The sequence below is a fragment of the Nocardiopsis potens DSM 45234 genome, from assembly GCF_000341105.1.
In the GTDB taxonomy this organism is placed as follows: Bacteria; Actinomycetota; Actinomycetes; order Streptosporangiales; family Streptosporangiaceae; genus Nocardiopsis_A; species Nocardiopsis_A potens.
Genome location: NZ_ANBB01000044.1, coordinates 55,952 through 113,190 on the forward strand (window position 1 = coordinate 55,952; position 57,239 = coordinate 113,190).

Here is a 57,239-nt window from a genome sequence, read left to right on the forward strand (position 1 = left end):
GCGCGCACTCCTGGACGACCTCGGTGACCATGTCGGCGCGGACCGCGACCACGGCCAGGTCGACCGGGTCGGGGATGTCCAGCACGCTGGGGTAGGCGCGGACTCCGGCCACCGCGCGCGCCTCGGGGTGGACCGGGAAGACCGGGCCCTGGAAGTCGCCGGCGAGCAGGTTGCGCAGCGCGGTCTGGCCGATGGTGTGCGCGGTCCGGCTCGCGCCGATGACCGCGACCGATTCCGGGAAGAGCAGCCGGGCGATCGAGCGCGACTCGGCGCGCTGCTCCCGGGCGCGCATGACCTCCTCGGAGTGGTCGGTGGGCTCCAGGTCCAGGGTGAGCCGGATGACGCCCTCGTCGAAGGTCTGCTGGGCGGTGTAGCCGGCCTCCCGGAACACGTTGATCATCCGCCGGTTCTCCGGGAGGACGTCGGCGATGAACCGGCGCACCCCGCGCTCCCGGGCGGCCGCGCCGATGTGCTCCAGCAGCACCGAGGCGAGGCCGCGGCCCTGGTGCGCGTCCTCGACGACGAAGGCGACCTCGGCCTCGTCGTCGCCGATCTTGTCGTAGCGGACCACCGACACCATGACCCCGGAGATGGTGGCGATCAGGGCCACCCGATCGTCGTAGTCGACCTCGGTGAAGCGCTTCACGTCGCGGTCGGAGAGGCGCGGGTAGGGGGCGAAGAACCGGAAGTAGATCGTCTCCGGGGACAACCGGGCGTGGAAGGCCCGGAGCAGGTCGGCGTCCTCTGGGGTGATCGGCCGAATGTGGGCGGTCCCGCCGTCCGTGAGAACGACGTCGGCTTCCCAGTGTTTCGGGTATGGCTGCACGGTTTGAGCCTAGACGAGATCGGTCGCGCCGTGGGGGACGGGCGCCCCGCCGGGCGGCCGCCCCGGTCCGACCGGTCCGTCCCGTCCCACCCTGTGCCGCTTCGTTACCCACCGCATCCCCGGGACCTGTTAACGTCTGTGGACATGCCCGTCTCCCACGCGGCCGACCGGATCGGGGCGGCGGCCGACGGGTGCTCGGGAGGCGCGCAACAGTCCTCTTCATGGCGGGACCGCAAGGTGGTGGCAGACGCAATGGCACGAGTCGTCGTGATCGGTGACCTGATGACCGATTCCGTGGCCCGGGCGCACTACGCGCTCGCGCGCGGCAGCGACACCCCTGCCTCGGTCCTCACCTACGGCGGCGGCTCCGGCGCGAACGTGGCCGCCTGGCTGGCCAACGAGGGCACCGAGACGACGTTCGTGGGGCGGCGCGGGTCGGACATCACCGGCCGGACCCGCGAGATGGAGCTGATGGGCTACAACGTCGACTCCCGCCTGGTCATGGACCCGGAGTACCAGACCGGCACCTGCGTCGTGATGATCACCCACCGGGGCGACCGGACCATGCTCAGCGACCGCGGCGCCAACGCCCGGCTGCAGCCCGAGGACCTGCCCCGGGACGTCTTCGGCCCCGACGGCCACCTGCACGTCTCCGGCTACACCCTGATCCACGAGAGCTCCCGGCGGGCGGCCCGGACCGCGCTGCGGATGGCCCGCGAGTCCGGCATGTCCATCTCGGTGGACGGGGGCTCGCACGCCCCGCTCAAGCGGGCCGGCGCGGAGGACTTCCTGGAGTGGACCAGCGGCGCCCGGCTGCTGTTCGCCAACCCCGACCAGGCCGAGGTGCTCACCGGCCGGGACGAGCCCGAGGCCGCGGCGAAGGTGCTCACCGCCTGGTTCCCGGCGGTGGTGATGAAGCTCGGCGACGAGGGCGCGCTGTGGGCGGCCAAGGGCCGCGAGGAGATCGTCCGGGTGCCGGCCGAGCCGGTCGAGCCCTCCCCCGGGTCCATCGGCGCCGGCGACGCGTTCATCGCCGGCTTCCTGCCGCCCTGGCTGACCGGCAAGCACCCCAAGGACGCCCTGGCCCGCGCCCAGCACCTGGCCGCGCGCGCCCTGCACCAGCCCGGCGCCCGCCCCGACCTGAACGGCGGCTGACCCCGGCGGGCCGGGCCGGCCGGCTCAGCCGGCGGAGGCCAGGACAAGCGGCAGGACCGCGGGGGCTCCGGCCTCGCGGAGCAGGCGGGCCGCGACGGCGAGGCTCCACCCGGTGTCGGTGTGGTCGTCGACGAGCAGCAGCGGGCCGGGCGCCTCGGACACCGCGGCGCGGAGCCGGTCGCCGAGGGTCAGCGCGTGCCAGACCGAGGCGAGCCGCTGGGCGCTGTTGTGCCGCCGGGGGCCGACCGGGGCGGCGTACTCCAGCGACCCGATCGGCGCCAGCCTGCCCACCTGCGCGATCCGGGAGGCCAGGTCGGAGACCATCACCGGGCGGGTCGCCGAGGGCATCGCCACCACGCCGACCGGGCGCCGCTCCCAGGGCCAGGCGGCGAGCACGTCCACCAGGGCGCGGAACACCCGGTCGCCGACCGGGGCGTCCGGTGCGTCCGGGGCGAGCAGGCCGCGCAGCTCGGTGCCCCAGCCCAGGTCGGTGAAGCGGGCCAGGGCGCGACCCTCCTCCGCGCGCAGCGACTCGGGGATCTTCCCGGACGCCTCGACGCCGAGCCGGGGCATCCCGGTGGGCCACTGCCTGCGGGCGGCCACCGGGACGCCCGGGCGGTCCAGGTGCGCGGCGGCGGCGCGGCGGCGCTCCGGGTCGACCTCGGTGGGGAGCCGGCGGCCGGTGCAGCCGTCGCAGCGGCCGCACGGGGCGGCCTCGGGGTCGTCCAGCTGGCGGCGGAGGAACTCCATCCGGCAGCCGGGGTGCGCGATGTAGTCGAGCATGGCGCGCTGCTCGCGCTCCCGGGCCTCGGCGACGGCCCGGTACCGCTCGGTGTCGTAGCTCCACGGGCGGCCGGTGGCGGTCCAGCCGCCGCGGACCCGGCGCACCGCGCCGTCCACGTCGAGCACCTTCAGCATCTGCTCCAGCCGGGTGCGGCCCAGGTCGACCAGGGTCTCCAGGCGGGGCAGGGAGAGCGGCTCCCCGGCGGCCTCCAGCGCGCCCAGGGTCTGGCGGACCGTCTCCTCCGGCGGGAAGGACAGCCCGGCGAAGTAGGCCCAGATCTCCCGGTCCTCGCGCCCGGGGAGCAGGACCGCCTCGGCCCGGTGCACGCCGCGCCCGGCCCGGCCCACCTGCTGGTAGTAGGAGATGGGCGACTGCGGGGCGCCCAGGTGCACCACGAAGCCGAGGTCGGGCTTGTCGAAGCCCATGCCCAGGGCGCTGGTGGCGACCAGCGCCTTGACCTTGTTGCCGAGCAGGTCGTCCTCGGCCTGTCGGCGCTCCTCGGGCTCGGTGCGGCCGGTGTAGGAGCGGACCTCGTAGCCGCTCTCGGCGAGGAACGCCGCGGTCTCCTCGGCGGCGGAGACGGTCAGGGTGTAGATGATGCCCGACCCCGGGAGCTCGGCGAGGCGCTGGGCCAGCCAGCTCCACCGGGAGGAGCCGTCCGGCAGGTCGACCACGGACAGGTGCAGGCTCTCCCGCTCCAGGGGGCCGCGCAGCACCAGGGCGTCGCCGTCCGCGTCGAGCTGCTCGGCGACGTCCCGGGTGACCCGCTCGTTGGCGGTGGCGGTGGTGGCCAGCACCGGGACGCCCTCGGGCAGCTCCCGGAGCAGGGTGCGGATCCGCCGGTAGTCGGGGCGGAAGTCGTGCCCCCAGTCGGAGACGCAGTGCGCCTCGTCGATGACGACCAGGCCCGCGCCGGCGGCCAGCGAGGGCAGCACCCGGTCCCGGAAGTCCGGGTTGTTCAGCCGCTCCGGGCTGACCAGGAGGACGTCGACCTCACCGGCGGCGATGTCGGCGTAGGTCTCCTCCCAGTCGGTGAGGTTGGAGCTGTTGATGGTGCGGGCGCGGATGCCGGCCCGCTCCGCGGCGGCGATCTGGTTGCGCATCAGCGCCAGCAGCGGCGAGATGATCACCGTGGGGCCGGCGCCCTCCGCCCGGCGCAGCGCGGTGGCCACGAAGTACACCGCCGACTTGCCCCACCCGGTGCGCTGCACCACCAGGGCGCGCCGCCGGTCGGCGGCCAGCGCGCGGATGGCCGTCCACTGGTCCTCGCGCAGCCGGGCGGAGTCGCCCGCCAGGGCGCGCAGGTGGGACTCGGCCGCCTCGCGCATGGCGTCGCGGGAGGGGTTCGGGGCATCGGAGGTCACCATGTCCTCCTTGGTACCAGAGCCCGCCCCCTTTTCCGGCGCGGATCCGGCGGCCTGTGGGCGGACGGCCTGTGGACGGCCGCCGGGAGGCGCCCCTCCCCGCCCCCTCGACGGCCTCGACGGTGCGGCCCCGCCGATGCGCGCCGACGGGGCCGCGGCGTCAAGGCCACCGGGGGTCAGGGGGCCTCGGCCCGGCGGGGGTCCTCGGCGGCCCTGCCCTCCTCGGCCTCGCGCTTGGCCAGGTCGTCGGCGAGCTCGTCGGTGACCAGGTGCTCGGAGACGACCATGCCGCGGCTGTAGGCCACCCGGCCCAGGGTCTGCGCCAGCACCGGCATCGTCATGAACTGGAAGACCGCGACCAGGGCGAGCGGCAGCGCCGAGCGCAGGTCGGGCAGCTGGAAGGCGGCCCCGGCCAGGATCAGCACCAGGGCCACCGTGTCCGGCTTGGTGGAGGCGTGCATCCGGCCGAGCAGGGTGGGGAAGCGCACCATGCCGATGGTCCCGGTGAGGGCGAACAGCGCCCCCAGCGGCATCAGCACGGCGGTGGCCCAGTCAGTCGCGGTCATGCGCCCTCCTCTCGGCGAACCGGGCGGCGGTCAGCGTGGCGATGAAGCCGAGCAGCGCGATGCTGACCATCACCCCGATGTAGGCGGTGTCGCCCCGGTAGGCGATCTCCAGCCCGATGAAGCTGACCAGCAGCACCGAGACCGTGCTCAGCGAGACGGTGCGGTCCAGCACCGACGGCCCACGGACCAGCCGGTACAGCGCCAGCCCGGCGGAGACCGAGAGCATCGCCGCGGTCGCGGCCATCGCGTAGTCCAGTACGTTCACCGCTCCTCCTCGGCCGCCGCGCCCGCGCCGGCCAGCTCCCGCTCGGCCGCCTCGAACTGGGCGATGTCATCGCGGGTGCCGAAGGCCCGCACGTACATCTCCTCGGTGCGCAGCACCGAGCGGCGCAGCTTCGGCACGTCGGACTCGTCGTGGATGGGGATGCCGTGCACGTAGATCACCCCGCCCTCCCGGTCCAGTTCGATCGTCTGGCTGCCGGTGACCAGCGAGAGCCCGGCGCTGACCATGGCCATCAGCAGGTCGGAGTCGGTGCGCAGCGGCACCGCGACGATCGCGCCGCGCACCCGGGCCGGGTGCAGCAGCGTGTGGTAGGCCATGTGCACGCTGGACAGCAGCAGGTCGAGCGCGATGTGCCCGACCAGCCCGGCCACCCGCAGCGGGCGGAAGCGCAGCCGGACCGGCAGGTGCGGCAGCTTGGCCGCGGCGTAGCAGCCGGCGCCGACCATGGCGCCGGCCACCAGGGTCCCGGGGCTGAAGTCGCCCCACAGGACGGCCCACATCACCGTCAGCCAGAGCACGGTCGGCAGCCTGCCGAGCAGGCGCAGCGCGGGTGCGCGGTAGGCGCTCATGACTCCCCTCCGGTCAGTACGGACTCGATGTAGGCGCCGCCGCCGAGCAGGTCCTCGGCCGCGGTGAAGGCGAAGTCGGTCAGCGGCCCGGCCGCGGCGGCCAGCGCCAGCCCGATCGCCACCATCGCGGCGGTGGAGCTCGTCATCAGCAGCCGCCCGCCGCTCATGCCCTGGCTGCGCAGCTGGTCCCGGGCCTCGATCATGTCCTCCAGCGGTTCGCCCCAGAACCCGCGGACCCAGATCCGGAAGATCGCCATCAGGGTCAGCAGGCTGGTGGCCACGCCCGCGGCGATGCCGGTGTACAGCAGCCACCCGCCGGCGTCGGCGCCGGCGGTGAACAGCGCCGCCTTGGCCACGAAGCCCGACATCGGGGGCAGCCCGGCCAGGCTCATCGCGGGGAGGAAGAAGAGCAGCGCCAGCACCGGCGAGACCGCCATCAGCCCGCGGATCGCGCGCAGCGAGGTGTGCCCGACGAACTGCCGGATCAAACCGTTCACCAGGAACAGCGAGGCCTGCACCACGATGTGGTGGACCAGGTAGACGATGGCCCCGGCGAGCCCGGCGACGGTCCCGACGCCCAGCCCGAACAGCATGAAGCCGATGTGGCTGACCAGCGCGAAGGACATGATCCGGTTGATGTCGTCCTGCACCAGCGCGCCGAGGATGCCGACGATCATGGTGGCGATGGCCATCCACAGCAGCACGCCGGAGACGTCGTCCCGGGAGAACAGCAGCGTCTGGGTCCGGATGATCGCGTACACCGCGACCTTGGTGAGCAGCGCCGCGAAGATCGCGGAGATGCGGGTGATGGCGACCGGGTAGCTGTCCGGCAGCCAGAAGTGCATCGGCACGATGGCCGCCTTGATCCCGAACACCACCAGGAAGAGCAGCGCCAGCACCATCCGCAGCGGCGGGGGCGCATCGCCGAGCTTGACCGCGATGTCGGCCAGGTTGACGGTGCCGGTCAGGGCGTAGACCAGGGCGATCCCGGTGAGGAACAGGATCGAGGAGGTCAGGCTGACCATCGTGTAGATCATGCTGGCCCGGACCCGGGCCCGGGTGGGCGCCTGGGTGATCAGCGCGTAGCTGGCGGTCAGCATGATCTCGAAGCCGACGAACAGGTTGAACAGGTCGCCGGCGATGAAGCTGAGGCACACCCCGGCGGTCAGCACCAGGTAGATGGGGTGGAAGACCATCGGCATGGCCCGGCTGAGCCCGGCGATGTCCTGGCCGATCGCGTAGAGCAGCACCACCAGCAGCACCACCGAGGAGACCAGCAGCAGCAGCGCGGAGAGCGGGTCCACCGCGATGGTGATCCCGAGCGGCGCCGGCCAGCCGCCGGCCTGGCTGGTGATGACGTCCCCATCGGCGGTCCGCCGGACCAGGGCGGCCGCGGCGGCGACCACGATGGCCAGGGTCAGCGCGCTGACCACCTGCTGGGTGCGGGGGGCCCGGCGCATCGGCAGGGTGAGCGCGGCCCCGAGCAGCGGGACCAGGAACGGTACGGCGAGGAGGAGGTTCACGCGGAGTCCTCCGGTTCCTGCAGCCGGCCGATCCGGCGGTCCTCGAGGTCGTCGGGGACCTCGTCGTTGCCGTCGCCCAGCCAGACCCGGTAGGCCAGGGCGAGCAGGAAGGTGGTCACGCCGAAGGTGATGACGATCGCGGTGAGCGCCATGGCCTGGGGCAGCGGGTCGGAGAGCACGCCTTCGGGACCGCCGAGCAGCGGCGGCAGGGTGATGGCCCGGTCGGTGAGCATCAGCGACACGTTGGCGGCGTGGCCGAGCAGCAGGATGCCGAAGACCGCGCGCATCAGCGAGCGCTGCAGCATCAGGTAGAAGCCGCAGGAGTAGAGCACTCCGACGGCGAGGACCAGCAGGAGGCTGGGGGCTCCGCTCATCGCTCTCCTCCCCCGCTCCGGGCGCGGCGGCGACGGCGGTGCCCCGCGCGCGCTTCCTCCTCCTCGGCCTCCATCCGGGCGCCCAGGGCGGCCACGACGGACAGCACGAGCCCGACGACGATCAGGAACACCCCCGCTTCGAAGAACAGATAGCTGGCGACCTTGACCTCGCCGAACAGCGGCAGCTCGAAGGTGCGGTAGAAGACGTCCAGCAGCGGGGCGCCGCCGATCAGCGGCAGGCCCGCCATCACCGCGGCCAGCAGCAGCCCGGCCGCGAGCAGCGTGTTCGGCTTCAGCGGCATGCCCACGGCCAGCTCGTGCCGGCCGCCGGCGATGTAGCGGAGGACGAACGCCATGCTGGCCACCAGCCCGCCGGCGAACCCGCCGCCGGGCCGGTCGTGCCCGGAGACCAGCAGGAACACCGAGAAGACCAGGATGGAGGGGATGAGCAGTCGGACCACCACCTCCAGCAGCACCGACCGCGGTCCGAACGCCGGGCTGACGACGGTGCTCAGCCACCGCTCCCGGGGGGCCTCCCAGCCCTCCGGCGGGGTGGGCCGGCGCTCCTCGCCCGCTCCGGGAACCGCTCCGCTCTGCGGGGGTCTCATCGTCGGCTCCCTTCCTCTTCGATCTGCTCCTCGTCGGCCGAGGGCTCGTCCACCACGCGGTGCCGCCGGTTGAGCAGCACCAGGGAGGCGACCGCGACCGCCGCGGTGAGCAGCACCACGATCTCGCCGAAGGTGTCCAGCGCGCGGAAGTCGGCGAGGATCGTGTTGACCAGGTTGCGGCCGCCGGCCTGCTCGGCGGCGGCCTCGTAGCCGAGCGAGATCGGCTCGGCGGTGCGGGCCGCGGCCATCAGCCACAGCGAGACCGAGATGAAGGCGCCGGCCGCGACGGACAGCACCACCATCCAGCGCTTGGGCCAGCCGGGCGCGCGCACCGAGAAGGTGGCGGGCAGCCGGCGGAGCACGAACACCAGGATGATCGTGGTGAGCGTCTCCACCAGGATCAGGGTGAGCGCCAGGTCCGGGGCGCCGTGCAGGACGAACAGCCCGGCGATGCCGAAGCCGGTGGCGCTGAGCAGGATCAGCGCGGGGAACCGGCGGTGCTCGCGCAGCGCGGCGATCGCGGTGACCGCGATCACCGCGGCGACCACCCCCTCCAGCGGGGTGTCCCACAGCCGCAGCCCGTCGCCGCCGGAGGGCACCGCCACCTCCCCGGTGGCCAGGGCGGTGACCAGCCGCACGCCCGGCAGGGCGAGCATGGTGGCCAGGATGATGCCCAGGTAGGCGGGGAGCGAGCCGGTCTGCAGCCGCCGGGTGACGCTCAGCGCGATCGCGTAGGTGCCGTGCAGGAACAGGTGGTAGCCCATCTCCGCGGAGATCACCCGGGGGGCGCGGCCCTGGAGCCGGGCGAACGCCTCCCGCCACCGGAACAGCGCCGCGCCGGCCGCGATGACCACCGCGGTGAGCAGCAGCGGCGTGCTCAGCCCGTGCCACAGCGCCAGGTGGTAGGGCTTGCCGTGGTCGGAGTAGGGGGCGGCGTAGGCCGCGGCGATGGCGTCGGCCGGGCCCGGCAGCGAGCCGAGCACCAGGCCGCAGAGCGAGAGCAGCACCGGGGCGGCGAGGAAGACCGCCGAGGGCGGGGTGGCCCGGGTGCGCGGAATACGGGGCTCCGCGCCGTCCTCCCCGCCGGCGTCCGTTCCGGGGACCGGCTCGATGTCGGTCTCGGCGGCGCGCTTGTCGCCGAACGCGCCCCACCAGAACCGGGCGCTGTAGGCGAAGGTGAGCACCGAGGCCAGGACCAGCCCGGCCAGTTCCAGCCCGGCGGCGAGCGGCGGGAGCTCCGGGCTGTGCCCGGGGAGGAACGCCTCCAGGGCGGCCTCCTTGCCGATGAAGCCGAGCAGCGGCGGCAGGCCCGCCATGGAGGCCGCGGCCAGTCCGGCGGCGGCGGCCGTCACCGGCAGCGACCGCCACAGCCCGTTCAGCCGCCGGATGTCCCGGGTGCCGGCCTGGTGGTCGACCACGCCGACCACCAGGAACAGGGTGGACTTGAAGAAGCCGTGCGCGAGCAGCGCGCCGATCGCGGCCACCGCCGCGGTGTGCGTTCCCGCGCCGGCCAGCAGGCACAGGAAGCCGAGCTGGCTGACGGTGCCGTGCGCGACCAGCAGCTTCAGGTCGGTCTGGCGCAGTGCGCTCCAGCCGCCGATGACCATGGTGGCCAGGCCGAAGGCGAGCACCAGGACCCGCCACGGGTCGGCGTCGGCGAAGCCGGGGGCGAGCCGGGCGATCAGGTAGACGCCGCCCTTGACCATCGCGGCGGCGTGCAGGTAGGCGCTGACCGGGGTGGGCGCGACCATCGCCCCGGGCAGCCAGTAGTGGAACGGGGCCTGGGCCGACTTGGCGAAGGCGCCGATCAGCACGAGCACCAGCGCGACCGGGAGCAGCGGGGAGTCCACCGGCGGGTCGGCGACCAGTTCGGAGATCCGGTAGGTGCCGCCGGCCTGGCCGAGCAGGATGAACCCGATCAGCATGAACAGGCCGGCGCCCGCGGTGGTGATCAGCGCCTGGAGCGCGGCGCGCCCCGCCGCGTCCTTGCGCTGGTCGAAGCCGACGAGCAGGAAGGAGGTGACCGAGGTCAGCTCCCAGAACACGTACAGCGCGAACAGGTTGTCGGCGGTGACCACGCCGAGCATCGCCCCGGCGAACAGCACCATGACCGAGGTGAGCCGGGCGAGGCCGGCCTGGTCGCTGCGGAAGTAGGCGGCGCTGTAGCAGAAGATGACCGCTCCGACCCCGCTCACCAGCAGCACCATGGCCAGGGAGAGGGCGTCGACGCGGAAGTCGAGGGTGATGTCGAGGGCGGGCACCCAGGGGACCGATGCCTCGGCGGGCTCCCCTGCGGCGATCCCGGGGGACCGGCTCAGGGCCCACACCGCGGACAGCGCGGGGGGCAGGCTCGCGACGAGGAAGGCCCGGGCGCCCAGGAGGCGGACCAGGGGCGGCAGCAGCACCGCGGTCGCGGCGTGCAGCGCGAGGATGACAGGCAGCAGCATAGGGCTCGTTATCGGCGACGGCGGTGGAAGAGACGGGGCGCATCGCCTCCGGCTGGGGCGACGGACGGTCGAGCGCCATCCAGGTTAGCGGCGATTCGTCCCCCCGCCTTGACAGCGCGGTGAATGGGCGTACCATGCCCTCGCATCTTTCCACGATACGGAAGCGTTACGATCGGTAATTCCGCTGGATTACCAGGAATAACGCCGCCCGAGTCGCCTGGACCCCCTTCCCCATTCCCGTTCGAAGCGTGGTTGTTCTCACCAGATCCACCGCCCCCGTTCCTCGCCCCCCGGGTCCGGCCGCCCCGGGCGGGCACCGGACGCGCTTCACGCAGAGTAGTCGGCCTCGGCGCCGCCCGACTGCGCACGAACGCCGCGAGCGCGCCGTATACGTCGTATTAACGGAACCCTAACGGGTGATCTGCGCCCCTCTCCCCATCGGCCTCGCCCCGGACGCGGGCCGAACGGGGGGCGCCTGGTTCGCGATGGTCGGTACGTGGGGCCAGAATTGGCGGCATGGCCCGTTCAACGTCTCCGTCTCCGCCTTCCGAGGAACTCGCCGAGAAGATCATCGACATCGACGTCTCGGAGGAAATGCGGGGCAGCTTCCTGGAGTACGCCTACTCGGTGATCTACCAGCGCGCCCTGCCCGATGCCCGCGACGGCATGAAGCCGGTGCAGCGGCGCATCCTCTACCAGATGAACGAGATGGGGCTCCGCCCCGACCGCGGGCACGTCAAGTGCGCCCGCGTCGTCGGCGAGGTCATGGGCAAGCTGCACCCGCACGGCGACGCCGCCATCTACGACGCCATGGTCCGGATGAGCCAGTCCTTCGCCATGCGGGTCCCGCTGGTCGACGGGCACGGCAACTTCGGCTCGCTGGGCGGCGACGACGCCCCGGCCGCCATGCGCTACACCGAGGCCCGCATGGACCGGGCCGCCGAGCTGCTGGTCACCTCCATCGACGAGGACGTCGTCGACTTCCGGCCGAACTACGACGGCCAGGAGACGGAACCGGAGGTGCTCCCGGCCGCCTTCCCCAACCTGCTGGTGAACGGCGCGTCGGGGATCGCGGTGGGGATGGCCACCAACATGGCCCCGCACAACCTCGGCGAGGTCGTCGCGGCCGCGCGGCACCTGATCGCGCACCCCGACGCCGACCTCGAGAAGCTGATGGAGTTCGTGCCCGGCCCCGACCTGCCGACCGGCGGCACCGTCGTCGGCCTGGACGGGATCCGCGACGCCTACGCCAAGGGCCGCGGCACCTTCCGCACCCGCGCCACGGTCTCCATCGAGAAGGTCTCGCCGCGCCGCACCGGCATCGTCGTCACCGAGCTGCCCTACAGCGTGGGGCCGGAGAAGGTGGTCGGCCGGATCAAGGAGCTGGTGCAGTCCAAGAAGCTGCAGGGCATCTCCGACCTCAAGGACCTCACCGACCGCAACCAGGGCCTGCGGCTGGTCATCGAGCTGAAGAACGGCTTCAACCCCGAGGGCGTGCTGGCCGAGCTGTACCGGCTCACCCCGATGGAGGAGTCCTTCGGCATCAACAACGTCGCGCTGGTGGACGGCCAGCCGCAGACGCTGGGCCTGCGCGAGCTGCTCCAGGTCTTCGTCGACCACCGGCTGGACGTGGTGCGGCGGCGCAGCGAGCACCGGCGGAGCAAGCGGCTGGACCGGGTGCACCTGATCGACGGCCTGCTCGTCGCGCTGCTCAACATCGACGACGTCATCGCGCTCATCCGGGACTCCGACGACACCGCGCAGGCCCGGGAGCGGCTGATGGAGGCCTACGCGCTCTCCGACGTCCAGGCCCGCTACATCCTGGACACCCCGCTGCGCCGGCTCACCCGGTACGACCGGCTGGAGCTGCAGAGCGAGGCCGACCAGCTGAAGAAGGAGATCGAGGAGCTCACCTCGGTGCTGGAGTCCGACGCCAAGCTGCGCCGGCTGGTCTCCAAGGAGCTCGCCGAGGTCGCCAAGAAGTACGGCACCCCGCGCCGCACCACCCTGCTGGAGAGCGACGGGGCCGCGCGCACCGCCGCCGTCCCGCTGGAGCTGGACGACGTGCCGTGCAACGTGCTGCTCGGCTCGGACGGCATGCTCGGCCGGAGCAAGGGCGCCGCGGTCCCGCGCGTCTACGAGGGGCTGCGCACCAAGCACGACGCGGTCGCCGCCGCGCTGCCCGCGCGCAGCAAGGGCGGCGTCGGCCTGGTCACCGACCTCGGCCGGGTCGTCCGGGTGCCGGTGGTGGAGCTCCCCGAACTCCCCGACTCCGGGGAGGAGGCCCCGCCGCTGGCCTCCGGGCTGCCGGTGGAGGAGTTCGTCGACCTCGCCGAGGACGAGAAGGTGATCGCGCTCGCCGCGGTGGACGGAGAGGGCCCCGGCCTGGCCCTCGGCACCGAGCAGGGCGTGGTCAAGCGGGTGGTGCGGGACTACCCGGCCAACCGGGACGACCACGAGATCATCGCGCTCAAGGACGGCGACCGCCTGGTCGGCGCGACCCAGCTGGCCACCGGCGAGGAGGACCTCGTCTTCGTCACCTCCACCGCGCAGCTGCTGCGCTTCTCCGCCTCCGCCGTCCGCGAGCAGGGGCGACCGGCCGGCGGCGTGGCCGGCGTGAAGCTCGCCGAGGGCGCCCGGGTGCTGTGGTTCGGCGCGGTCTCGGTGCCCGAGGACTCGGTCCTGGTGACCATGTCCGCGGCCACCCCCGAGGACGCCCTGCTGCCCGCCGAGGGCGGATCGGCGAAGGTCACCCCGATCGAGGCCTACCCCGCCAAGGGCCGGGCCACCGGCGGCGTACGCTGCCACCGCCTGCTCAAGGGCGAGGACGGCCTGGTGTTCGCCTGGGTCGGCCGGGCGCCCGCGCGGGCCTTCCGCGCCGACGGCGGCCCGGTCCGCCTGCCCGACATGGACCCGCGCCGGGACGGCTCGGGCGAGCCGCAGCCCCGGGCGATCGCCTCCATCGGCACCGGGCAGCACGACACCGGCCTTCTCGGCACCGCCGATTAGCGGCCCCGGCCCGGGGAGGCCGCGCCTCCCCGGGCCGCGCGCCATCGGCCCGCCGCGGCGCGCCCCCGCCCGCCCCGCCCGCCGGGCAGGCCGGCGGGGCCGGCGCCCTGCGGCGGACCGCCCGCACGACCCTGAGGAGAACCCAGTGAGCAGCGCATTCGACGATGTGCTCAGCGCCAACGCCGACTACGCCGAGTCGTTCCGGCTGGCCGGCCTGGAACCGGTCGCCGCCCGCGGCATAGGCCTGGTCACCTGCATGGACTCCCGCCTCGAACCGCTGGACATGCTGGGCCTCCAGCCGGGCGACGCCAAGATCCTGCGCAACGCCGGCGCCCGGGTCACCGACGACACCCTGCGCACCCTGGTGCTCGCGGTCTACCTGCTCGGGGTGGAGCGGGTGCTGGTCATGCCGCACACCAAGTGCAAGATGGCCTCGGTCTCCGGCGACGACGAGGTGCACGACCTGATCCGGGACCGGTACGGCGTGGACACGCGCAGCCTGGAGTTCCACACCGACGACGACCAGCTCGGCGCGCTCCGGCACGACCTGGAGCGGATCCGCCACCACCCGCTGCTGCCCGACGGGCTGCCGGTGGCGGGCGCCCTGTACGACGTGGACACCGGCAGGCTGGAGATGATCGACGCCTAGCGGCCGCACCGGGCCCGCCCGGACCCCGCCGCTCCGCCCCGGCCGGGAATAGCAGGCCGGCGGCGGCGGTTGGCACGCCTGTAACGGCGTACCACCCGAGGAGAGGGGCGCTGATGCAGGCTTCCACCTACGAGACCTTCGCCGTCGGCCGGTCCTACTTCGACCTGGGAGACCCGATAGCGGCGGCCCGAGTGCTGGAGCCGCTGTCCGACCGCGAACCGGAGAGCCGCTCCATCCTGGAGCTGCTCGGCCGCGCCTACTTCCACTCCGCCCAGCTCGGCAAGGCGGAGTGGGCCTTCCGCCGCCTGATCGAGCTCGACCCCTGCGACAGCTGGGCGCACATCGCCCTGGCCCGCGCGCTGGAGCGGCAGAACCGCGACGAGGAGGCCGCTCCGCACCGCAGGATGCACGCCGCGATGAGCGGCGGCTCCCTGGACTGACCCCGGCCGCACGACCGCCCCAAGGCCCCGCTCCTCCGCTGAGGACCGGGGCCTCGGCCGTTCCCGCTCCCCCGCCGCAGGCGGACGCCCACCGCCCCGGCGCCGGGTGGCGCCCCTGGTGGGGGCGGTCGTGCGCGGTACGGGCGGCCGGATAGCCTGCCGGACATGGCAGAGTCCTTCGAACCGCTCGGCGACCCCGTCGACCGCTCCTGCTCGCGCACCCGGGCCTGGGTCGACGAGGCCGTCCGCAAGGTGGTCGCCGACGCCAACCGGTCGGCCGACACCCACCTGCACGTCTTCCCGCTGCCCGAGTCCTGGGGCATCGACCTGTACCTGAAGGACGAGTCGGTGCACCCCACCGGCAGCCTCAAGCACCGGCTGGCCCGGTCGCTCTTCCTCTACGGGCTGTCCAACGGCTGGATCCGGGAGGGCACCACGATCGTGGAGGCCAGCTCCGGTTCCACCGCGGTCTCCGAGGCCTACTTCGCCCGGCTGGTCGGGCTGGACTTCATCACCGTGGTGCCCCGCTCCACCAGCCCGGAGAAGATCGCGCTGATCGAGCGGTACGGCGGCCGGTGCCACTTCGTCGACCGGCCGCCGGAGATCTACACCGAGGCCGAGCGGCTGGCCGCGGAGACCGGCGGCCACTACATGGACCAGTTCACCTATGCGGAGCGGGCCACCGACTGGCGCGGCAACAACAACATCGCCGAGTCGGTCTTCGAGCAGCTGGCCATGGAGCGGCACCCCATCCCGGAGTGGATCGTGGTGGGCGCCGGGACCGGCGGCACCTCCGCCACCATCGGGCGCTACCTGCGCTACCGGCGGCACCACACCCGGCTGGCCGTGGTCGACCCGGAGAACTCCGCCTTCTTCCCCGGCTGGGTGACCGGGGCCCGGGACTACGCCACCGGCATGCCGTCCCGGATCGAGGGGATCGGCCGCCCGCGGATCGAGCCGAGCTTCGTGCCCGACGTCATCGACCTGATGCTGCCGGTGCCCGACGCGGCGAGCATCGCCGCCATGCGCCACCTGGAGTCGGTCACCGGGCTGTGCGCCGGCGGGTCGACCGGCACCAACCTGTGGGGCGTCTGGCGGCTCATCGCCCGGATGCTCGCCGACGGGACCCGCGGCAGCGTGGTCACGCTGATCTGCGACGGCGGCGACCGCTACCGGCACAGCTACTACGACGACGCCTGGGTGGCGGCCCAGGGCATGGACACCGCGCCCTACACCGCCGCCCTGGAGCGCTTCCTGGCCTCCGGCGAGTGGTCCCCGCCGGAGAAGCGCTGACCCCGGCCCCGGGGCGGGTCAGTCCCGCACCACCAGGGTCCCGGCGGCCATGTCGCCGATCCGCTGCCGGCGGTCGGAGACCAGGATGACGATCAGGCCGACCAGGCCGGCGAAGAGCCCGTCCGCGAGCAGCAGGATCCACCGGACGAAGTGCTGGGCCATGCTCGGCTCGCCGCCCTCGGCCCGGACCACCTTGATCCCGAGCAGCCGCATGCCCAGGGTCCGGCCGCCGGCCTTGGCCGGCCACACCACCCAGTAGCCGACGTAGACGACGACCCACAGCACCACCAGGACCAGCAGCGCGACCAGCGCCAGGACCGGGTTGCGCAGCGACCCGTCCGGCTCGGTGGGCGCGAACGCCAGCGGGAGGAGCGCCAGGTAGGCCAGGAAGGGCAGGAGCGAGGAGAGGAACCCGTCCACGATGTACTGCACCACCCGGCGGCCGACGACGTCGGTGTCGCCGGGCGGCGCCATCGCGGGCAGGCCGTAGCCGGGCGGCGGCTCGTCCATCGGCGTCCCGTACCCGGGCGGCCCCGCCTCGGGGGGACCGTAGCCCCCGTGGGCCGGCCCGGGACCGGGCTCACCGCCCATCGGCCCGGGCGGGGGCCCCTGCCCCGCCGGCCCGGCCCCTTCCGGAGCCGCGTGCCTTCCGGTGCTCTTCGGCCGCTCGGGCCCTCCGGGAGCCCCCGGCCCCGCCGGCGGCTCTCCCGGGGCTCCCGGCTCTCCGGGGGCCCCGGGACCTCCGGCCCCTTCCGGCCCTGCCGGGGTCCCCGGCCCGCCCCGGCCTCCCGGGCCCTCCGCCTCCTCCGGCCTGCGGCCGGGCTCCTCCTGACCGCCCGGGTACTGCTGTCCGTGACTCATCCGGCACCACCGCTCCGTGCTCCCGACTCGGAGGCGAGGCCACCTCCCTCACCCTCCGAAAATAGACCACGACGGCGCGTTGTCCCCGCTGGTCGGGGCGGCGGCGCGCCGAGCGGCGGACGGCGCCGGGCCCGGCCGCCGGAGAAGGGCGGGGCACGGGAGGCGGCCCGGGAACGCGCTTCCGGGGCCCGGCCCCCGGAGGAGGGCGGGCCCGGGAAGAGCGGACTCGGGAGGCGCCCGGGGCGGCCCGCACCGCCCGCCCCCGGCCGAACCCGCCCGGAAACGGGTCGGGGGCCCGCCGGGCGGCGGGCCCCCGGGGTGCGGGGAACCGGGGCGGCGGCCGCCCCGGGCGGGATCAGGTGTCGATCCGGTCCAGGTCGAGCTCCTGGGCGCCGTTGGCGATGAACCGCCGACGCGGCGCCACCTCGTTGCCCATCAGCAGGTCGAAGACCTTGGCGGCCTCCTCGGCGTGGTCCACCCGGATCCGGCGCAGCGTGCGGTGGCGCGGGTCCATGGTGGTCTCCGCGAGCTGGTCGGCGTCCATCTCGCCCAGGCCCTTGTACCGCTGCACCGGCTCCTTCCAGCTGCGCCCCTTCTTCTCCAGTTCGAGGAGGGTGCGCTGCAGCTCGGCGTCGCTGTAGGTGTAGATGTAGCGGTCCTCGGGCTTGGCGCCGCGCTTCTTGCGCACGTTGGTCAGCTCGATCCGGTGCAGCGGCGGGACCGCGGCGTAGACCCGGCCGGCCTCCAGCATCGGGCGCATGTACCGGTAGAACAGGGTGAGCAGCAGGCAGCGGATGTGCGCGCCGTCCACGTCCGCGTCGGCCATCAGGATGACCCGGCCGTAGCGGGCCGCGTCCAGGTCGAAGGTGCGCCCCGACCCGGCCCCGATGACCTGCAGGATCGCCGCGCACTCGGCGTTCTTCAGCATGTCGCCGACCGACGACTTCTGCACGTTGAGGATCTTGCCGCGGATCGGCAGCAGCGCCTGGAACTCCGAGTCCCGGGCGAGCTTGGCGGTGCCCAGCGCCGAGTCCCCCTCGACGATGAACAGCTCGCTGCGGTCCAGCCCCTCGCTGCGGCAGTCCACCAGCTTCGCCGGGAGGGCCGAGCTCTCCAGGGCGTTCTTGCGCCGCTGGGTCTCCCGCTGCTGGCGGGCGGCCAGCCGCGCCTTGGCCGCGTTGGCGATCTTCTCCAGCACGGTGCGGGCCTGCTGCTTCTCCGCCCGCTTGGTGGAGGAGAGGAACTCGCGCAGCTGATTGCCGACCACCGCGGAGACGATCCGCGAGGCCGCGGAGGTGCCCAGGATCTCCTTGGTCTGGCCCTCGAACTGCGGCTCGGGCAGCCGCACCGTGACCACCGCGGTGAGCCCTTCGAGGACGTCCTCCTTGGTGACCGCGTCGTCGCTGGCCTTGAGCAGCTTGGTGGCGCGCAGCTGGTCGTTGACCACCCGGACCAGGGCCCGCTCGAACCCGGTGATGTGCGTGCCGCCCTTGGGGGTGGCGATCACGTTCACGAACGAGCGCACCGTGCTCTCGTAGCCGCTCCCCCAGCGCAGCGCGACGTCGACGTCGAGGTCGCGCGCGACGTCGGTGGGGGTCATGTGCCCCATCTCGTCCAGCACCGGGACGGTCTCGTTGAAGGTGCCGCTGCCCTGGAACCGCAGCACCGGGCTGATCGCCTCGTCGGCGGCGAGGAAGGAGCAGAACTCCCCGATGCCGCCGTCGAAGTGGAACTCCTCGGTGTAGGGCGGCTCGCCCTCGGTGCGCTCGTCGCGCACCGCGATGGTCAGGCCCGGGATGAGGAAGGCGGTCTGGCGCGCGCGCTCCAGCAGCGACTCGCGCGCGATGTCGGCCTCCTTCAGGAAGATCTGCCGGTCGGCCCAGAACCGGACCCGGGTGCCGGTGGCCTTCTTGGCGATCTTGCCGCGCTGGTCCAGCCCGGACCCGGGGGTGAAGGCGGCGTCGGGGCCGGCGTCGGCGAACCGGCCGGGGATGCCCCGGCGGAAGCTCATCGCGTGGGTGCGGCCGCCCCGGTCGACCTCGACGTCGAGCCGGGCGGAGAGCGCGTTGACCACCGAGGCGCCGACGCCGTGCAGACCGCCGGAGGCGGTGTAGGAGCCGGAGCCGAACTTGCCGCCGGCGTGCAGCTTGGTCATGACCAGCTCGACGCCGGTCAGGCCGGACTTGGGCTCGGCGTCGACCGGGATGCCGCGGCCGTCGTCGCGCACCTCCACCGAGCCGTCGGCGTGCAGCACCACGTCGACGCGGGTGCAGAAGCCGCCGAGGGCCTCGTCGACGGAGTTGTCGATGATCTCCCACATGCAGTGGGTGAGGCCGCGGCTGTCCGTCGACCCGATGTACATCCCGGGACGCTTGCGGACCGCCTCCAGTCCTTCCAAGACCGAGAGATGCCGCGCGGAGTAGTCCTCGGGCTCGTGAACGGCTGCGGTAAGGGCGGTCACCTGGACGTCTCCTGCATTCGTTGGACAGGGCGCGCCGCGAAGCCGCTCGGCTGCGTGCGCGGAGCGCCGGCGTACGCGTTCGCCGCGCGGGTCCGCCGGTGCGGACCGCGGCGCCGCGGGGCACCGGATCGCGGGGCCCGGCCCAGCCTAACCGCGCCCGGGGACATCCTCTGTGGCGGACGGCGGCCGTGCCGCTCCACCCGCTGCACCGCGTCGCGGCCCGGCTCCGCTCCGATGCGGGGCCCGCGCTCCTTCGCGGGTCCGGCCGACGGCCGAACCCCAGCGACACTACCACCTCCCCGGAACGCCCATCCGGGCCCTCCTCCCTTGTGGTTTCCGGCGTGTCGCGCCCGCCGCTCCCCCGGGCGGCCGGCTCCGGCCCGGCCCTGATTCCGCTGTCGGCGTACATCAGGACTGGTTGGGAACGTCCTGGTCCGGTTAGATGTTGTGCTGAGCGACTGGCGCCGAGCATTGAGGAAGGCGAAGTGACTGGAACCCTTGCCCCCACCCAGCCGCTGACGGCTGCTGACCGTTGCGACCGCTGTGGTGCGCAGGCCTACGTCCGCGTGCTGCTCAACTCCGGCGGCGAACTGCTCTTCTGCGCGCACCACATGCGCAAGCACGATGAGGAGATCCGCAAGATCGCCGCGGACATCCAGGACGAGACCGGCCGACTCCAGGAGACCCCGGCCACTTCCGACGGGGAGCGCTAAGGACTCCCCCGCCCCAAGACGCACGGCGGCGGCCCCTCCCCGGGGCCGCCGCCTTCGTCGTCTCCGGGCCCTCCGCGGGGCGGCCCCGGGCGTTCCCGGCATGGACGGGAGGAGATACCGGCGGTGGCACCGCCCCGGCGGCGGCGCCTTCGCAGCGAGCGGGCCCGTCCTGCTGCATTACGATCGGGACTTCGAGGCGATCGCGAAGCACACCGGGCAGCCGACCAGCCGGTCGGCGGGGCCCGGTTCGCTGTGAGAGGGAGACGATGCTGATCCTGCTGCCCCCGTCGGAGGGGAAGGCGGCGGCGGGCGAGGGGCCCGCGCTGGAGCCGTCCGGGCTCGTCCTGCCCGAGGTGAACGGGGCCCGGGAGGCCGTGCTGGAGTCGCTGGAGGCGCTCTGCGCCGGGCCGCGGGAGACGGCGATGGAGGTGCTCGGCCTCACCGCCGGCCAGGCCGGCGCGGTGCCGCGGAACCTGGAGGTGCGCACCGCCCCGGCGCTGCGCGCGGCCGAGCTCTACACCGGGGTGCTCTACGACAATCTGCGCCTGGGCGAGCTGCTGGCCGGCCCGGCGGCCGCGCGGACCGCGGAGTCCGTGCTGGTCTTCTCCGGGCTGTGGGGGGTCCTCGGGGTGAACGACCGGGTGCCGCCCTACCGGCTGTCGATGGGCGTGAAGCTGCCCCCGCTGGGCGGGCTCGGCGCCTACTGGCGCTCCCACCTGGCCGAACCGCTCGGCAAGCTGGCCGAGGACCGGCTGATCGTGGACTGCCGGTCGGCCGCCTACGCCGCGGCCTTCCGCCCCTCCGGCGCGGCCGCCGAGCGCACCGCCGCGGTGCGGGTGCTCAAGGAGACCGTCTCCGGCGGGGCGGTGAAGCGCTCGGTGGTCAGCCACATGGCGAAGGCGACCCGCGGCGCGATCGCGCACGCCCTGCTCGCCGAGGGGCGCTCCCCGGAGACCCCCGCCGAGCTGGCCGAGGCCCTGAACGACCTGGGGCACCGGGCCGAGCTGACCCCGCCCGGCCGCGGCGGCAGGGCCGCGGTGCTGGACGTCGTCATCCCGGGCTGAGCCCCGGCCCGGCGGCCGCCGCGAGAGCCTCCCGGGGCCGCTCGGCGACCGCCCCGGAGGGGAACGTAACGAAAGCGTCTCGGTGCTTTATCTCGCCCATACGCGGTGTCCGCGATGATCGGGCCTGGCAGAGATGTTGGACCGCCGGTCGGACGCGAAGAGCCCCCGGACCTCCCCTGCGGCCGCGTCGCGCGGCGTCCCCTCCCCGGGCCTCGCCACACCCGGGGCGCGGGACCCCGCCGGTCCCGATGGCCGGCCGCGCACGCACCGCAGGGGTCCGGGGCGGCTCCGACCGGGGAACGCGCCGGGGCGCCGGCGGCGCCGAACGGACGCGGCACCACGACGCACCCCGGATGCACGGACGCCTCGGGCGCCGGTCCGCCCTGCGGCGGCCGGCGCCCGAGGCGCACCATGTCGGCCGTGCTCAGTCCAGGTAGTCGCGGAGCACCTGGGAGCGCGACGGGTGCCGCAGCTTCGACATGGTCTTGCTTTCTATCTGGCGGATCCGCTCGCGGGTGACCCCGTAGACCTTGCCGATCTCGTCCAGCGTCTTCGGCTGGCCGTCGGTCAGGCCGAAGCGCATGGACACCACGCCGGCCTCGCGCTCGGAGAGGGTGTCCAGCACCGAGTGGAGCTGCTCCTGGAGCAGGGTGAAGCTGACCGCCTCGCCCGGCTGGATGGCCTCGGAGTCCTCGATGAGGTCGCCGAACTCGCTGTCCCCGTCCTCGCCGAGCGGGGTGTGCAGCGAGATCGGCTCCCGGCCGTACTTCTGGACCTCGACGACCTTCTCCGGGGTCATGTCGAGCTCCTTGGCGAGCTCCTCCGGGGTGGGCTCCCGGCCCAGGTCCTGCAGCATCTGCCGCTGGACGCGGGCCAGCTTGTTGATGACCTCCACCATGTGCACCGGGATGCGGATGGTGCGCGCCTGGTCGGCCATGGCCCGGGTGATGGCCTGGCGGATCCACCAGGTGGCGTAGGTGGAGAACTTGAAGCCCTTGGTGTAGTCGAACTTCTCCACCGCGCGGATCAGGCCCAGGTTGCCCTCCTGGATCAGGTCCAGGAAGAGCATGCCGCGGCCGGTGTAGCGCTTGGCGAGCGAGACCACCAGCCGGAGGTTGGCCTCCAGCAGGTGCTTCTTGGCGCGGGCGCCGTCCTCGGCGATCCACTCCAGCTCGTCGCGGAACTCGACGCTGAGCGAGCCGCCCTCCTCGGCGAGCTTCTCCTCGGCGAACAGGCCGGCCTCGATCCGCTTGGCGAGCTCGACCTCCTGCTCGGCGTTGAGCAGCGCGACGTTGCCGATCTGCTTCAGGTAGTCCTTGACCGGGTCGGCGGTGGCGCCGGCCGCGACCACCTGGGCGGCGGGGGCGTCGTCGTCATCGTCGTAGAGGACGAACGCCTCGTCCTCGGAGGTGTTGGCGGCGGCCTTCTCCGGGATGCCCACGGCCTCCGGCTTGCTGCCGGACCCCGCGACCGGGCCGCCGACCGGCTCCGGCTTGTCGTCGCCGGTGTCCTCGACGAGCTCCAGCTCGACCCCGGTGTCCTCGAGGTCGTCGTCGACGTCGAGGTCGATGTCGGCGTCCTCGGCGGCCTCCAGGGCGATGTCGTCGCTCTTCTTGGCCGCGGCCTTGGCCGTGGTCTTCTTCGCCGCGGGCTTGGCCGCCGTCCCCTTGGCGGCGGGCTTGGCCGCCGCCTTCTTCGGCGCGGCCTTCTTCGCCGCCTTCGGCTCGGCCGCCTCCGCGGGCGCCGGCTTCGCGGCGCCCTTGGCCGGACCGGAGTCGACGACCGCGGTCACGGTCTCCGGCTGGTCCTGCGCGGCGGCCGCGCGCCGGGGGGCCCGGGCGGTGGTCGTCCGGGTCGCGGCGCTCTTCTTCGGCGCGGCCGTCTTGCGGCGCGCGGACTTTCGGCGCGTGGGGGCGGACTCCTCGGCCCCGACCACGAGGGTGACGCCCTCCTTGGTCAGGATGCGGAGCACGGCCTGGGCCTGCGACATGGGGATGTCGGCCTCTTCGAAGGCACGGCGCACGTCCTCGGGCTCAAGGTACCCCTGGGACCGCCCACGCTCGATCAGCTGCTGGATGACGGGCTCGTGCAGCGACTCCGGCTGTTTTGAGCGGGTCGAACTGGCAGGTGACACAAACACCTCTCGAACGGACGTGTGGCGAGATTGCTGGACCCGGCGGCCCGAAGACCTCCGTGGAGCCTCGCGGAGGGCGGAGCCACCGCCCCCCGGCCCCAGCCCGGGATCATCCCCGCCGCGGGGATGCCGACTTCCTTTCAGCGTATGCGCCCTGTCCAACGCTCGGGACGCATGCGCCCAGTAGGGTTTTTTCCGCGGCCGTGCGGATCCAACCCCACCGTCGGGTCCTGACCCCACCCCCCGCGTGCGCGGGGTTGATGGATCCTCCACCTTAGGCAAAGTGTCGGACTTCTTCTTACGGACTACTGCTCCGGTGCGGCCTCGATCACCGGTAGGTGGACGGCGAGCAGGGTGACGTCGTCGTCCTGCTCGTACCCTGCGAGCATGCCCTCCACAAGGTACTGGAGCATCAGCTGTGGATCGCCCACCACCTCCGGCGGCGCCTGGGACGCCACGGTGACTAGTTCCTCCAGACCGGAGGCGACGGACCGCTTCCGGTTCTCTACAAGTCCATCGGAATAGAGCACCACGGTGTTACCGGGTTGGACGAAGAATTTGTGGTGGCCCCGCTCGGAGCTGATCCCCAGCGGGGTGTCCGGCTCGGTCTCCAGCAGCCACGGCTCGGTCCGCTCGGTGACGACCAGCGGCGGCAGGTGCCCGGCGTTGCTCAGGTCGATCTGCCCGGTGCCGGGGTCCAGCACGAAGTAGACCAGGGTGGTGACCTGGTCCATCGCCTCGGTGGCGTCGAACATCCGGTCCAGGCCGGTGAGCACGTCGGCCGGCTCGGGCATGCTGAAGGCCAGCGCCCGCAGCGCGTTGCGCACCCGGCTCATCCCGGTGGCGGCCTTGATGCCCTTGCCCATCACGTCGCCGAGCACCCCGGCCACCCGCCCGTCGGGCAGCGGGAAGGCGTCGTACCAGTCCCCGCCGACCTGCACGTGCTGGGTGCCCGAGCGGTAGAAGGCGCGCATCCTGATGCCCTGGACCTCCGGCAGGGCCTCGGGCAGCAGGCTGGCCTGGAGCGCCTCGGCGGTGCGGTGCTCCCGCTCGAAGAGCTTGGCCCGCTCCAGGGCGAGCGCGCACTGGCCGGCCAGCGCCTCCAGGAAGACCTTCTCCTCGTCCGAGATGTCCCGCGGCGAGGTGTGCGCGAAGCGCAGCGCGCCGACCGGCTGGCCGCCGCTGAGCAGCGGCAGCGCCGCCCAGGCCCGCTCGTCGGTGGCCTTGGCGAAGGCGGGCGCCTCCTCGTCCCCGTCCAGCAGGCCGAGCAGCTCCAGCGGCCCGCCGGCGATGCACGGCCGCTGCTCCCGGACGGCCAGCGACATCAGGCCGGTGTGGTCGGGGGCGGATCCGGCGGCGGGCTCCCCGGCCCGGCCGATGACGCGCAGCCGCAGGCCGTCCCCGCCGATCTCGGCCACGGTGGTGCGGTCGGCGCCCACCGCGGAGCGGCCGATCTCCCCCATGGCCTGCACCACCTGGTCCACGGTGAGGGCCTCGGCGAGGTCGGCGGTGGCCTTCTGCAGCCGCACCGTGCGCAGCGCGGCCTCGCCGAGCTGCTGGGTGAGGCGCTGGCGCATGTCGTCGGCCTCGTGCTGGGTGGTGACGTCGGTGTTGGCGCCGACCCACTCGGAGAGCTCCTCGCCGCGCATCATCGGCACCGCGCGGGAGCGGAAGTGGCGGAAGTCCCCGGAGCAGGTGCGCACCCGGAAGGTCTCGTCGAAGACGGTGCGGTCGGCGATGGAGTCGTCCCAGGACCGCTCCACCCGGGGGCGGTCGTCGGGGTGGACCGAGTCCAGCCAGCCCCGGCCCAGGTACTCCTCGCGTCTCTGCCCGGTGACCGCGCGCCACTGCGGGCAGTCCTCGGCCACCGCGCCGTCCGGGTCGGCCGCCCACACCACCTGGTTGGTGGCCTCCATCAGCGAGCGGTACCGCTCCTCGCTGCGGCGCAGCTCGCCCTCGGCGCGCACCCGGTCGCTCAGGTCGACCGCGATCAGCGCCACCCCGTCGACCTCGCCGCCGTCGCCGTGGGTGGGGAACCAGGAGGGGGCCCAGCGCTCGGCCTCCCCGCCGGCCGGTCCGAACGGCGGGAACTGGCCCCCGTAGACCACCGGCTCGCCGGCGAGCACCCGGTCGATCGCCGCCTCGTGCGCGCCGGCGGCCGCGGCCCCGAGCACGTCGTGCGGGAGGCGGCCGACGCACTCCTCCTCCGCCCGGCCGTACAGCCGGGCCAGCGCGGGGTTGACCCGCTGGAAGCGCGCGGAGGTGTCGAAGAAGGCGAAGCCGACCGGGGCCTCCTTGAGGATGGTCTCCAGCAGCGCCGATTCGGAGGGGCCGAGTCCGGACATGCGAGGGAGCGGAACGGACGTATCGGTGCTCACCAATGACACCTCCGGGGGCCTTTCCCCCCGCGGACGGGGGCTCGCGTGAGCGGGCGCCGTGGAAATCCTCCACCTGTCGGCCGCACCGGGGTGCGACCGCGGCCGGGGAGGCCTGGGGGCGACATCGGGCGACCGCCGCCACCGGTTCAGCATAAGCCACCCGCCCGGCTCGGGTCCGGGCCGCGGTGGAAACTCGGCGGCGATAGCGGAAGGTAAATGATACGTCTCCGTCGTGCAACCAAGGCCCATCCGCGGATTTTCGGCCGCCCATTTCCGAAGACGCCTTCCTTTACCTCGCCCGATCCCGTTTCTCGGACCTTCCGCCCCGCCCTCTCCCGCGCCCGAAAATACGCAGACAGGCCGAATACGCTCCGTTCTGCCATGGATTCGCACGGTCACCGGTGTTCTCTTCCGCCCCACCCGCACCACGGCCGCCTCCCGGCACTCCCGCCCCGGTCGGGGACGGTGCCGGGGCGCCCCGCGGCGCGCCGCAAAGCCTGGGCAACGACTCACCGGACGGGGCTTGACACCCCGATGCGAAGCAGTGAAATGGATGGTGGTCACCGTCCGACCCGCCGGCGAGAGGCGTGAGCGAGGATGCTCCAGACTTATCCCGCGGCCGACCTGCAGCAGGTCGCGCGGCGCTTGAACGACGAGTTCAGTTCCCTGGCACCGGGGAACGTGCACCGCTGCGTGCACGACACCTGGAAATGCGCCGAGCACCTCGGCTTCCAGGCCACCCCGGGGCTGGTGGAGCGGGTCGCCCGCGAGCGGCTGCAGGCCATGGTGATGTCCCGCCCGCCGTCGGAGCGGCTGGTCGGCCCGCGCCTGCCGGGCCACGACGCGATCGCCTGACCACCGCCCGGGGAGCACCCCCGCTCCCCGACCGATTCCACCCGGGGCGCACGGCAGGTGCCATAGGCTCTGTCAGGTGTCCGTACCTCCCCTGACGCCGTCCCCAGACGCAGCCCCCGACCCGGTCTTCGCGGAGATGCTCCGCGTGGCCCGCGCCCTGCTGGCGGTGCGCGACCCGCTCGACGCCGAACTCGTCGTCGGCAGGATGCTCGGCGCCTGGTGGGGGCAGCGCATACCGGGCATGTCCGGCGCCGACCTGGAGCGGCACCTGACCGAGGGGCTGATCGCGCACGCCACCGCTTCGGGCACCCCGGCGGGGCTGGCGCTGCTGTCCGGAATCGCCTCGCTGGGCGTCTCGGCGCACCGGCGCGAGCTCGCCGAGCAGGGCGTGCTCGCCCTCACCGACCGCGGCGACCTGCGCCGCCCGGCCTGGGCCGAGGCGGTGGGCCGGGTCCGCCCGCTGGGCGCCTACCTCTCCGGCGACCGGTTCGGCGACGCCGACGAGGTCGTCTGCACCTTCCGCCACGACTCCGACCCGGGCGGCCCGGACGCCCCCGGCCACGCGCTGATCGCCGTCATCGACCACAACGCCGGCGGGGTCCTCCGGGACGCCTGGGTGACCACCAAGGTGGAGCGGCTGCTGGAGCACGGCCGGGCGCTCGCCGAGGACGACCCGATGGCCGTGTTCCACCCGCTCGCCCCGGCCCGCGCCCGGACCCTGCTGGAGCGCGCGCTGGCAGGCACCGACCTGGTGGTCTCCGGTGCCCCCGGCGAGCGCCCGGCCCGGCTCACCGCGGCCCGCGAGGCCGACCTGATCGGCGGCTCCCTGGGCGCGCACCACGCGCTGCTCCGCTCCCGGGTGCGGGCGCTGCCGGCGGAGGGCCGCCCCGCGGGCGAGCCGGTCTGGCGCCGCGACGCCCGCGCCACCCTGGCCGCCCGGTTCCTCGCCTCCGACGAGGCGGCCGAGCTCTCCGACTCCTACGCGGCGAGCCGCTGCGTGGACCACGTGATCGGCTACGGCTGCGACGTCGACGCCGGGCGCCCGATGCGGGTCAGCCCGCGCAAGGTGGAGACCTTCCTGCTCACCTGGCTGCCCCGGCGGGTGGTGCTGCTGCCCGAGGAGAGCGAGGCGATGCCGCACGTGCTGGGCGCGTGGATCCGGTGGGCCGGCCCCCGGGCCGGGCTGCCCGAGCCGGCGGTGGGCGCCGCGCTGGACGCGCTGTGGGACTCCTTCGAGGCGTTCGGCCGCACCTACCGCGACCCGGCCGAGGCGCTCGGCCTGGGCCGCCGGGAGATCCGCCGGCTGCTGCCCGACGGCGACCTGGCCGCGCTGCCCCGCCGCATGTTCGCCTTCCCGCTGCTCGCCGGCGACCTGCTGGACCGGGCCGAGGACGGGTTCGACCCGACCACCCCGGAGGGGCGGCGGGCGCTGCTCCGGCTGGACCACTTCGGCGAGATCGACGTCCCGGAGGGGCCGCCCGGCCGGCACGCGGTGGACGGCGGGCGCTCCGGCCGGATCGGCCGCGCCTCCTCGGCCCAGGCCGACCTGGACGCGCACGAGCGGCTCGCGGTGCGGCTGTGGCACGGCGACCCGCCGGAGCTGTGGGCCGCCGCGCAGCGCCTGCTCGACCAGGGCCGGAGCAGACCCGAGGTGCTGCTCACCCTGCTGGACGCACTCGACGGCGGCGGGGACGGCGACCCCCGGCTGCTCCTCTCCCGCCTGCGCGCCCTGGGCTGACCCGCCGCGCCGGGCCCCGGTGGCGGGGTCAGGCCTCCAGCAGCCGGTCGCGGAGGCGCTCGGCGGTGCGCGGGGCGAGCTTGAGCCCGTCGGCGACGTAGCCCTCGAAGGATCCGTAGACCCGCTCCAGCTCGGTGAAGGCGGTCTCCAGGTAGGAGCGGCGGACCTGGATGATCGGCTCCATGAGGTCGGGGTCGATGCCGCCGCGCTCCGCCTGGCGGCGCATCATGCCGCGCAGCCGGTCCATCCGCTCGTTGCTGGCCAGGTAGTCCTCGAAGACGGTCTCCCGGTCGACCCCCAGCAGGGTGAGCAGCAGCGCGGCCGCCCAGCCGGTGCGGTCCTTGCCCGCGGTGCAGTGGAAGACGACCGAGGTGGGGCCGGCGGCGGCCCGCTCCACCAGCTCGCGGTAGCCGGCGTGCGCGTCGTCGGTGGTGACCAGAGCCCGGTTCACCTCGTGCATGAAGGCCTCGGCACCGCCGCCGCCCAGCGCCGCGGCGGCCGCCTCGGGGTCGTCGAACAGCCTGTTCAGGTCGCCCCCGGTGGTGTGGTCGCCCTGCACGTCCAGCACGGCGTACTCGGCGCCCTCCGGGACCCGGTCGGGCTCGGCGGTCCGCTCGTGCACCGTGCGCAGGTCCAGGACCTGGCGCAGGCCGCGCTCGGCGAGCGCGGCGAAGTCGTCGTCGTCGATCCGGGAGAAGGAGTCGGCCCGGTAGACGAGCCCGGTGCGGACCCGCGCTCCGGAGTCCGTGCGGTACCCGCCGATGTCGCGGAAGTTGGGGAGGGTTCTGAGCATCGCGGAATCGTTGGTCACCGGACCGACGATACCCGCCGGTCGGTCGTCCTACCTCGACGGGAGCCCCGCTCCGCGGAGGCGGGACCCCCGGCCCCGGGCCGGTTCCGCGGCGGTGCCGCAGCGCACCCGGCGCACCGCCGCGGCGGAGTCCTTCACCCGGGTTCCACCCCGGCGCCGCCCGGCGTCAGCCGGCCCGCCCGAGCAGCTCCGGGATCTGCTCGCCGGCCTCCTTGACGTCCTTGACCGTGTCCACGCCCCGCCAGAACCCGTCGATGCGGTACCCGAACAGCCGCCCCTCCTCGGCGAGCCGCGGGAAGGTGGAGGACTCGTGGTCGCCCTTCTCCGGGAGGAGCCCGGTGAGGCCCGGCTCGAAGAGGTACACCCCCGCGTTGATCCAGAACGGCAGCAGCGGGCTCTGCACGAAGCCGCCGATGGCGCCGGCGTCGTCCACGTCCACGATGCCCCAGCTGGTCCGGTACTGGGCCAGCGCCAGGGTGCCCAGGCCGCCCTTGGCCCGGTGGAAGTCGGTGAACTCGTCCAGCGGGAACCAGGTGAGCACGTCGCCGTTGAGCGCGAAGTAGGGGGAGTCCGGGTCGCGCAGGCCGGAGGCGGCGTAGCGGAGCGCCCCGCCGCGGCCCAGCGGCTCGTCCTCGACCAGGACGGTGACCTCCGGGCCCTCGGTCCGCCCGGCCAGGTGCTCGCGCAGCACCTCGGCCTTGTAGCCGCAGGACACCACCGCGTGCCGCACGCCGTGCCCGGCCAGCCACTCCAGCTGGTAGTCGATGATCGGCCGGTCGGCGACCTCCACCATGGCCTTGGGCCGGGTGTCGGTGTAGGGGCGCAGGCGGGTCGCCTGCCCACCGGCCAGGATGACGGCTTCGCGGACGGGGGCGCTGCTCGAAGTCATGGAGCGGACATTAGCAGGGCGGCCGCGGCGCGCGCCGCCGTGCCCGCGCCCGTTCCCGGGGCGGGCGGGCACCACCGCCGGAGGTGGTGCCCGCTCCGCCCGGACCGCCCCGCGCCGGCCGCGGCCCGCGGGGCGGGCGGCGGAGGCGGCGGCCCGGGCGCCTCAGCGCTGGGTCACCTCGGAGTAGGCGGCGCGGATGTCGGCGCTGGTGACCACGGTCAGCTCGGCGGCGGTGGCGGCCTCACCCACCTCCTCGGCGACCCGCAGGTCCCGCTGCGAGCAGGCCTTCTCGAACAGCGACCGGGCGAACCGGCCGTTGCCCAGCTCGTCGATCCAGCCCTCGTCGCACACGTAGCCGAAGATCCGGCGCAGGTCCTCCAGCGCGGACTCGTCGAACGCGTCGCCGGTCCGCTCGGCCACCGCGCCGGCGATCTCGGTGAGCTGGTCGGCGGTGTAGCTGGGGAAGGCCACCCGGACGTTGAACCGGGAGGCCAGGCCGGCGTTGGAGGCCAGCAGCCGGTCCATCTCCCCCGGGTAGCCGGCCAGCACGACCACCAGCCGGGAGCGGTCGTCCTCGGCCCGCTTGAGCAGGGTCTGGATCGCCTCGGCGCCGAACGCGTCCCCGCCGCTGTAGCCGGGGTTGGCCAGGGCGTAGGCCTCGTCGATGAAGAGCACCCCGCCCAGCGCCCGGTCGACCAGCGCGTTGGTCTTGATCGCGGTCGCCCCGAGGTGCTCGCCGACCAGGTCGGAGCGCTGCGCCTCGACCACCTCGGCCCGGGTCAGCAGGCCCAGCGCGGCGAAGACCCGGCCCAGCACCCGGGCCACCGAGGTCTTGCCGGTGCCCGGCGGCCCGGAGAACACGAAGTGCCGCATCGGCGGCTGGGCGCGCAGCCCCTGCTCCTCGCGGAGCTTGGCCACTCGCAGCTGCGCGGCGATCGCCCGGACCTGGCGCTTGACCGGCTCCAGCCCGACCATCCCGTCCAGCTCGGCCAGCGCCCCCTCCAGGTCGGGCGCCCGGCCGAACCCGGGCAGCCGCGCGGTGAGCTGCCGGTAGGCCTCGTCCACGTCGGGTTCGCGGACGGTCACCAGGTCGCCGGGGGCCGGCGGCTCCCGGCTCTCCCCCGAGGTCACCACCCGCACGTCGCGCGCCTCGGCGGCCTTCTCCACCAGGGAGCGGGCGAACCGGCCGTTGCCCAGCTCGTCCACGGCGGCCCGCTGCTCCACCTCCTCCAGCCCGCGGCCCAGAACCCGCAGCGCGCCCGCGTCGAGCAGGTCCCCGCGCTGCCCGAACAGGTGCTCGCAGATGAGCCGGAGCTCCTCGGCGGAGTAGCTGGGGAAGGTGACCCGGGTGGCGAACCGGGAGGCCAGGCCGGGGTTGGAGGCGAGGAAGCGGTCCATCTCCGCCTCGTAGCCGGCCAGGATCACCACCAGCCGGTCCCGGTCGTCCTCGGCCCGCTTGAGCAGGGTCTGCACCGCCTCGGCGCCGAACCGGTCGGGCTGCCCGTCGCCGTCGTTGACCAGGGAGTACGCCTCGTCGATGAAGAGCACCCCGCCCAGCGCCCGGTCGAACAGCTCGTTGGTCTTGATCGCGGTGGCCCCCAGGTACTCGCCGACCAGGTCGGCGCGGTGCGCCTCGACCACCCGGGAGGTGGGCAGCAGGCCGAAGGAGTGGAAGATCGTGGCCAGGGTGCGCGCGACGCTGGTCTTGCCGGTGCCCGGCGGCCCGGAGAACACCAGGTGGCGCAGGGGCTTGTCGACGGCGTACCCGGCGTCGGCGCGCAGCCGGGCCGCCTCGATGGACGCCGCGATCGCCCGGACCTGCTGCTTGACCGGGTCGAGGCCGATCATCTCCTCCAACCGGGCCAGCGCCTGGTCGACCGGGACGGGGGCCTCCTCGTCCTGCTCCTCGCCGGAGCGCCGGGGGGCGGGGCCGCCGGCCTTCGCCCGCTGCCGGGGCGGCGCCGGGGGGCGGGGCCCTCCCGGGCGGCCGCCGGACCCGGCGGGGTCGGCGGAGCGGGCGGAGCCCGGGGTCGGGCCCATTCCGCGGCGCAGCCGGTACCCGGCGGCGGCACGCCAGGCCAGGGCCAGCCCGGCCGCGCAGGCGGCGCTGACCAGGCCCAGCGCTGGGGGCGCCCCGCCGGTCAGCATCCCGCCCAGCCCCACGGCGAGTCCGGCGATGAGCGCGACGAGCAGGGCGAGCAGGGTGGTGTGCCAGACCGGGAACTCTTTGATCCGCACCGCCGCGACCGTGACCAGCAGCGGGATCAGCGGGAGCAGCAGCAGGACGCCGCGGTCGGCGACCGGGATCGGGATCTGCAGCAGCAGGAAGGCGAGGACCAGCCAGCCCAGGCAGACCAGGGTGGTGGCGACCGCGTCGACGGAGTGCATCAGGGCGGCCAGCACCGACAGCACCGCGGCCGCCACCGCCACGCTGAGCAGCACGGGGAGCTGGAGGAGCAGCGCGGCCACCGCCACCGCGAGCAGCACCCCCGCCGCCGCGGCGAGCCGGATCCGCGGGGGCCGGCCGTGGTAGGCCGTCCGCGCCCGCTCCAGCAGCGGGCCCGCTGCGGGCCCGCCGGCCGTTCGGGACCGGTCCTCAGGCGGCATGCCGCACCTCCCTCTCCCTGTCGGCCCGTCCCATACTGCCGCGAAGGCCGGCGCCGGCAGAACCGCCGGAAGCGTGAAGTTCCGCTGTGTCGCACCTTTGAACGGCCCGTCGGAGCCGCTCCCCGCCCCGCCGCACCGGACGTCCGGAAGGGCCGTTCTCCGGCGCCGGGCCGCTGTACCGGCCGGCGCCCGGCAGCACGATCGCGTCGGAGCGCGGCCGCCCGTCGCGGCGGGCGGTCCGCCAGCCCCGGCCCCAGGCGGCAGGGGGGAGCGCCGCCGCGATCAGCGGCACGACCGCGATGATCCGGCCCGGGCGCGGCCGGGGCCGCGGATCGGGCCCGTCGAACGGGCCGCCCGGCAGGGGCCGCCGGGCGGCCGCCGTTCTCCGGGGGCGGTGCGGGGCGGCGCCCGCGGCGGCCCCCGCTCCCGCCGGGCCGCCTCCTCCGCGGGACCTCCGCGGGGCCGCGCCGTCCGGGCGGGGGGTCGGTGCCGGCATCAGAGCAGCGCCGTCTGCCCGCCCGGGCCGGGGCGGGGCCTGCGCAGGTGCCGCCACTTCTCCAGGCCGTCCAGGTAGGACCAGGTCATCCGGTGGTGCGGGGTGGGGCCGTGCTCGGCCAGGGCGGAGCGGTGCGCCGGCGAGGGGTAGCCCGCGGCGCCGGCGAAGCCGTAGCCGGGGTGCTCCTCGTCCAGCCCGGCCATCCAGGTGTCCCGGTACACCTTGGCGAGCACCGAGGCGGCCGCCGTGCTGACCGAGGTCAGGTCGGCCTTGACCTGGGTGCGCACCGCCCACGGGCGGCCGAGGTAGTCGTGCTTGCCGTCCAGGATGACCGCGTCCGGGCGGCGGCTCAGGCCGCGCAGCGCCCGGTCGGCCGCCAGCCGCAGCGCCGCGGTCATGCCCAGCTCGTCGATCTCCCCGGCCTCGGCCCGGCCGATGGCGTGGTCGGCGACCCAGGGGCGGAGCAGCTCGGCCATGGCGGTGCGCCGCTTGGGGGTGAGCCGCTTGGAGTCGGTGAGGCCTTCGGGGGCGGGGGCCGGGCCGGCGACGGCCGCGCAGACCACGACCGGCCCCGCCCAGGCGCCCCGGCCGACCTCGTCGACCCCGGCGACCAGGCCGGCGCCTGCCGCGCCCAGCTCCTGCTCCAGCGCGTAGTCCGGCGGTTCGATGGGGGTAGTGGCTGCCACCCGCCCCACCTTACTCAGTGCCCGCCCCTCCCGCCGCCCGGCGCGGAGCCGCGCCGGGCAGAACGGGCGGATCGGGCGGACCGGGCGGTCTTCCCGGGGGAATCGGCGGGCCCCGGGTGTGGCGCCCGGGCGGGGGCGGCCGGGTCGAGTAGTTTCCGGGTGTCTCTGCCGGGCGGACGAGGGCGGACTCAGGTGAAGCGGAGCGGGAGCGCGGGCCGGGGGCGGCTCTACGACGCGGCGGTGCTGGCGGTGCGGGCCGGGGCGGCCTGGGTGTTCGCCGGGCACGCGGTGGGCCGGCCGCTCTCCTGGCCGGTCTCCCCGGGGGCGGCGCTGGCCTGGATCGAGCTGGCCGGCGCCGTGCTGCTGGCCGCCGGGGTGGCGGTGCCGGTCTGCGGCGCCGTGCTGGCCGCGCTGGCCGCGGCCGCGGTGCCCGCGGCGGCCGGGGCCTGGCCGGACGGGGCCGCGGCGGCCGCGCTGCCGGCCGGGGCCTCGCCCGCCCCGCTGGCGCTGCTCGGCGCGGCCTGCCTGCTGGCCGCGGTCGCCCCCGGGCGGTTCTGCGCGGACCGGGCGGCGCGCCGCTCCGCGGCGGCGGGAACCGCGGGCGCCCCGCATGCGACCAAGATCCCGTCCGGGGATCGCGACGGACCCCTCAGAAGGCCTGAGGAGGCGCCGCCGCTCCCCTATCCTGAAGGGCGGGCCGCTGTGCGGCGGCCGTCCCGGACCTGACGACGCGGTCCCCGGTGGCCCACCCCTCGGACCGCGCCTGAGATCACCGCATCCATCTGGGGGAACGCACTCCATGACAGCCTCGGCTCCGACGCCCGGATCGAATCCGGCGAGCCGTTCCGACGCGCGCGGCGGCCAGGATCCGGTCGCGCCGCTGCTGCAGATCGCCCACCGGCCGACGCTCGCCCGGCGGCTGATCTCCTGGGCGTCCCGGCCGCCCGGCCGGCTCTACCTGCCCGCCTGCGTCCTGGTCGGCCTCGTCCTGATCTATGAGGACAGCATGCCCGGCGGGCACCTGCCGGCGTTCGTGCTGGGCATGGGGGGCGGCGCGCTGCTCGCCGCGATGGGCGCGCTGCGGCTGGGCATCGCGCTGTCGGTGGCCCGCCCGATGGTGCGCCGGTACTGGCTGCGGTGGATCTCCGCGCCGCTGGTCGCGGCCGTCGCGATCGTCCTGTCGATGGCCGACATCCCGCTGCAGGGCCGGGTCTCCACCTCCGCCGACGAGCTGCTGAACGTCCGCGACACGACCAACCGGTCCACCACCATCCCGCTGAACGGCGAGATGGCCGGGCTGTACCCGCTGAAGTCGGTGACCATCAAGGACGGCCTGACCCTGTACACGGTGCAGGGCGCCGGGCTGCTCAGCCCGTCCGGGCTGGCCTACAGCGCCGAGCCGCTGGAGACCGACGTCTTCGTCCGCGGCCACGGCGGCCGGGTCTACGAGCACATCGGCGGCAGATGGTACTCCTGGACCGAGTACTGACCGCCCCGCCGCCGCGCCCGTCGCGCGGGGCGGGTTCCCGAAGCGCCGGTGGCCCTCGTCACCGGCGTTTTCCCTTCCATCCTCCTTTTCTCTAACCGCCCTTTTATCCGGAACCGGTAGAAAAGGGAGCGACGAGAACGAGAAGGATCCCCCCTGGAGAGGGACGGACGGACACCATGAGCGAGTTCCTGACCACACTGCACCTGCGCATCTACGACGCGACGCGGGCCCTGCGCCGGGCGCACGCGCGCGGAGACGCGGAGGTCTGCCTCGCTCAGGCCGGAGAGATCGAGGACCTGGTGGAGATCGCGGCCCGGCACGGTGTGGACATCGACAGCGGCTACCGCTCGCTGGTCGAGGCGGCCTGAGCCGCGGCGGGCGGGTGAATTCCGCCGAAAACAATTGTTCCCGGATTCGACCTGCGCGCCTCGCCGGCGCCGGGAATCCGGGAACAATCTCCCCCCGATGCACCCGACTGTACCGGGGCGCGATTCAAGGCCGGGTAATGCCGGGCCCAATACAGGGCCACTCCGGCCGCAGGCGAAGGGGCGGGGAGAAGCGGTTCGCACCGCTTCTCCCCGCCCCTTTTTCCGGCGGTGCGGCGGTGCGGCCGGAGGGGCCGCACCGCCGCGGGCTCAGCGGCGCTTGCCGCCGCCGTAGCCCTCGCCGCGCTCGAACTGCTCGCGCATCGCCTGCTGCTGCTCCTGCAGGTACTGCTCGGCCATCTGCTGCTGCCGGCCGGCGGCCGCCGCGACGGCCCCCTGCGCCTCCTGGAAGGCGCCGGCCGCGTCGCCCTCGACCGCGGCGCGGGCCCGGCGGCCCCCGCCCCCGATCCCGGGCAGCATCTGCGCCAGCAGCAGGGTGGACAGCGCCGAGGTGTCCCCGCCGGTCCCGTCGGTGCGCACCACCACCGGGGTGGGGGCGTGCTCGGCGAGCCTGGCCCCGACGTCGAGCCGGCGGCGCGCCAGCTCGTAGCGGAGCACCGCCCGGTTGTCCCGGTAGGCGGTGGCCAGGCGGCGCTGCGCCTTGGCCTCGTTCTGCGCGGCGACCAGGTCGGCGCGGCCCTGCGTCTCGATCTCGTAGCGGACCCGCTGCGCCTCGGTCTCCTGCTCCTCCAGCATCTGCGCGACGTCCTTGCGGGCCTTGTTCAGCGCCGCGTTGACCTCGACGATCTTGGCGTCGCGGGTCTTCTTGGACCGCTCGATGTCCATCAGCAGGGTGTCGATCCGCCGCTTGCGGGTGAGCTCCCACTCCTGCTCGTAGGCGTCCAGCTCCTTGGCCACCCGCTCCCGGGTCGCCAGGTGCTGCTGGTACTGGTTGGGCAGCTGCACGTCGGGGATGTTGCAGCCGCGGATCTCCACGCCGTACCGGCGCAGCTGCCGGTTGAGCAGGTCCTGCATGTCGGCGACGTCGGAGCCGCGCAGGTCGTAGGCGCTCTCCGTCTGCACCATACGGCTGCGCTGGCGGATCGCGTCCTGCACCGCGCTGGACAGCACCAGGTCGAAGTTGGACGCGCCGATGGTGCGGACGAACGCCACCGCGTCGACGATCCGGAACTTCAGGAAGAACTCGATCGACTTCAGCGGCACGTTCTCCTGCGTGGGGCAGGCCACCACCGGGGCGGTGTAGGGGATCTCGGTGGAGACGTCCACCACGAAGTCCACCCGCGACCACGGGTGCCACAGGTAGTGCCGGCCGGGTTCGAGCTGGCCGACGATGGCGCCGTACTTGGTGAGCAGGCCGACGGTGCCCTGCTCGATCTCCACGATCGCCGAGCGCCACCACCACAGCAGCCCCAGGCCCAGCGCGACCAGCGCCAGCACGAAGAGCAGCACCGCCAGCCACATCAGCAGGCTGATTCCGATGACCGCCACCACCAGTGCGCCGAGCAGCAGGTAGAGCGCGGCCCAGACCAGCATGGTCCAGCTGAGGCCCCGGCTGTCCCGGGGGATGACGACGGGCACCAGGGCGCCCTGGTCGCCGCCGCGGAGCAGGCGGGCGATGTCGCCCCAGGAGGCCACCGACTCCTTGATGTTGGACCCGCTCCGCTGCGGGGCGTTGGACTGGCTCATCTACAGGCCTCCCTGCTCGCTGGGGCCGGACTGCGGCCACGGGGCGGGCGGCGGGGGCGGCGCCGGCCGCTCCTGCCGCTCCGGGGCCTGCGGCTCGGGCTCCTCGCCGGCCGCGGCCGCGGGGTCCTGGCCGGCGGCGGCCTGGAGCCGCTCGTCGATGGCTTCGCCGGAGACCGACTTGCGGATCTCCTCCAGCCGCTCCTCGCCGGGGACCTCGTGGTCCTCGGGGTCCGGGGTCTCGACGGTGGCCTGCTCCTCGGCGAGCAGCGCCTCGATCTCGGCCTCCCGGGCGGCGATGCGCTCGGAGATCTCCGCCAGCCGGGTGCGGATGGCGGCCATGTCCTCTTCGTCGAAGAGCTGCGCCTCGGACTCGCCGATGATGCCCCGCGCCACCCGGAGGAAGTCGACGCTGGACTCGTCGGCGCCGCCGATGTGCAGCACCTGGGGCAGGCTGTCGGCGACCGACTCCAGCTTGTCCAGCAGGTCCTGCTGGTAGCGGTAGTTGAGGATCTCCGGCGCCTCGGCCGCGCTGACCGCGCGGATGTCCAGCGCCTGGGCCTCCAGCAGCGCGGCGTTGGCGTTGGCGGTGCTCTCCGCCTCCACGAAGCGCTGCCGCGCCTGGGCGCGCGCCCGGTTGGTCTCCCGCTCCAGGGCGGTGTCCATCTGGGCCTGATACTGGGCGATGTCGGCCTGGATCGCCGAGAGCGTCTCGTTCAGCGAGGCCAGCTCGCGGTTGAGGTCGCCCTCGTTCTGCTCCTTGCGCAGCTGGAGCTCGTACTGGTAGGTGTACGCCTCCTTGGCCACCCGGATCATCTCGGTGGCCGCCAGGTCCATCCGGTACTCCTGGCTGGACGGCTCGGCGTGGGTGATGTTGGCGTTGGTCAGCCGCACCGCGGGCAGGAACTGCGCGTTGAGCTGCTCCACCATCCGGGCGGTGCTCTCCCCGACCAGGTCGTAGATCTCCGCGGCCTGCTGCTCGTAGATGAGGCTGCGGGTGGTCTCGCTGATCGCGTTGTTCAGCTTCTCCTGGAAGCCCTGCACCGCGCCGAGGACGAAGATGAACTGCTCCGGGTCCTCGATCCGGAACTGGACGAACAGGTCTATGGAGGCCTTGACCCCGCTCTTGGTGGGCGCCTCCCGGATGGGGGCGTTGAACGGGTACTCCCGGGTCGTGTTGACGATGTAGGAGACCCGCTTCCACGGGTTGAACAGGGTGACCCGGCCGGGGCCGACGATCTGCTCCAGCTTGCCGAACCGGGTGATCAGCGCCTGGCAGCCGTCCGGGACCATGACCATGCCCTGCCGCCACCACATGAACGCGGTGAACAGCAGCAGCACCACCCAGTAGTGCGGGCCGAAGAAGGGGTTGAGGAGGAAGCCCAGCGGGAGCGCGGTGACGCCCAGGCCGATCCCGCCGACCACGGCCAGCAGGATCGACGGCAGCAGCGCGGCGAACGTCCGGCCGCGCGGGATCACCATCGGGCAGATGACGTTGACCGGGCCGTCCGAGCCGCGCTCGAACGTGCTCTGGTTCAGCGCCTCGCCGGCGTTATTGAGCGACGTGGTCTTCTGCTCGATCCGGGTGCCCGTCGAGGCGCCCTGATCCCGGGCGGCCAGAAAGTCTCCCGGATCGAGTCCGAATCCCTCCGCCCCCTCACTGAGCGCGTCGGTGACCGCCGCCCGAGGATCGCCGCCCTGGGCGATGCTCTCGGCGGCCCCGCGCACGGTCTGTGCGAAGGACATGTGTTGGTGACTCCTTGCTCGTGACGGACCTGTGGGTCCGACGCGGGCGCGCCTCGCCCGGTTCCCACGGTCCCGTTCGCGGTGGCGGCATCCTCCCATACGGGGGCCGCCCCACCTGCGTCTTCCGGGTGACCATCGGGTATCGATACCCAGCGTGTCCGGAACCCGGGACCCCCGGTCCGAAACCGGGCACCCGCCCCGGGGCGGGCTCTTCCGGGCGCCGGAATCCGCGCCCCCGCGGAGCGGCGGCGGCCCGCTAGCCGAGGAAGTCCATCGGCGTTCCGGCGCCGGCCTCGCCGGCCGCGCGGTAGCCGTGCCAGGCCAGCGCGAGGTCCTGCCAGGGCACGCCGACCGGCGCGTAGACCGTGACGGTGTCCGGGCCGCCGCGGGCCGGGACCGCGCCGGTGAGCACCTCGCCCAGGGTCGCGGAGATGGCCGAGGCGTCCAGGCCCGCGTTGCCCACCGCCCCGCCGGCCAGCGCGAGCCGCGCGTCGTCCACCACCACCCGGGAGGCGAGCAGCAGGTCGGCGGCGAGCTCGATCTTGCCCGGCTCGTCGGCGCCGAGCGAGGTGATCTGGGTGCCGGGGCGCACGTCGGCGGCGTGCAGCAGCGGGGTGCGCGACCAGGTCGCGGTGAGCAGGATGTCCGCCTCGGCGGCCGCCCCCGGCGCGTCGTCGGCGACCCGCACCGGCAGCCCGAACTCCTCGGCGCACCGGTCGGCGAACTCCCCGGCCCGGGCCCGGTCGGTGTCGGTCACCACCATGGCGGAGATCGGCCGCATCCCGACGATCCCCCGGGTGAACAGCCCGGCCTGGGCGCCGCAGCCCACGATGCCCAGCACCTCGGCGTCGTAGCGGGCCAGGCTGTGCGCGGCCAGCGCGGCGGCCAGGCCGGTGCGCCACGCGGTGAGGGTGGCCGAGTCGAGCAGCGCGAGCAGCTCCCCGGTGCCCAGGTCGTGCAGGCAGACGACGCCGCGCAGGGCCGGCCGGGCGCCGGGGAACTTGGCGTTGACCTTGACCGAGTAGGCGGGGATGCCGGGGAGCAGCCCGGGGATGAGCGCGGTGGCCGTGCCGGGCCCGGGCAGGTCGGCGCGGACCCGCTGCGCGTCCACCCCGACCGGCTCCGCGGTGAACCCGCTCCACAGCCGGTCGATGCAGGCGTGCACGTCCAGCAGGCGGAGCAGGTCGGAGCGTCCCAGGCAGAGTGTCACACCCCGATCATCCCCCTTGCGCCCGCCGCCCGCCAAGGGGACCCCTCCGGCCCGGGGACTCCGATGGCCGCGGGGCGCGGGGCCGCGCCGGGATGCGCCGGCTCCGGGGATAGCGTGGAGCGAGAACAGCCGCGGGGCCGCCCGGCCCCGGACCGTACGTGAGGAGCCAGCGCCGTGCCGATGCCCGCCGTTCCCAGCCCCGTGCTCACCTCCGCCGGCCTGATCGGCGGATACGCCGCGGCCCGCGCCACCGGGGTCCGCCCGCTCGGCGGCGCCGTGCTCGCCGGGTTCGGCGCGGCCGCCTTCGCGTCCTGGCGGCGCACCTCGGGCCCGGCCACCGCGGCCGCGCTCACCGGCGTCTACCTCGGCGCCTTCGGCCTCTCGCACCCGCTGGCCAAGAAGATCGGCGCGTGGCCGTCGGTGCTCGCGGTCACCGCCGCCACCGGCGCCGCGGCCTGGGCCTTCGGCGACCGCGGCGGCGCCCCGGACGAGGCCTGAGCCGGCCGCGGGCGGTGCCGCGCGGAGCGGCCGCCGCGGCACCGCCCGGCCTCACCCCTGGGTGATGTAGGCCTCCAGCTGCTGGCGGTCCAGCTCCAGCTGGCGGATCCTGCTCTTGACCACGTCCCCGATGCTCACGATCCCGATCAGCGCCCCGGCGGAGAGCACCGGCACGTGCCGGACCCGGTTCTCCGTCATCAGCACGGTGAGGGCGTCGTCGGTGTCGGAGGTCTTGCAGGTGATCACGTTGGTGGTCATGATGTCCCGGACGGGCCGCTCCAGCAGCTCCGCCCCCTGCTCGTCCAGTCGGCGCACCACGTCGCGCTCCGAGACGATCCCCGCGATCCTCCCGCCCTCCAGGACGACGACGGCCCCGATGTTGTGCCGGGCCAGCAGGGTCAGCAGCCCCGCCACCGTCGTGTCGGGCCGGACCGTCACCACGTCGGAGCCCTTGGCGCGCAGCAGCTCGGCGATCAGCATGGCGGTCACCTTTCGCTCGGTGACGGGGGGTTACCCGCGGGCCGCCCGCCCTTAACCGCCTCCCCGCCGATCAGGGGCGGCTGCGCCGGGTGGGTCAGATGTGCACGATGCCTACCCGCCGGTTCTTGGGCATGTCGGGCTCTTCGACCAGCTTCGCCATGTCATCCGGGTCGCTGGTCAGCAGGAGAACGGGCCTGGCCTGCACCAGAGCGGTGGCCGCGACGATCGCGTCCACTGTGCAGCGGTGGCCGGACAGCCCGGCTCTCCCCAGGATCTCCCCCGCGGCGCGCCCGATCTCGGCGGAGACCGGCACCTGCACGACCCCTTTCAGGACGCGGTGCACGCGTGCATCGCGCGGCCCGCCGCGCAGCACCTCGGCCAGGGTGACGGTGCTGACCACCACTCGGGCACCGTGTTCCTCCGCCTTCACCAGATGGGCCCGGGCCCGCCCGTCCCCTCCTGCGGCCTTGGCGAGCCCCTCCGAATCGAGGACGACCGTTCCTCCGAGGCGGCTCAATCGGCGTCCGGCCACGCCGCCTCCGCTTCGGCCAGGTACTCCTCCGAGACGGGGCCGTACTCCTCCTCCAGGAGGAGGTTCAACTCGATCAGCCGCTCACGTTCGAGCCTCGTGGCGACCGCCTCGCTGATGTAGCGGCTGAACTCCCCGCGCCCGGCCCGCTCCCGGACCGCGTCGACGAGCGACTCGGGCATGGAGACGCTGACCTTGCGCGCGCGCTCCTCTTCTTCCTCGGTGCGCTTCTCGACGGTTCTGTGCAGGAGGCGCAGCATCGCTCTCGCCTCTCCCGGCGAGAGGGACCTCATCTCTTCGAGAAGGGCCCTCTCCCGGAGGACGCGCGCCTCCCTCTCGTGGCCGGCCGTCTCCTGCTCCATGTGCACCGTCCCCATGCCGCGCGATCCTACCGCCAGTAGGAAACTCCTACCCGGGAAACGGCGGGAGAACTCGGGCCTGCGTTCCCGGCGAACACGGAAACGGGGGCCGACCGGATCGGTCGGCCCCCGTCGGACGGGTCGGGTGCCCGGGATCAGCTGCAGCCGCTGGTGGAGCCGCAGCCCTCGCAGACGTAGCAGGAGCCGGACGGGCGCATCTTGGTGCCGCAGGTGACGCAGAGCGGGGCGTCGGCGACGAAGCCCTGCTCGGCGGCGGTGCGGACGCGGGACTCGGCGGCGGCGCCGGCGGCGCCCTGCTCCGCGGGGGCCTCCTCGCGGCCGGCCACCGGGGCGGACTGGGCGTAGGACTCCACCTCCGCGGCGACCAGCGCCGGGTCCTCGCCGGCGGCCTGGGCCCGGCGCTCCTCCGCGGTGAGCACGCCCAGGTCGGCGCGGACCTCGAAGGAGAGGTGGTCCAGGGCCAGGCGGCGGAAGATGTAGTCGACCACCGACTGGGCCATCCGGATGTCCGGGTCGTCGGTCATGCCGGCCGGCTCGAACCGCATGTTGGTGAACTTCTCGACGTAGGTCTCCAGCGGGACCCCGTACTGCAGCGCGATGGAGATCGCGATGGAGAACGCGTCCATCACCCCGGCCAGGGTGGAGCCCTGCTTGCCGAGCTTCATGAAGACCTCGCCGAGGCCGTCGTCCGGGTAGGAGCCGGCGGTGATGTAGCCCTCCGCGCCGCCGACCGCGAACGACACCGTCTGGCTGGGGCGCTTCTTCGGCAGCCGGCGCCGGACCGGGCGGTTCACCTCGACGACCTGCGGCTCGGGCGCCTTCCCGGCCTCCTCCTTCTCCTCGCTCCCGGCGGTGGAGAGCGGCTGGCCGACCTTGCAGTTGTCCCGGTAGACCGCGAGCGCCTTCAGGCCGAGCTTCCAGCCCTGGAAGTAGATGTGCTCGAAGTCCTCGACGGTGGCCTCCTCGGGCACGTTCACCGTCTTGGAGATCGCGCCGGAGAGGAACGGCTGCACCGCGGCCATCATCTCCACGTGGCCCATCGGCTTGATGTACCGGCGGCCCATGGCGCAGTCGAACACCTCGTAGTGCTCCGGGCGCAGCCCGGGGGCGTCCACCACGTGGCCGTTCTCCGAGATGTACTCGACGATGGCCTCGATCTGCTCCTGCTGGTAGCCGAGCGTGGCCAGCGCCCGCGGGATCGCCTGGTTGACGATCTGCATGGAGCCGCCGCCGACCAGCTTCTTGAACTTGACCAGCGAGAAGTCCGGCTCGATGCCGGTGGTGTCGCAGTCCATCATGAAGCCGATGGTGCCGGTGGGCGCGAGCAGGCTGGCCTGGGCGTTGCGCCAGCCGTTCTTCTCGCCGATCTTGAGGCAGTCCTGCCAGGCGGCGGTGGCGGCCGCGGCGATCGACCGGTCCATCTCGCCGATGGTGCGCAGGTCGTCGTTGGCCGCGGCGTGCTTGCGCATCACCCGCTTGTGCGCGCCGGCGTTCTTGGCGTAGCCGTCGTAGGGGCCGACCACGCCGGCCAGCTCCGCGCTGCGCTTGTAGGCGGTGCCGGTCATCAGCGAGGTGATCGCGGCGGCGACCGCGCGGCCGCCGTCGGAGTCGTAGGCGTGGCCGGTGGCCATCAGCAGCGCGCCCAGGTTGGCGTAGCCGATGCCGAGCTGGCGGAAGGCCCGGGTGGTCTCGCCGATCTTCTCGGTGGGGAAGTCGGCGAAGGTGATGGAGATGTCCATCGCCGTGATGATCAGCTCGGTGAGCCTGGCGAACTTCGCGATGTCGAACGAGCCGTCCTCGCCGAGGAACTTCAGCAGGTTGATCGAGGCCAGGTTGCACGAGGAGTTGTCCAGGTGGACGTACTCCGAGCACGGGTTGCTGGCGGTGATCCGGCCGCTCTCCGGCGCGGTGTGCCAGTCGTTGATGGTGTCGTCGTACTGGAGGCCCGGGTCGGCGCACTCCCAGGCCGCCTTGGCCATGGAGTGGAAGAGCCGCTTGGCGTCCACCTCGCCCACCGTGTCGCCGGTGGTCCGGGAGACCAGGCCGAAGCCGGAGCCGCTCTCCACCGCGCGCATGAACTCGTCGGAGACCCGCACCGAGTTGTTGGCGTTCTGGTACTGGACGCTGAACATGTCCGCGCCGCCCAGGTCGACGTCGAAGCCAGCGTCGCGCAGCGCGCGGATCTTGTGCTCCTCGCGCGCCTTGGTCTCGATGAACTCCTCGATGTCGGGGTGGTCCACGTCGAGCACGACCATCTTGGCCGCGCGGCGGGTGGCGCCGCCCGACTTGATGGTGCCGGCCGAGGCGTCGGCGCCGCGCATGAACGAGACCGGGCCCGAGGCGGTGCCGCCGGAGGAGAGCAGCTCCTTGCTGGAGCGGATCCGGGAGAGGTTGACCCCGGCGCCGGAGCCGCCCTTGAAGATGATCCCCTCCTCCTTGTACCAGTCGAGGATCGACTCCATGGTGTCGTCCACCGACAGGATGAAGCAGGCCGAGACCTGCTGGCTGGAGGCGGTGCCGACGTTGAACCAGACCGGCGAGTTGAAGCTGAACAGCTGGTGCACCAGCGCGTACTTCAGCTCGTGGTCGAAGACCTCGGCGTCGGCGTCGGTCGCGAAGTAGCCGTTCTCCCGGCCGGTGCGGGTGTACATCCCGGCGACCCGGTCCACGAGCTGCTTGAGGCTCCACTCCCGCTGCGGGGTGCCCACCGCGCCGCGGAAGTACTTGCTGGCGACGATCTGGGTGGCGTTCATCGACCAGGCGGCGGGGAACTCCACGCCCTTCTGCTCGAAGTTGACCGACCCGTCCCGCCAGTTGGTCATGACGATGTCGCGGCGCTCCCACTCGACCTCGTCGTACGGGTGCACGCCGGGCGTGGTGAAGATGCGCTCGATCTTCAGCCCCTTGCGGCGGCCGCCGCCCTTGCGCGCCGTCGCGCCCGTCGTCTCCGTCATGCCGGCTCCCCCTGAAATCTCGTCCGGGCTCTCCCGGAGCCCCCGTCGGCCCGCCTGCGGGCGGGCCCTCCTGCTTCTCCCCGCGCGGCCCCGGGGCCGCTACGCGCCGTCCTCGTCCCCGACGCCCGCGGACTGCCGCTCGGCCCGCAGCCGGGAGATCTCCTCCTCGAAGTCGGCCAGCGACTCGAAGCCCCGGTAGACCGATGCGAACTGCATGTAGGCCACCTCGTCCAGCTCCTGCAGCGGGCCGAGGATGGCCAGGCCGATCTCGTGCGCGGGCACCTCGGCCAGGCCGCGGCAGCGGATCTCCTCCTCCACCCGCTGGCCCAGCACGGCCAGGGCGTCCTCGGTGACCGGGCGGCCCTGGCAGGCGCGGCGGACGCCGGCGACGATCTTGGCCCGGGAGAAGGGCTCGGTGACGCCCGAGCGCTTCTGCACCATCAGCAGGACCGTCTCCTGCGTGGTGAACCGCCGCCCGCACTCCGGGCAGGAGCGGCGGCGGCGGATCGCCGCGCCGTCGTCGGTGGACCGGCTGTCGATCACCCGGCTGTCCGGATGACGGCAGAACGGACAGTGCATGCCGAAACGCCTCCCTGCGCCCCGCGGCCCTTCCGCGCCGGCTCCAGCCGCGACGCGCGCGGCGGAGTCCGCTCGCTGTTTCGCCCGGGCCGCCGGCATCGTCCGCACACCGGACGGCCCCATGAAGATCTGCTCCCACTAAAGCACAACTTATGGGTCATCTGTGCCAAGACGAGCACAAGATCTTGTGGTCAACCTATGAGGCGGTGGGTCGGGACCGCAAGCCCCCGCGCGGCGTTCGAGCGGCACCGCAGGTCAGCCCGGACGGAAGCGCCCGCGCCCCGGCGTGTCGCACCGGGGCGCGGGCCGCCGCCGTGATGAGGGACACCCGCACGGGGGTCAGCCCCCGGGGATCCGCAGTCTCTGGCCGGGCTCCAGCTCGGTCCCGGCCAGGCCGTTGAGCTCGACGATCTCGTGCACGGTGCGCCGCGTGTCGTCACCGGGGCGCACCCGCTCGGCGATCCCCCAAAGCGTATCGCCGTCCCGGACGACCACCGTCGGGGGAACCCCGGCCCCGAAGAAGGCGCCGGCCGCCGCCCCGGCCCCCGAGGCGCCCGCCGCGGCGGAGGTCATGAACAGCAGCGACAGCATCCCGGTGGCCACCGCGCACAGCAGCGAGACGAGGACCACGCGGCCGCGCACGGTGAGCCGGAGCCGGGCGCCGGGCCCCCCGCCCGGGGCGGCCAGCAGCTCCGGCAGGCCGGCCAGGGCGGGCGGGGCCGCCGGGGATCGGTGCCACTCGGGGATCTCGACCGCCCAGTCGTACAGGGCGGGGCCGGGGGGCACCGGCCTCCTGGGACGGGGGATGTGCGGAACGGCACCGGGCGCCCCCGGCGGGACGGGCGCGGTTTCGGACATGGACGCCCCCTTCGAACACCAGTCTGATCGAACTGATGTTCGACTAATACCGTATCCGGGCGATTTTTTCATCACCATCTCGAACGTTTGTTTGATATCGCTATGTGCAGGCAGTAACGTTGGACGTGCTTTACCTCGACACCGGCGCGGCCCGCGAGCGGGGCGGTCACGGTCGGTGCCGCCGCACCATCGGTCGAGGATTTCGACGCTCCCGACAGCCCATACGCGCGACGACCGCGAGATCACCGCCGAGGAGGCCGGCCGTGCCGGAGGAGAACCACGGAACGCAGGAACCTCACGCGGGCGGGCCCGGCTCCACCGACCCGCGCCCCGCCTCCCCGGCGCCGGAGGGCGCGCGTACGGGGGTCGCGACGCAGAGCGGTGCACCGAAACTCACGGCTCGCCAGCAGAGCGTACTGAACTGCATCCACCGCTACGTGCGGCAGCGCGGTTACCCGCCGTCCATCCGGGAGATCGGGGACGCCGTGGGCCTGTCGAGCCCGTCCAGTGTCGCGCACCAACTGAAGGTCTTGCAACGCAAGGGCTATCTTCACCGCGACCAGAATCGCCCACGAGCGGTGGAAATTCGCATTCCGGGCCAGGCGACGGTGCGCTCCTGGGACGAGCTGGAGGGCGAGCCGCAGGCCCCGGAGGGGCGCGCCGCGCACGTCCCGGTGGTCGGCCGGATCGCGGCCGGCGGCCCGATCCTGGCCGAGGAGTCCATCGAGGACGTCCTGACCCTGCCCAAGCAGATCGTCGGCGAGGGCCGGCTGTTCATGCTCACCGTGGTCGGCGACTCCATGACCGACGCCGCCATCACCGACGGTGACCTGGTCGTCGTCCGCCAGCAGCCGGACGCCAACAACGGCGACATCGTGGCCGCCCTGCTCGGCGACGAGGCCACCGTGAAGGTGTTCAAGCGCGAGGGCGACCACGTCCTGCTGCTGCCCCGCAACGACGCCTACGAGCCGATCGACGGCGACGAGGCGACCATCCTCGGCAAGGTCGTCGCGGTGATGCGCCGCATGTAGCGGCCCCGGTAACGACTTCGCCTCGCTTCGGAACGCCCCCGTGACCTTCCGCCCCGGCCGCGGGATCGTTCCCGTTCCGTCACCCCGCGGTGACCTCCGGTGCGCCCCGCGCGGTGCGCACCGGGCCGCCGGACCGCCGCCGTACGCCGCTCCCCCGGAGCCCCGTACGGTAGGGGCATGCCTTGGCCGCCGCTCCTCCCCGCCCGACCGCGCCCACCGCACCGGGGCGCCCGCCGGACCCCGCTGCGCCTCGCCGCGGCGGCCGCCGCGGCCGCGCTGCTGGCCGCGGGCTGCGTCCCCGGCGCGGAGCAGGCCGCCCCGCCCGGCGTCGGACCGGTCGAGCGGGACGTCCGCTTCGCCAGCGGCCCGGACACCCTGTACGGCACCTTCGCGCTGCCGCCCGGGGCCGAGGGGAAGGTGCCGGCCGCGCTGATCATCTCGGGCAGCGGCCCCACCGACCGCGACGGCAACAGCCCCGGCCGGGCGGACGCGGAGACCAACCTCAACTTCGCCCGGGTGCTCGCCGACGCCGGGGTCGCCTCGCTCCGCTACGACAAGCTGGGCAGCGGCGAGACCGGCATGGGCTCCCGCGGCGCCGACGACCCGGTCGACTACGACGTCTTCGAGCAGGAGATGGTCGACGCCTACGCCGAGCTGGCCGCCCAGCCCGAGGTGGACCCCTCCCGCCTGCTGGTGCTCGGCCACAGCGAGGGCGCGCTGTTCGCGCTGCGCGCCCCGGAGGCCGTCGGCGGGCACCCGCCGGCCGCGCTCGTGCTGGCCGCCCCGCTCGGCACCCGGTACCTGGACCTGCTCGACCGCCAGCTGACCGAGCAGATGCGCACCGCGGAGACCGCCGGCACCTCCGAGGCCGACGTCACCGCCCTCCTCTCCGACGTGCGCACCGCCACCGCGCGGCTGCGCGCGGGCGAGCCCCTGCCCGAGGACCTCTCCCCGGAGCTGGACCCGCTGTTCAGCCCGCAGACCGAGCCGTTCCTCCGCGAGATCGACGCGCTGGACCCGCTCGACCTGGCCCGGGACCTCCCCGCCGGGACCCCCGCCCTGGTGCTGTGGGGCACCGAGGACGCCCAGGTCACCGAGGCCGAGGTGGACCGGCTGACCGGCGGGCTGCCCGACGCGGCCCGGGTCGACCTGGACGGCGCCGACCACGTCTTCCGGATGTACGACCCCGCCCCGGGCTCGGTCGCCACCGACGCCGAGCGCGGCTTCTCCCCCGACGCCGCCCCGGCCCTGGAGGACTTCCTCGACACGGCCCTGTGACCGGGCGCCGCTCCCGGCCCTCCCCGGTGTTCTCGGCGTCGCGGCCGCGTCAGAGCGCTCTGACGCGGCCGCGACGCCGAGAACAGCGCCCTGGTGCCGGTTCGGGCGGGCGCCCCGCCCCGGGTGGGCGGAGCGTCCGCCGGCGGCATGCACCGTCCCGCGGAAACACCCTCGGTCACCCTCCGGGTGACCGTTCGGCCCGCCGGCGGCCGGGATGCCGCGCCCCGGACGGGCCCGGCGGGAGCGGCCCGCCTGCGCCGCGGGGTCAGCCCCCGCTCTCCTCGATCCCGGCGACCACCTCGCCGGCCAGGCGCTTGGCGCCGTCGACCATGTCGGCGTCGGGGATCGGCTCGGTGCGCCCGTAGTCGGCCGCGGAGGAGTAGCAGGTCTCGACGTAGAGGTTGGCGGTGCGCACGCCGACGCAGCCCCAGCCGAGCGGGGCGACCTCGGCGTCGTACCAGGAGTAGGCCTCGTCGCCGAGCCCGGAGAGCGCGGTGCGCTCGTGCCGCTGCGAGGCGCCGTTCAGCAGCTCCGCGGAGGCCTCCTCGCCGGCGGAGCCGCCCTCGGTGCCGGTGCGCACCATGACCACGCGCACCGCGGAGGGCGTGTGCGCGGAGTCCTCTCCGGTCGCCCAGCGGCACTGCACGCCGTCGCGGCCCTCCTGCTCCAGGCCGTCGATGCGGCCGCCGATCTCGGCCTCGGCCTCGGGGACCAGCTCGTCCAGGACGCTCCCCTCGACGACCGGGCACTCGGGGGTCTTCTCGAAGCCGTCCGAGCCGACCAGGCCCACCACGGCCCACACCCCGGCGCCGACCAGCGCCACGCCGCCGAGGGCCAGCGCGGTGACGGCGGCGGTGGCGCACCCCCGGTTGGCGCGCGGCGCCTCCGGGGACGGGCCGGCGCCGCTCCCCGGCGGCCCCTGCGGCGGCCCGGAGGGCGGCCCCGCAGGCGGACCCTGCGGATTCTGCGGCCCCTGGCCCCCCTGCGGCCCGAAAGCGGAGGTCCCCTGCGGGGGCGGTGCGGGGTTCCCCTGCCCGGGGCCGCCCGGGCCGGGGCTCCCGGACGCACCGGCGGACGCCGCCGGAACAGTCCCGGTACGAGCCGCGCCGGCCCCGTCGGACGGCACCGCCGCTCCCGCCGGCGCTCCGAGCGCTTCCCCCGGAGCCGGCCGGCCGTCCGGACCGGCCGCAGCCCCCTGCTGATCCGCCCGGCCGGGCGCGCCGGAAGGCCCTGAAGGCCGACCGTCCCGCTCCGGATGCTCCGGGCCGCCGGCCGGGGGCGGGGAATCCGCTCCGGGAGCCTCGCCGTCCGGGGCCGACCGGTCGTCCGGACCGGCCGCGGGCGCCCCCTGCTCGGTCCGGGCGGGATCAGCGGAGGGCTCGGCGGGCTCCGAAGGCCGGTCGTCCTGTTCCGGGGCGTCCTGTGCCGAAGCGTCCTGTGCCGGGGCGTCCTGCTCCGGGGCGGGGGCGCCCGCTTCGGGGGCCTCGGTGTCCGGGGCCGGCCGGGGGCGTCCGAGCGGGGGCGGGGCGGTGCCGCCCTCCGGGTCGGAGGCGGACGGGCCGTCGTGCGGCCCGGTCCGGTCCGGCTGCTCGGACATGGGCGCCTCCCGGCTGGCTCATCGGTCAGGTCATCGTGTACGACAACCGTACAAGCGGGGCAGGCTTCGCGGAGACGGTCAGATCGCCGCTTCGACGCCCTCCGCCGCGGCGATCGCGGCGTCGCGCGCGTCCTCGTGGCCCAGCGGCGGCCCGCCGGCCCGTTCCGCTCCCCCGTAGGAGACCCGGACCAGCAGGTTGTCCTTGCGGAAGGCGACCTCGGCGGAGTCTCCGGCGGGGGTGGACCGCCAGGCCCGCGCGTCCTCGCCCAGTGCCGGGACGGCCGAGACGCCGCGCTGGATCGGCTCCAGGCCGGCCAGCGCCTCCTTCGCCGCCTCCGCCCCGGCCACCTCGCCGGAGCGGTCGGTGAAGAGCGCCCGGAAGCCGACCCGGAGCACCCGGGGCGGCACGCCGTCCTCCTCGGCCCCGACCGAGGTCCAGGTGCACACCGCCCCGTCGGAGTCCTCCAGCAGGCCGCGCTCGGCCGCGTCCAGCGCGGCCTCGCCGAGCGCCTCGTCCAGGACCTCGGCGGGGACGTCGCCGCACTCCGGCGCGGCCTGGAACAGGTCGTCCGGCCCCGCCTCGGCGGAGGGGCCGCTCCCCTCCGCCCAGAGCACGGCGGTGACCGACACCGCGACGACCAGCAGGGCCGCCGCAGCGGCGGCGGCCGCCCAGCGCACCCGGCGCGGGGCGGCCGCCCACAGGTTCGGCAGTCCGGCCACCCGGATCAGCCCACCACGATGTTGACCAGCTTGGGCGCCCGGACGATCACCTTGCGCACCGTCTTGTCGCCGATGAAGCCCTGGGCCTTCTCCGAGGCCAGCGCCCGGGCCTCCAGCTCCTCGGCGGTGATCTCCGGGGAGACCTGGAGCTTGTCCCGGACCTTGCTGTTCACCTGGACCACCGCGGTGACCTCCTCCTGCACCAGCAGGGCGGGGTCGGGGGTGCGCCAGTTGCCGATCGCCACCGATCCGGTGCGGCCCAGCCGCTCCCAGCCCTCCTCGGCGACGTACGGCGCCACCAGGGACAGGGTGATCGCGATGACCTCGGCCGCCTCGCGGACCGCCGGGTCGGCGGCGCCGGGGCCGCCGTCGATGGCCTTGCGGGCGGCGGTCACCAGCTCCATGATCCGGGCGATGGCGACGTTGAACCGCTGCTCCTCCACCGCCGCGGTGATCTTGTCCAGCGCCCGGTGGGTGGCCTTGCGCAGGTTCAGGTCGCCGGCGGCCGGGTCGGTGTAGGGCTCGGAGGCCTCGCCGGCCTGCACCATCACCCGGAACGCGCGGCCGAGGAACTTCAGCGAGGCGGCCGGGGAGACGTCGGCCCAGTCGATGTCGTCCTCGGGCGGGCCGGCGAACACCACGGTCAGCCGGACCGCGTCCACCCCGTAGGCGTCGATCTCGGCGCCCAGGTCGACGCCGTTGCCCAGCGACTTCGACATCGCCTTGCCCTGGTTGATGACCTGGCCCTGGTTCATCAGCCGGGTGAAGGGCTCGGTGAAGTCCACCATGCCCATGTCGTGCAGGACCTTGGTGAAGAAGCGGCTGTACAGCAGGTGCAGGATGGCGTGCTCGACGCCGCCGACGTACTGGTCGATCGGCCCCCACCTGCGCACCTTCTCCTGGTCGAAGGGGGCGGTGTCGGTCTGCGGCGAGCAGTAGCGCAGGTAGTACCAGGACGAGTCGACGAAGGTGTCCATGGTGTCGGTGTCCCGCTTGGCCGGCCCGCCGCAGCGCGGGCAGTCCACGTTGACCCACTCCTCGGCGGCGGCCAGCGGGGAGATGCCCTTGGGCGCCAGGTCGGCGCCGCGCAGGTTCTCCGGGAGGGTCACCGGCAGCTGGTCGTCGGGGACCGGCACCTCGCCGCAGTCCGGGCAGTGCACGATCGGGATCGGCGTGCCCCAGAACCGCTGGCGGGACAGGAGCCAGTCGCGCAGCCGGTAGTTGACCGCGGCGTCGCCGGTGCCGCGCTCCCGCAGCACCTCGGTGATCCGCGGGATGGCCTCGCTCTTGGCCAGGCCGTCCAGCGGGCCGGAGTTGGTCAGCACGCCCTCGCCGGCGGTGGCGACGCCGGTCTCGGCCGGGGCGCCCTCGCCGGTCTCGACCACCTCGCGCACCGGCAGCCCGAACTTCAGCGCGAAGTCCAGGTCGCGCTGGTCGTGCGCGGGGACGGCCATGATCGCGCCGTGCCCGTAGTCGGCCAGCACGTAGTCGGCGGCCCAGACCGGGATGCGCTCGCCGTTGACCGGGTTGACCGCGTAGCGGCCCAGGAAGACGCCGGTCTTCTCGCGCTCGGTGGACTGCCGCTCGATGTCGCTGAGCTTGGCCACCTGCGCCTTGTAGGCCTCGAACGCCTCGCGCTGCTCGGGCGCGCACAGCTCGTCGGCGAGCGGGGCGTCCGCGGCGACCACGAAGAAGGTGGCGCCGTACAGCGTGTCCGGGCGGGTGGTGAAGACGGTGACCGGCTCCTCGCGGCCCTCGATCGCGAACCGGACGTCGGCCCCCTGCGAGCGGCCGATCCAGTTCCGCTGCATGAGCAGGACCCGCTCGGGCCACTTGCCCTCCAGCCGCTCCATGTCCTCCAGCAGCCGGTCGGCGTAGGAGGTGATGCGGAAGTACCACTGGTTGAGGCTGCGCCGCACCACGTCGGTGCCGCACCGCTCGCAGCGGCCGTTGACCACCTGCTCGTTGGCGAGCACGGTCTGGTCCTTGGGGCACCAGTTGACCAGCCCGTCCTTGCGGTAGGCCAGGTCGCGCTCGAAGAAGCGCAGGAACAGCCACTGGTTCCAGCGGTAGTACTCCGGGTCGCTGGTGTGCAGCCGGCGCGACCAGTCGAAGGCGATCCCGTACCGCTTGAAGGACTCCGCCTGGGTCCCGATGTTGGCGTAGGTCCACTCGGCCGGGTGCGAGTCGCGCTTGATCGCGGCGTTCTCCGCGGGCAGGCCGAAGGAGTCCCAGCCGATCGGGTGCAGGACGTTGTCCCCGCGCTGGAAGCGGTAGCGGGCGACGACGTCGCCCATGGCGAACGCCTCGGCGTGCCCCATGTGGAGGTCGCCCGAGGGGTAGGGGAACATGTCGAGCACGTAGCTGCGCGGCCGATCGTCGGACGGGTCCTCCGAAGCGGCGAAGGGGTTGTCCTTCGCCCAGCGCGCCTGCCACTTCTCCTGGAGGGCGCGGGCGTCGTAGACGTCGCTCGCCACCTGTTCTCCCTCTACCGCTGTCATCGCTGTTCGTCCCTCTACCGGTTCGCGTTGGGGGGAGCACCGCTCGGACTGGGCGCCGTCCCGCGCCCGCGGCCCCTCGGCACCGGGGCGCCGCCTCCGGCCGGGGTCTCCCAGGCATCCAGGTTAGCGCGACACCGGCCCCCGGCCGCCCTTCGTCCGGGGCCGGGACCGGCGGCGACGGCGCGCCAGGCGGGTCCCGGCCCGGAGCCCCCGGGCCGGGCCGCCGCCCCGCCCCCGGTCGGAGCGCCCCTCCCCCGCCGCGGGGCCGGCGCCGGTCCCGCGGAACCGGCCCGCCCGCGTTGCGGGGGCGGGCCTCCCGGGTCCCCCGGCGGTGCAAGAATGCTCGGCGGGCGGCACCCCGTACCGCCCCCGCCGGCGCGCGTGGCCCACCCTTCCAGCGGTCGTCCGCGGACCGGGCGCCGCCGTGCCGGGGTCCGACGACAATTGGAGACCGCAGCCCATGACCTTCACCCCCGGTCCACGCACCGCCCGCGCCCTGTCCACCGCGCTGCTCGGGGCGGTGCTCGCGCTCACCGGCGCGGCCTGCGGAGGAGAGGCGGAGACCGAGAGCGGCACGGCGTCGTCGAGCTCTCCCGCGCCCGATCTCGGCCAGAGCCTGGACCGCATCCGGCTCACCGAGGGCGCCTCCTACACGATGGAGGACGGCTCGGGCGGCATGGTCACGATCCGGCTCACCGGGCACGAGAAGGGGGACGAGCCCTCGGTGGACATCAGCGTCGCCCCGGAGGAGGGCTCGGCCGCCGAGCACACCCTGCGGCTCGGCGAGGAGCTGGAGATCGGCGGCGAGCCGTGGCGGGTGTCGGAGATCGGGCTGAGCGGCTCCTCCTCCCAGCCGAGCAGCGCCACCCTGACCCGGGGCGGGGAGGACGGCGGGGAGTGAGCCGGGCGGGCCGCGCCCGGCGGCCGCCCTGCCGGAGGCGCTCCGGCCTGCGGCCGGCTCCGCCCCGGTGCGCCCCGCCGCGCCCGGCGGGGCGCGCCTCCCGGACCCCTGCACCCGCCCCGAGGGTTACCGTGCGGTAGAAAGTGAGCGGGAACACTCTTCGCACCCCTGGGAGACGCGATGCTGAACCTTTCCGTGCTGCTCGAAGACGGCGCCCGGACCACTCCGGAACGCGAATGCCTGGTCTTCGGGGATCTGCGGCTGAACTACGCCCTGGTCGACATGATCGCCAACCAGGTCGCCAACCTGCTGGTCTCCCGCGGTGTCGAGCCCGGCGACAAGGTCGCGCTGGCCAGCCCGAACGTCCCCTACTTCCCGTTCGTCTACTTCGGCGCGCTCAAGGCGGGCGCGGTGGTCGTCCCGCTCAACGTGCTGCTCACCCCGCGCGAGATCGCCTACCACCTGACCGACTCCGGCGCCAAGGCGCTGTTCGCCTTCACCGGCACCCCCGACCTGCCGCTCGGCGAGCGCGCCCATGCCGCCTTCGGCGAGGTGGACACCTGTACCACCTACATCGACCTGCCGGCCTCCCCCGGCGCCAAGGAGTCGTCCATCGAGGGCGCCGAGACGTTCTGGGCCGCCCTGGACGGGCAGCCCGGCACCTTCGAGTCGGTGCGCACCGAGGCCGACGACACCGCCGTGATCATCTACACCAGCGGCACCACCGGCGCCCCCAAGGGCGCCGAGCTCAGCCACAACAACCTGCTCTACAACGCGGTCTGCTCGAGCAACCTGTTCGGCAGCGCCGAGCACGACGTGTTCCTCACCGTGCTCCCGCTCTTCCACATCTTCGGCCAGACCACGATGCTCAACACCGCGCTGTACCGGCACGCCACCATGGTGCTGCAGCCGCGGTTCGACGGCGACGAGGCGCTGGCCCTGATGGAGAAGGAGGGCGTCACCGTCTTCGGCGGCGTGCCGACCATGTACTGGGGGCTGCTCGGCGCCAAGGGCGAGCACGACATCGCCAAGATCGCCGCGAACCTGCACACCGCGGTCTCCGGCGGCTCGGCGCTCCCCGCCGAGCTGGCCAGGAACGTCAAGGAGCGGCTGGGCGTGGAGATCCTGGAGGGCTACGGCCTGTCCGAGACCTCCCCGGTGGTCTCCTTCAACAACCCCAAGGTCAAGGCGAAGCCCGGCTCCATCGGCCGGCCGATCTGGGGCGTGGAGATGAAGCTGGTCGACGCGGAGTTCAACGACGTGGAGGGCGAGGGCCCGGCGGAGATCGCGGTGCGCGGCCACTGCGTGATGAAGGGCTACCACGAGCGCCCCGACGCCAACGCCCAGGTGCTCAAGGACGGCTGGTTCCGCACCGGGGACATCGCCCGCCGCGACGAGGAGGGCTTCTACTTCATCGTCGACCGGTCCAAGGACATGATCATCCGCGGCGGCTACAACGTGTACCCCCGGGAGCTGGAGGAGGTCCTGATGACCCACCCGGCGGTGAGCCTGGTCGCGGTGGTGGGCGTCCCGCACGAGAGCCACGGCGAGGAGATCAAGGCCTACGTGGTGCCCGAGGAGGGGGAGAAGGTCACCGAGGAGGAGCTCCTCTCCTGGTCCAAGGAACGGCTGGCCGGCTACAAGTACCCGCGGCTGATCGAGTTCCGCGACCGGCTCCCGATGACCGCGACCGGCAAGATCCTCAAGCGCGACCTGCGCTGACCCGCCGCCGGCGGCGTCCTCCGCCCCCTCGGCGGAGGGCGCCCCTCCCCCACTGGTCTCGGCGCCGCCGCCGTCCCGGCGCCGGTCGGGGCGGCGGCGCCGGGAGCGGCGCCGCAGGGTCCGGTCAGGGCAGCGGGCGCCAGCGCGCGCCGCATACGGTGCAGCGGTACTCGATGGGCCGGCCGCACACGCCGCAGTGCGGCTCCGGGCCGCGCCCGTCCGGCCGGTCGGCGTGCCGGTCGGCGAAGAACCGCGGCTCGCCGCACCGGTGGCAGCGGATCCGCACCCCGGTCGGGCTCTTCGGCCACGGGGCCTCCGGCTCGATGGGGTGGTCCGGCAGCGGGCCGGCCGCGGCTCCCCCGTCCGCCGGACCGCTCTGCGCAGCGCCGTCCTCCGTCACCCGACCGCCCCCTGGTCGCTCGCCCGGCTCCCGTCCCTCCCCTGCTTCCCCGGTATCGGCGCCTTACTCCGCCGACCCGTCCGACCTGCAAGGATCTCGATTCCGCGGGGGTGTCGGAGCGCTCCGGCGCCCCCGCGGCGCCGAGGTCATCGCCCGGAGGGCTCGGCGCGCACCCGGGCGGCCATCGCGGCGACCCGGGCGGAGGCCTCCGCCAGCCGGGACTCGGGCACCTCCCCGGCGGCCACCGCGGCGGCCACCGCCTCCAGGGCCGCCCGGTAGGCCTCCTCCCCGGTGCCGCCCGCGGTGACCGGGTTGCCCAGGCAGAGCAGGTCGGCGCCGGCGGCGAGCGCGGCGACCGCGCCGCGCGCCACCCCCTCGACCGGGTCGGCGGCGCCGGTGAAGCAGGTGAGCCCCTTCATGTCCAGGGCGTCGGTGATCGCGACGCCGGTGAACCCGAGCTCCTCGCGGAGCAGCGCGTACCAGCGCGGCGAGACGCTGGCCGGGGCGTCGTCCACCGCGGGGACGACGATGTGCCCGGCCATCACCATGTCCGCCCCGGCCCGCACCGCCGCGGCGAACGGCACCAGCTCGCGCTCGGCGAGCAGGCCGGCGCCGATGTCGATGACCGGCAGCGCCGCGTGCGAGTCGGTCCGGGTGTCGCCGTGGCCGGGGAAGTGCTTGGCCGCGGCCGCCCGCCCGGCCCGGTGCAGGCCC

At 74.2% G+C, this 57,239-nt stretch carries 48 protein-coding genes (2 of these 48 running past the window's edge); 17 read left to right on the plus strand and 31 right to left on the minus strand.

Annotated features, from left to right (window positions below):
* Positions 1-826, minus strand: the beginning of a protein-coding gene (locus tag D459_RS0117520; protein ID WP_026120485.1) for a bifunctional acetate--CoA ligase family protein/GNAT family N-acetyltransferase. Its footprint begins 1,907 nt before the window's first position; only the first 826 of its 2,733 coding nucleotides appear in the window; its start codon is at positions 824-826; the stop codon falls past the left edge of the window.
* Between the two features lie 252 nt (positions 827-1,078).
* Here D459_RS0117520 and D459_RS0117525 point away from each other — a divergent pair, with 252 nt between their 5' ends.
* Positions 1,079-1,981 (plus strand): sugar kinase, encoded by a 903-nt coding sequence (locus tag D459_RS0117525; RefSeq protein WP_040710349.1) that lies wholly within the window; start codon positions 1,079-1,081, stop codon positions 1,979-1,981.
* A gap of 24 nt (positions 1,982-2,005) precedes the next feature.
* Here D459_RS0117525 and D459_RS0117530 read toward each other — a convergent pair whose 3' ends face one another.
* The 8 genes from D459_RS0117530 to mbhE form a co-directional block, all read right to left on the minus strand.
* The gene (locus tag D459_RS0117530; RefSeq protein ID WP_017594312.1) at positions 2,006-4,132 is read right to left on the minus strand and encodes a RecQ family ATP-dependent DNA helicase; all 2,127 of its coding nucleotides are present in this window, start codon (positions 4,130-4,132) and stop codon (positions 2,006-2,008) included.
* A gap of 173 nt (positions 4,133-4,305) precedes the next feature.
* The gene (mnhG, locus tag D459_RS0117535) at positions 4,306-4,695 is read right to left on the minus strand and encodes a monovalent cation/H(+) antiporter subunit G (protein ID WP_017594313.1); all 390 of its coding nucleotides are present in this window, start codon (positions 4,693-4,695) and stop codon (positions 4,306-4,308) included.
* Positions 4,682-4,960 carry a monovalent cation/H+ antiporter complex subunit F gene (locus tag D459_RS0117540; protein ID WP_017594314.1) on the minus strand — a complete coding sequence of 93 codons (279 nt, stop codon included), beginning with the start codon at positions 4,958-4,960 and terminating at the stop codon, positions 4,682-4,684. Before D459_RS0117540 ends, mnhG begins: the two co-directional genes overlap by 14 nt.
* Positions 4,957-5,547, minus strand: coding sequence for a Na+/H+ antiporter subunit E (locus tag D459_RS0117545; RefSeq protein WP_017594315.1), 591 nt, complete (start codon positions 5,545-5,547; stop codon positions 4,957-4,959). Before D459_RS0117545 ends, D459_RS0117540 begins: the two co-directional genes overlap by 4 nt.
* Positions 5,544-7,070: a Na+/H+ antiporter subunit D gene (locus tag D459_RS0117550; protein WP_017594316.1), complete on the minus strand. Its 1,527-nt coding sequence runs from the start codon at positions 7,068-7,070 to the stop codon at positions 5,544-5,546. The genes D459_RS0117545 and D459_RS0117550 overlap by 4 nt, the downstream gene beginning before the upstream one ends.
* Complete coding sequence (locus D459_RS0117555; RefSeq protein WP_017594317.1) at positions 7,067-7,444, minus strand: sodium:proton antiporter; 378 nt, start codon at positions 7,442-7,444, stop codon at positions 7,067-7,069. The genes D459_RS0117550 and D459_RS0117555 overlap by 4 nt, the downstream gene beginning before the upstream one ends.
* Positions 7,441-8,052, minus strand: a complete 612-nt coding sequence (locus D459_RS32000; protein WP_017594318.1) for an MnhB domain-containing protein — start codon at positions 8,050-8,052, stop codon at positions 7,441-7,443. Before D459_RS32000 ends, D459_RS0117555 begins: the two co-directional genes overlap by 4 nt.
* On the minus strand, positions 8,049-10,499 hold the full coding sequence (mbhE, locus tag D459_RS0117565; protein WP_017594319.1) for a hydrogen gas-evolving membrane-bound hydrogenase subunit E: 2,451 nt from the start codon (positions 10,497-10,499) through the stop codon (positions 8,049-8,051). The genes D459_RS32000 and mbhE overlap by 4 nt, the downstream gene beginning before the upstream one ends.
* 516 nt (positions 10,500-11,015) lie before the next feature.
* Between mbhE and D459_RS0117570 the strand changes: the two genes are divergently transcribed.
* The 4 genes from D459_RS0117570 to D459_RS0117585 all read left to right on the plus strand — a co-directional run bounded on the left by D459_RS0117570 (position 11,016) and on the right by D459_RS0117585 (position 15,890).
* Complete coding sequence (locus D459_RS0117570; RefSeq protein ID WP_026120486.1) at positions 11,016-13,508, plus strand: DNA gyrase/topoisomerase IV subunit A; 2,493 nt, start codon at positions 11,016-11,018, stop codon at positions 13,506-13,508.
* 145 nt (positions 13,509-13,653) lie between these two features.
* A complete protein-coding gene (locus D459_RS0117575) occupies positions 13,654-14,157 on the plus strand; it encodes a beta-class carbonic anhydrase (protein WP_026120487.1) in 504 nt (167 codons plus the stop codon).
* Positions 14,158-14,270: 113 nt separating this feature from the next.
* A complete protein-coding gene (locus tag D459_RS0117580) occupies positions 14,271-14,597 on the plus strand; it encodes a tetratricopeptide repeat protein (protein WP_017594322.1) in 327 nt (108 codons plus the stop codon).
* A gap of 165 nt (positions 14,598-14,762) precedes the next feature.
* Positions 14,763-15,890, plus strand: coding sequence for an L-cysteine desulfhydrase Cds1 (locus D459_RS0117585; RefSeq protein ID WP_017594323.1), 1,128 nt, complete (start codon positions 14,763-14,765; stop codon positions 15,888-15,890).
* An 18-nt stretch (positions 15,891-15,908) separates the two neighbouring features.
* Here D459_RS0117585 and D459_RS36970 read toward each other — a convergent pair whose 3' ends face one another.
* Positions 15,909-16,400: an RDD family protein gene (locus D459_RS36970; RefSeq protein ID WP_017594324.1), complete on the minus strand. Its 492-nt coding sequence runs from the start codon at positions 16,398-16,400 to the stop codon at positions 15,909-15,911.
* Between the two features lie 706 nt (positions 16,401-17,106).
* Positions 17,107-19,212 carry a DNA gyrase/topoisomerase IV subunit B gene (locus tag D459_RS0117595; protein WP_026120489.1) on the minus strand — a complete coding sequence of 702 codons (2,106 nt, stop codon included), beginning with the start codon at positions 19,210-19,212 and terminating at the stop codon, positions 17,107-17,109.
* 485 nt (positions 19,213-19,697) lie between these two features.
* Between D459_RS0117595 and D459_RS0117600 the strand changes: the two genes are divergently transcribed.
* Together D459_RS0117600 and yaaA are read left to right on the plus strand one after the other, a co-directional pair.
* Complete coding sequence (locus tag D459_RS0117600; RefSeq protein ID WP_026120490.1) at positions 19,698-19,925, plus strand: DUF7455 domain-containing protein; 228 nt, start codon at positions 19,698-19,700, stop codon at positions 19,923-19,925.
* Positions 19,926-20,191: 266 nt separating this feature from the next.
* A complete protein-coding gene (gene yaaA / locus D459_RS0117605) occupies positions 20,192-20,989 on the plus strand; it encodes a peroxide stress protein YaaA (protein WP_017594327.1) in 798 nt (265 codons plus the stop codon).
* A gap of 424 nt (positions 20,990-21,413) precedes the next feature.
* On the opposite strand, the gene D459_RS0117610 is transcribed toward yaaA, so the two are convergent.
* Together D459_RS0117610 and D459_RS0117615 are read right to left on the minus strand one after the other, a co-directional pair.
* A complete protein-coding gene (locus D459_RS0117610) occupies positions 21,414-23,012 on the minus strand; it encodes an RNA polymerase sigma factor (RefSeq protein WP_017594328.1) in 1,599 nt (532 codons plus the stop codon).
* A gap of 416 nt (positions 23,013-23,428) precedes the next feature.
* Positions 23,429-25,468 carry a SpoIIE family protein phosphatase gene (locus D459_RS0117615; protein ID WP_017594329.1) on the minus strand — a complete coding sequence of 680 codons (2,040 nt, stop codon included), beginning with the start codon at positions 25,466-25,468 and terminating at the stop codon, positions 23,429-23,431.
* A gap of 630 nt (positions 25,469-26,098) precedes the next feature.
* On the opposite strand from D459_RS0117615, the gene D459_RS0117620 reads away from it, so the two are divergent.
* Positions 26,099-26,356: a hypothetical protein gene (locus D459_RS0117620; RefSeq protein ID WP_017594330.1), complete on the plus strand. Its 258-nt coding sequence runs from the start codon at positions 26,099-26,101 to the stop codon at positions 26,354-26,356.
* Positions 26,357-26,492: 136 nt separating this feature from the next.
* Positions 26,493-28,094 (plus strand): hypothetical protein, encoded by a 1,602-nt coding sequence (locus D459_RS0117625; protein WP_020380233.1) that lies wholly within the window; start codon positions 26,493-26,495, stop codon positions 28,092-28,094.
* A gap of 28 nt (positions 28,095-28,122) precedes the next feature.
* Here D459_RS0117625 and D459_RS0117630 read toward each other — a convergent pair whose 3' ends face one another.
* The 4 genes from D459_RS0117630 to D459_RS36385 all read right to left on the minus strand — a co-directional run bounded on the left by D459_RS0117630 (position 28,123) and on the right by D459_RS36385 (position 33,583).
* Complete coding sequence (locus D459_RS0117630) at positions 28,123-28,887, minus strand: tyrosine-protein phosphatase (RefSeq protein ID WP_020380234.1); 765 nt, start codon at positions 28,885-28,887, stop codon at positions 28,123-28,125.
* Positions 28,888-29,071: 184 nt separating this feature from the next.
* Positions 29,072-29,794, minus strand: coding sequence for a nucleotidyltransferase family protein (locus tag D459_RS0117635; RefSeq protein WP_017594333.1), 723 nt, complete (start codon positions 29,792-29,794; stop codon positions 29,072-29,074).
* A 162-nt stretch (positions 29,795-29,956) separates the two neighbouring features.
* Positions 29,957-32,401 (minus strand): AAA family ATPase, encoded by a 2,445-nt coding sequence (locus D459_RS0117640; protein ID WP_017594334.1) that lies wholly within the window; start codon positions 32,399-32,401, stop codon positions 29,957-29,959.
* A 495-nt stretch (positions 32,402-32,896) separates the two neighbouring features.
* Positions 32,897-33,583, minus strand: coding sequence for a ribonuclease HII (locus D459_RS36385; protein WP_020380235.1), 687 nt, complete (start codon positions 33,581-33,583; stop codon positions 32,897-32,899).
* 192 nt (positions 33,584-33,775) lie between these two features.
* On the opposite strand from D459_RS36385, the gene D459_RS36390 reads away from it, so the two are divergent.
* From D459_RS36390 to D459_RS0117660, 3 genes are all read left to right on the plus strand, one after another.
* Entirely contained in the window at positions 33,776-34,309 is a 534-nt protein-coding gene (locus D459_RS36390; RefSeq protein ID WP_017594336.1) for a hypothetical protein, read from the plus strand.
* Between the two features lie 73 nt (positions 34,310-34,382).
* Complete coding sequence (locus tag D459_RS0117655; protein WP_017594337.1) at positions 34,383-35,072, plus strand: hypothetical protein; 690 nt, start codon at positions 34,383-34,385, stop codon at positions 35,070-35,072.
* Positions 35,073-35,248: 176 nt separating this feature from the next.
* A complete protein-coding gene (locus D459_RS0117660; RefSeq protein ID WP_017594338.1) occupies positions 35,249-35,440 on the plus strand; it encodes a hypothetical protein in 192 nt (63 codons plus the stop codon).
* A 267-nt stretch (positions 35,441-35,707) separates the two neighbouring features.
* Here D459_RS0117660 and D459_RS0117665 read toward each other — a convergent pair whose 3' ends face one another.
* The 3 genes from D459_RS0117665 to D459_RS0117675 all read right to left on the minus strand — a co-directional run bounded on the left by D459_RS0117665 (position 35,708) and on the right by D459_RS0117675 (position 40,097).
* Positions 35,708-37,144, minus strand: a complete 1,437-nt coding sequence (locus D459_RS0117665) for an SPFH domain-containing protein (protein WP_017594339.1) — start codon at positions 37,142-37,144, stop codon at positions 35,708-35,710.
* A complete protein-coding gene (locus tag D459_RS0117670; RefSeq protein ID WP_017594340.1) occupies positions 37,145-38,887 on the minus strand; it encodes an SPFH domain-containing protein in 1,743 nt (580 codons plus the stop codon).
* Between the two features lie 256 nt (positions 38,888-39,143).
* On the minus strand, positions 39,144-40,097 hold the full coding sequence (locus D459_RS0117675) for an ornithine cyclodeaminase family protein (protein ID WP_017594341.1): 954 nt from the start codon (positions 40,095-40,097) through the stop codon (positions 39,144-39,146).
* Between the two features lie 180 nt (positions 40,098-40,277).
* Between D459_RS0117675 and D459_RS0117680 the strand changes: the two genes are divergently transcribed.
* Complete coding sequence (locus tag D459_RS0117680; protein WP_020380236.1) at positions 40,278-40,595, plus strand: hypothetical protein; 318 nt, start codon at positions 40,278-40,280, stop codon at positions 40,593-40,595.
* 51 nt (positions 40,596-40,646) lie between these two features.
* Here the strand turns inward: D459_RS0117680 and D459_RS0117685 are convergent, their stop codons facing one another.
* The 6 genes from D459_RS0117685 to D459_RS32015 all read right to left on the minus strand — a co-directional run bounded on the left by D459_RS0117685 (position 40,647) and on the right by D459_RS32015 (position 46,303).
* Complete coding sequence (locus tag D459_RS0117685) at positions 40,647-41,075, minus strand: CBS domain-containing protein (RefSeq protein ID WP_017594343.1); 429 nt, start codon at positions 41,073-41,075, stop codon at positions 40,647-40,649.
* 94 nt (positions 41,076-41,169) lie between these two features.
* Complete coding sequence (locus tag D459_RS0117690; RefSeq protein WP_241485068.1) at positions 41,170-41,592, minus strand: type II toxin-antitoxin system VapC family toxin; 423 nt, start codon at positions 41,590-41,592, stop codon at positions 41,170-41,172.
* Positions 41,589-41,981: a hypothetical protein gene (locus tag D459_RS33745; RefSeq protein WP_017594345.1), complete on the minus strand. Its 393-nt coding sequence runs from the start codon at positions 41,979-41,981 to the stop codon at positions 41,589-41,591. The genes D459_RS0117690 and D459_RS33745 overlap by 4 nt, the downstream gene beginning before the upstream one ends.
* A 137-nt stretch (positions 41,982-42,118) precedes the next feature.
* The gene (locus tag D459_RS0117700; RefSeq protein WP_017594346.1) at positions 42,119-44,938 is read right to left on the minus strand and encodes a vitamin B12-dependent ribonucleotide reductase; all 2,820 of its coding nucleotides are present in this window, start codon (positions 44,936-44,938) and stop codon (positions 42,119-42,121) included.
* 99 nt (positions 44,939-45,037) lie between these two features.
* On the minus strand, positions 45,038-45,517 hold the full coding sequence (gene nrdR / locus D459_RS32010; protein ID WP_040710353.1) for a transcriptional regulator NrdR: 480 nt from the start codon (positions 45,515-45,517) through the stop codon (positions 45,038-45,040).
* A 339-nt stretch (positions 45,518-45,856) separates the two neighbouring features.
* A complete protein-coding gene (locus D459_RS32015) occupies positions 45,857-46,303 on the minus strand; it encodes a LysM peptidoglycan-binding domain-containing protein (RefSeq protein ID WP_017594348.1) in 447 nt (148 codons plus the stop codon).
* Between the two features lie 335 nt (positions 46,304-46,638).
* Between D459_RS32015 and lexA the strand changes: the two genes are divergently transcribed.
* Both lexA and D459_RS0117720 read left to right on the plus strand, forming a co-directional pair.
* The gene (gene lexA / locus D459_RS0117715; RefSeq protein WP_026120493.1) at positions 46,639-47,406 is read left to right on the plus strand and encodes a transcriptional repressor LexA; all 768 of its coding nucleotides are present in this window, start codon (positions 46,639-46,641) and stop codon (positions 47,404-47,406) included.
* A gap of 177 nt (positions 47,407-47,583) precedes the next feature.
* Positions 47,584-48,684: an alpha/beta hydrolase family protein gene (locus D459_RS0117720; protein WP_017594350.1), complete on the plus strand. Its 1,101-nt coding sequence runs from the start codon at positions 47,584-47,586 to the stop codon at positions 48,682-48,684.
* Between the two features lie 265 nt (positions 48,685-48,949).
* Here the strand turns inward: D459_RS0117720 and D459_RS32020 are convergent, their stop codons facing one another.
* The 3 genes from D459_RS32020 to leuS form a co-directional block, all read right to left on the minus strand.
* Positions 48,950-49,507 (minus strand): hypothetical protein, encoded by a 558-nt coding sequence (locus D459_RS32020; RefSeq protein WP_241485069.1) that lies wholly within the window; start codon positions 49,505-49,507, stop codon positions 48,950-48,952.
* Positions 49,508-50,359: 852 nt separating this feature from the next.
* Entirely contained in the window at positions 50,360-51,001 is a 642-nt protein-coding gene (locus D459_RS0117730) for a hypothetical protein (protein ID WP_017594351.1), read from the minus strand.
* A 5-nt stretch (positions 51,002-51,006) separates the two neighbouring features.
* Complete coding sequence (gene leuS, locus D459_RS0117735; RefSeq protein ID WP_026120494.1) at positions 51,007-53,502, minus strand: leucine--tRNA ligase; 2,496 nt, start codon at positions 53,500-53,502, stop codon at positions 51,007-51,009.
* Positions 53,503-53,962: 460 nt separating this feature from the next.
* On the opposite strand from leuS, the gene D459_RS0117740 reads away from it, so the two are divergent.
* Both D459_RS0117740 and D459_RS0117745 read left to right on the plus strand, forming a co-directional pair.
* Positions 53,963-54,403, plus strand: a complete 441-nt coding sequence (locus tag D459_RS0117740) for a DUF6406 domain-containing protein (protein WP_017594353.1) — start codon at positions 53,963-53,965, stop codon at positions 54,401-54,403.
* A 180-nt stretch (positions 54,404-54,583) separates the two neighbouring features.
* Positions 54,584-56,125, plus strand: a complete 1,542-nt coding sequence (locus D459_RS0117745; RefSeq protein ID WP_017594354.1) for a long-chain-fatty-acid--CoA ligase — start codon at positions 54,584-54,586, stop codon at positions 56,123-56,125.
* A 124-nt stretch (positions 56,126-56,249) separates the two neighbouring features.
* Here D459_RS0117745 and D459_RS0117750 read toward each other — a convergent pair whose 3' ends face one another.
* Together D459_RS0117750 and D459_RS0117755 are read right to left on the minus strand one after the other, a co-directional pair.
* Entirely contained in the window at positions 56,250-56,525 is a 276-nt protein-coding gene (locus D459_RS0117750) for a hypothetical protein (RefSeq protein ID WP_017594355.1), read from the minus strand.
* Positions 56,526-56,671: 146 nt separating this feature from the next.
* Positions 56,672-57,239, minus strand: the 3' portion of a protein-coding gene (locus tag D459_RS0117755) for a glycoside hydrolase family 3 N-terminal domain-containing protein (RefSeq protein ID WP_017594356.1). It continues 470 nt past the right edge of the window; only the last 568 of its 1,038 coding nucleotides appear in the window; the start codon falls outside the window, past its right edge — the gene reads right to left on this strand; its stop codon occupies positions 56,672-56,674.

Bases quoted from the DNA above. Each gene is read 5' to 3' on its own strand.
- D459_RS0117525 (WP_040710349.1), top strand. From the start codon at position 1,079: ATGGCACGAGTCGTCGTGATCGGTGACCTGATGACCGATTCCGTGGCC.
- D459_RS0117530 (WP_017594312.1), bottom strand. From the start codon at position 4,132: ATGGTGACCTCCGATGCCCCGAACCCCTCCCGCGACGCCATGCGCGAG.
- mnhG (WP_017594313.1), bottom strand. From the start codon at position 4,695: ATGACCGCGACTGACTGGGCCACCGCCGTGCTGATGCCGCTGGGGGCG.
- D459_RS0117545 (WP_017594315.1), bottom strand. From the start codon at position 5,547: ATGAGCGCCTACCGCGCACCCGCGCTGCGCCTGCTCGGCAGGCTGCCG.
- D459_RS0117555 (WP_017594317.1), bottom strand. From the start codon at position 7,444: ATGAGCGGAGCCCCCAGCCTCCTGCTGGTCCTCGCCGTCGGAGTGCTC.
- D459_RS32000 (WP_017594318.1), bottom strand. From the start codon at position 8,052: ATGAGACCCCCGCAGAGCGGAGCGGTTCCCGGAGCGGGCGAGGAGCGC.
- mbhE (WP_017594319.1), bottom strand. From the start codon at position 10,499: ATGCTGCTGCCTGTCATCCTCGCGCTGCACGCCGCGACCGCGGTGCTG.
- D459_RS0117570 (WP_026120486.1), top strand. From the start codon at position 11,016: ATGGCCCGTTCAACGTCTCCGTCTCCGCCTTCCGAGGAACTCGCCGAG.
- D459_RS0117580 (WP_017594322.1), top strand. From the start codon at position 14,271: ATGCAGGCTTCCACCTACGAGACCTTCGCCGTCGGCCGGTCCTACTTC.
- D459_RS0117585 (WP_017594323.1), top strand. From the start codon at position 14,763: ATGGCAGAGTCCTTCGAACCGCTCGGCGACCCCGTCGACCGCTCCTGC.
- D459_RS36970 (WP_017594324.1), bottom strand. From the start codon at position 16,400: ATGGACGAGCCGCCGCCCGGCTACGGCCTGCCCGCGATGGCGCCGCCC.
- yaaA (WP_017594327.1), top strand. From the start codon at position 20,192: ATGCTGATCCTGCTGCCCCCGTCGGAGGGGAAGGCGGCGGCGGGCGAG.
- D459_RS0117615 (WP_017594329.1), bottom strand. From the start codon at position 25,468: ATGTCCGGACTCGGCCCCTCCGAATCGGCGCTGCTGGAGACCATCCTC.
- D459_RS0117620 (WP_017594330.1), top strand. From the start codon at position 26,099: ATGCTCCAGACTTATCCCGCGGCCGACCTGCAGCAGGTCGCGCGGCGC.
- D459_RS0117625 (WP_020380233.1), top strand. From the start codon at position 26,493: ATGCTCCGCGTGGCCCGCGCCCTGCTGGCGGTGCGCGACCCGCTCGAC.
- D459_RS0117630 (WP_020380234.1), bottom strand. From the start codon at position 28,887: ATGCTCAGAACCCTCCCCAACTTCCGCGACATCGGCGGGTACCGCACG.
- D459_RS0117635 (WP_017594333.1), bottom strand. From the start codon at position 29,794: ATGACTTCGAGCAGCGCCCCCGTCCGCGAAGCCGTCATCCTGGCCGGT.
- D459_RS0117640 (WP_017594334.1), bottom strand. From the start codon at position 32,401: ATGCCGCCTGAGGACCGGTCCCGAACGGCCGGCGGGCCCGCAGCGGGC.
- D459_RS0117655 (WP_017594337.1), top strand. From the start codon at position 34,383: ATGACAGCCTCGGCTCCGACGCCCGGATCGAATCCGGCGAGCCGTTCC.
- D459_RS0117660 (WP_017594338.1), top strand. From the start codon at position 35,249: ATGAGCGAGTTCCTGACCACACTGCACCTGCGCATCTACGACGCGACG.
- D459_RS0117665 (WP_017594339.1), bottom strand. From the start codon at position 37,144: ATGAGCCAGTCCAACGCCCCGCAGCGGAGCGGGTCCAACATCAAGGAG.
- D459_RS0117670 (WP_017594340.1), bottom strand. From the start codon at position 38,887: ATGTCCTTCGCACAGACCGTGCGCGGGGCCGCCGAGAGCATCGCCCAG.
- D459_RS0117680 (WP_020380236.1), top strand. From the start codon at position 40,278: ATGCCCGCCGTTCCCAGCCCCGTGCTCACCTCCGCCGGCCTGATCGGC.
- D459_RS0117685 (WP_017594343.1), bottom strand. From the start codon at position 41,075: ATGCTGATCGCCGAGCTGCTGCGCGCCAAGGGCTCCGACGTGGTGACG.
- D459_RS33745 (WP_017594345.1), bottom strand. From the start codon at position 41,981: ATGGGGACGGTGCACATGGAGCAGGAGACGGCCGGCCACGAGAGGGAG.
- D459_RS0117700 (WP_017594346.1), bottom strand. From the start codon at position 44,938: ATGACGGAGACGACGGGCGCGACGGCGCGCAAGGGCGGCGGCCGCCGC.
- nrdR (WP_040710353.1), bottom strand. From the start codon at position 45,517: ATGCACTGTCCGTTCTGCCGTCATCCGGACAGCCGGGTGATCGACAGC.
- D459_RS0117720 (WP_017594350.1), top strand. From the start codon at position 47,584: ATGCCTTGGCCGCCGCTCCTCCCCGCCCGACCGCGCCCACCGCACCGG.
- leuS (WP_026120494.1), bottom strand. From the start codon at position 53,502: ATGACAGCGGTAGAGGGAGAACAGGTGGCGAGCGACGTCTACGACGCC.
- D459_RS0117740 (WP_017594353.1), top strand. From the start codon at position 53,963: ATGACCTTCACCCCCGGTCCACGCACCGCCCGCGCCCTGTCCACCGCG.
- D459_RS0117745 (WP_017594354.1), top strand. From the start codon at position 54,584: ATGCTGAACCTTTCCGTGCTGCTCGAAGACGGCGCCCGGACCACTCCG.